General features: G+C 62.5%; 58 protein-coding genes (2 of these 58 running past the window's edge). 32 read left to right on the top strand and 26 right to left on the bottom strand.

What is annotated here, in order from left to right:
• Both V1278_RS33655 and V1278_RS33650 read left to right on the top strand, forming a co-directional pair.
• Positions 1-166: the 3' portion of an alkene reductase gene (locus V1278_RS33655; protein ID WP_334383683.1), read on the top strand. Its footprint begins 959 nt before the window's first position; the window shows 166 of its 1,125 coding nt (coding positions 960-1,125); the start codon falls outside the window, past its left edge; it ends in the stop codon at positions 164-166.
• 145 nt (positions 167-311) lie between these two features.
• The gene (locus V1278_RS33650; RefSeq protein WP_334383682.1) at positions 312-824 is read left to right on the top strand and encodes a GFA family protein; all 513 of its coding nucleotides are present in this window, start codon (positions 312-314) and stop codon (positions 822-824) included.
• Positions 825-1,017: 193 nt separating this feature from the next.
• Here V1278_RS33650 and V1278_RS33645 read toward each other — a convergent pair whose 3' ends face one another.
• The gene (locus V1278_RS33645; protein ID WP_334366662.1) at positions 1,018-1,416 is read right to left on the bottom strand and encodes a RidA family protein; all 399 of its coding nucleotides are present in this window, start codon (positions 1,414-1,416) and stop codon (positions 1,018-1,020) included.
• A gap of 404 nt (positions 1,417-1,820) precedes the next feature.
• Here V1278_RS33645 and V1278_RS33640 point away from each other — a divergent pair, with 404 nt between their 5' ends.
• The 3 genes from V1278_RS33640 (at position 1,821) to V1278_RS33630 (ending at position 6,668) form a co-directional block, all read left to right on the top strand.
• Positions 1,821-2,468 (top strand): glycerophosphodiester phosphodiesterase, encoded by a 648-nt coding sequence (locus tag V1278_RS33640; RefSeq protein ID WP_334383681.1) that lies wholly within the window; start codon positions 1,821-1,823, stop codon positions 2,466-2,468.
• A gap of 370 nt (positions 2,469-2,838) precedes the next feature.
• Positions 2,839-4,581, top strand: a complete 1,743-nt coding sequence (locus tag V1278_RS33635; protein WP_334383680.1) for an adenylate/guanylate cyclase domain-containing protein — start codon at positions 2,839-2,841, stop codon at positions 4,579-4,581.
• A gap of 422 nt (positions 4,582-5,003) precedes the next feature.
• Positions 5,004-6,668, top strand: coding sequence for a thiamine pyrophosphate-binding protein (locus V1278_RS33630; protein WP_334383679.1), 1,665 nt, complete (start codon positions 5,004-5,006; stop codon positions 6,666-6,668).
• A 107-nt stretch (positions 6,669-6,775) separates the two neighbouring features.
• On the opposite strand, the gene V1278_RS33625 is transcribed toward V1278_RS33630, so the two are convergent.
• The gene (locus tag V1278_RS33625; RefSeq protein ID WP_334383678.1) at positions 6,776-8,164 is read right to left on the bottom strand and encodes an LLM class flavin-dependent oxidoreductase; all 1,389 of its coding nucleotides are present in this window, start codon (positions 8,162-8,164) and stop codon (positions 6,776-6,778) included.
• Positions 8,165-8,349: 185 nt separating this feature from the next.
• Between V1278_RS33625 and V1278_RS33620 the strand changes: the two genes are divergently transcribed.
• Positions 8,350-9,732, top strand: a complete 1,383-nt coding sequence (locus V1278_RS33620) for a M20 family metallopeptidase (protein ID WP_334383677.1) — start codon at positions 8,350-8,352, stop codon at positions 9,730-9,732.
• Between the two features lie 95 nt (positions 9,733-9,827).
• Here the strand turns inward: V1278_RS33620 and V1278_RS33615 are convergent, their stop codons facing one another.
• From V1278_RS33615 to V1278_RS33600, 4 genes are all read right to left on the bottom strand, one after another.
• Positions 9,828-11,336, bottom strand: a complete 1,509-nt coding sequence (locus V1278_RS33615; RefSeq protein ID WP_334383676.1) for a tripartite tricarboxylate transporter permease — start codon at positions 11,334-11,336, stop codon at positions 9,828-9,830.
• A 7-nt stretch (positions 11,337-11,343) separates the two neighbouring features.
• A complete protein-coding gene (locus V1278_RS33610; protein ID WP_334383675.1) occupies positions 11,344-11,829 on the bottom strand; it encodes a tripartite tricarboxylate transporter TctB family protein in 486 nt (161 codons plus the stop codon).
• Positions 11,830-12,003: 174 nt separating this feature from the next.
• The gene (locus tag V1278_RS33605; RefSeq protein WP_334366671.1) at positions 12,004-12,972 is read right to left on the bottom strand and encodes a Bug family tripartite tricarboxylate transporter substrate binding protein; all 969 of its coding nucleotides are present in this window, start codon (positions 12,970-12,972) and stop codon (positions 12,004-12,006) included.
• A gap of 269 nt (positions 12,973-13,241) precedes the next feature.
• Positions 13,242-14,501: an FAD-dependent oxidoreductase gene (locus V1278_RS33600; RefSeq protein ID WP_334383674.1), complete on the bottom strand. Its 1,260-nt coding sequence runs from the start codon at positions 14,499-14,501 to the stop codon at positions 13,242-13,244.
• A gap of 428 nt (positions 14,502-14,929) precedes the next feature.
• Between V1278_RS33600 and V1278_RS33595 the strand changes: the two genes are divergently transcribed.
• From V1278_RS33595 to V1278_RS33570, 6 genes are all read left to right on the top strand, one after another.
• Positions 14,930-15,910: a LysR family transcriptional regulator gene (locus V1278_RS33595; protein WP_334383673.1), complete on the top strand. Its 981-nt coding sequence runs from the start codon at positions 14,930-14,932 to the stop codon at positions 15,908-15,910.
• 43 nt (positions 15,911-15,953) lie between these two features.
• The gene (locus V1278_RS33590; protein ID WP_442893709.1) at positions 15,954-16,865 is read left to right on the top strand and encodes an amino acid ABC transporter substrate-binding protein; all 912 of its coding nucleotides are present in this window, start codon (positions 15,954-15,956) and stop codon (positions 16,863-16,865) included.
• Positions 16,866-17,093: 228 nt separating this feature from the next.
• Entirely contained in the window at positions 17,094-17,825 is a 732-nt protein-coding gene (locus V1278_RS33585) for an amino acid ABC transporter permease (protein ID WP_057841470.1), read from the top strand.
• Positions 17,826-17,827: 2 nt separating this feature from the next.
• The gene (locus V1278_RS33580; protein ID WP_334366676.1) at positions 17,828-18,520 is read left to right on the top strand and encodes an amino acid ABC transporter permease; all 693 of its coding nucleotides are present in this window, start codon (positions 17,828-17,830) and stop codon (positions 18,518-18,520) included.
• 6 nt (positions 18,521-18,526) lie between these two features.
• On the top strand, positions 18,527-19,258 hold the full coding sequence (locus V1278_RS33575) for an amino acid ABC transporter ATP-binding protein (RefSeq protein ID WP_334366677.1): 732 nt from the start codon (positions 18,527-18,529) through the stop codon (positions 19,256-19,258).
• 158 nt (positions 19,259-19,416) lie between these two features.
• Entirely contained in the window at positions 19,417-20,274 is an 858-nt protein-coding gene (locus V1278_RS33570) for a D-amino-acid transaminase (protein WP_334366678.1), read from the top strand.
• A gap of 180 nt (positions 20,275-20,454) precedes the next feature.
• Here the strand turns inward: V1278_RS33570 and V1278_RS33565 are convergent, their stop codons facing one another.
• From V1278_RS33565 to V1278_RS33545, 5 genes are all read right to left on the bottom strand, one after another.
• Positions 20,455-20,868, bottom strand: coding sequence for a cupin domain-containing protein (locus V1278_RS33565; protein ID WP_334383672.1), 414 nt, complete (start codon positions 20,866-20,868; stop codon positions 20,455-20,457).
• A gap of 15 nt (positions 20,869-20,883) precedes the next feature.
• A complete protein-coding gene (locus V1278_RS33560) occupies positions 20,884-21,345 on the bottom strand; it encodes a carboxymuconolactone decarboxylase family protein (protein ID WP_334366680.1) in 462 nt (153 codons plus the stop codon).
• A gap of 82 nt (positions 21,346-21,427) precedes the next feature.
• Complete coding sequence (locus V1278_RS33555; RefSeq protein WP_334383671.1) at positions 21,428-22,213, bottom strand: fumarylacetoacetate hydrolase family protein; 786 nt, start codon at positions 22,211-22,213, stop codon at positions 21,428-21,430.
• Between the two features lie 14 nt (positions 22,214-22,227).
• Positions 22,228-23,595, bottom strand: coding sequence for an LLM class flavin-dependent oxidoreductase (locus V1278_RS33550; protein ID WP_334383670.1), 1,368 nt, complete (start codon positions 23,593-23,595; stop codon positions 22,228-22,230).
• Between the two features lie 31 nt (positions 23,596-23,626).
• Positions 23,627-24,679 carry an Ldh family oxidoreductase gene (locus tag V1278_RS33545; protein ID WP_334366683.1) on the bottom strand — a complete coding sequence of 351 codons (1,053 nt, stop codon included), beginning with the start codon at positions 24,677-24,679 and terminating at the stop codon, positions 23,627-23,629.
• A 381-nt stretch (positions 24,680-25,060) separates the two neighbouring features.
• Here V1278_RS33545 and V1278_RS33540 point away from each other — a divergent pair, with 381 nt between their 5' ends.
• Complete coding sequence (locus V1278_RS33540; protein ID WP_334383669.1) at positions 25,061-29,149, top strand: sensor domain-containing phosphodiesterase; 4,089 nt, start codon at positions 25,061-25,063, stop codon at positions 29,147-29,149.
• Here V1278_RS33540 and V1278_RS33535 read toward each other — a convergent pair.
• The 3 genes from V1278_RS33535 to V1278_RS33525 all read right to left on the bottom strand — a co-directional run bounded on the left by V1278_RS33535 (position 29,123) and on the right by V1278_RS33525 (position 30,317).
• Positions 29,123-29,461: a hypothetical protein gene (locus V1278_RS33535; RefSeq protein ID WP_334383668.1), complete on the bottom strand. Its 339-nt coding sequence runs from the start codon at positions 29,459-29,461 to the stop codon at positions 29,123-29,125. The genes V1278_RS33540 and V1278_RS33535 overlap by 27 nt on opposite strands.
• Before the next feature lie 60 nt (positions 29,462-29,521).
• Positions 29,522-29,761 (bottom strand): DUF2171 domain-containing protein, encoded by a 240-nt coding sequence (locus tag V1278_RS33530; protein ID WP_334383667.1) that lies wholly within the window; start codon positions 29,759-29,761, stop codon positions 29,522-29,524.
• An 88-nt stretch (positions 29,762-29,849) separates the two neighbouring features.
• On the bottom strand, positions 29,850-30,317 hold the full coding sequence (locus tag V1278_RS33525) for a cupin domain-containing protein (RefSeq protein WP_334383666.1): 468 nt from the start codon (positions 30,315-30,317) through the stop codon (positions 29,850-29,852).
• A gap of 220 nt (positions 30,318-30,537) precedes the next feature.
• Here V1278_RS33525 and V1278_RS33520 point away from each other — a divergent pair, with 220 nt between their 5' ends.
• The 5 genes from V1278_RS33520 to V1278_RS33500 all read left to right on the top strand — a co-directional run bounded on the left by V1278_RS33520 (position 30,538) and on the right by V1278_RS33500 (position 33,280).
• On the top strand, positions 30,538-31,140 hold the full coding sequence (locus V1278_RS33520; protein WP_334383665.1) for a 3-keto-disaccharide hydrolase: 603 nt from the start codon (positions 30,538-30,540) through the stop codon (positions 31,138-31,140).
• 90 nt (positions 31,141-31,230) lie between these two features.
• Positions 31,231-31,476 (top strand): hypothetical protein, encoded by a 246-nt coding sequence (locus tag V1278_RS33515; protein ID WP_334383664.1) that lies wholly within the window; start codon positions 31,231-31,233, stop codon positions 31,474-31,476.
• Complete coding sequence (locus tag V1278_RS33510) at positions 31,473-31,598, top strand: hypothetical protein (protein ID WP_334383663.1); 126 nt, start codon at positions 31,473-31,475, stop codon at positions 31,596-31,598. Before V1278_RS33515 ends, V1278_RS33510 begins: the two co-directional genes overlap by 4 nt.
• Before the next feature lie 231 nt (positions 31,599-31,829).
• Positions 31,830-32,861 carry a glycosyltransferase family 2 protein gene (locus V1278_RS33505; RefSeq protein WP_442893802.1) on the top strand — a complete coding sequence of 344 codons (1,032 nt, stop codon included), beginning with the start codon at positions 31,830-31,832 and terminating at the stop codon, positions 32,859-32,861.
• Between the two features lie 227 nt (positions 32,862-33,088).
• Positions 33,089-33,280: a hypothetical protein gene (locus V1278_RS33500; RefSeq protein ID WP_334366689.1), complete on the top strand. Its 192-nt coding sequence runs from the start codon at positions 33,089-33,091 to the stop codon at positions 33,278-33,280.
• 170 nt (positions 33,281-33,450) lie between these two features.
• Here the strand turns inward: V1278_RS33500 and V1278_RS33495 are convergent, their stop codons facing one another.
• From V1278_RS33495 to V1278_RS33480, 4 genes are all read right to left on the bottom strand, one after another.
• Positions 33,451-34,398, bottom strand: coding sequence for a DUF5996 family protein (locus V1278_RS33495; RefSeq protein ID WP_334383662.1), 948 nt, complete (start codon positions 34,396-34,398; stop codon positions 33,451-33,453).
• A gap of 169 nt (positions 34,399-34,567) precedes the next feature.
• A complete protein-coding gene (wrbA, locus tag V1278_RS33490; protein ID WP_334383661.1) occupies positions 34,568-35,167 on the bottom strand; it encodes an NAD(P)H:quinone oxidoreductase in 600 nt (199 codons plus the stop codon).
• 175 nt (positions 35,168-35,342) lie between these two features.
• Positions 35,343-36,041 carry a pirin family protein gene (locus tag V1278_RS33485; protein WP_334383660.1) on the bottom strand — a complete coding sequence of 233 codons (699 nt, stop codon included), beginning with the start codon at positions 36,039-36,041 and terminating at the stop codon, positions 35,343-35,345.
• A 72-nt stretch (positions 36,042-36,113) separates the two neighbouring features.
• Positions 36,114-36,866 carry an SDR family NAD(P)-dependent oxidoreductase gene (locus V1278_RS33480; protein ID WP_334383659.1) on the bottom strand — a complete coding sequence of 251 codons (753 nt, stop codon included), beginning with the start codon at positions 36,864-36,866 and terminating at the stop codon, positions 36,114-36,116.
• Between the two features lie 116 nt (positions 36,867-36,982).
• Between V1278_RS33480 and V1278_RS33475 the strand changes: the two genes are divergently transcribed.
• From V1278_RS33475 to V1278_RS33465, 3 genes are all read left to right on the top strand, one after another.
• Entirely contained in the window at positions 36,983-37,897 is a 915-nt protein-coding gene (locus V1278_RS33475; RefSeq protein WP_334366693.1) for a LysR family transcriptional regulator, read from the top strand.
• A gap of 286 nt (positions 37,898-38,183) precedes the next feature.
• Positions 38,184-39,173, top strand: coding sequence for a tripartite tricarboxylate transporter substrate binding protein (locus V1278_RS33470; RefSeq protein ID WP_334383658.1), 990 nt, complete (start codon positions 38,184-38,186; stop codon positions 39,171-39,173).
• Positions 39,174-39,297: 124 nt separating this feature from the next.
• The gene (locus V1278_RS33465; protein ID WP_334383657.1) at positions 39,298-39,666 is read left to right on the top strand and encodes a hypothetical protein; all 369 of its coding nucleotides are present in this window, start codon (positions 39,298-39,300) and stop codon (positions 39,664-39,666) included.
• Here V1278_RS33465 and V1278_RS33460 read toward each other — a convergent pair.
• From V1278_RS33460 to V1278_RS33450, 3 genes are read right to left on the bottom strand one after another with little or no spacing between them, the layout of a single operon-like run.
• Positions 39,663-40,148, bottom strand: a complete 486-nt coding sequence (locus V1278_RS33460; RefSeq protein WP_334383656.1) for a YbaK/EbsC family protein — start codon at positions 40,146-40,148, stop codon at positions 39,663-39,665. The two genes, V1278_RS33465 and V1278_RS33460, sit on opposite strands and share 4 nt — an antisense overlap.
• A gap of 1 nt (position 40,149) precedes the next feature.
• Positions 40,150-40,896, bottom strand: coding sequence for a haloacid dehalogenase type II (locus tag V1278_RS33455; protein ID WP_334383655.1), 747 nt, complete (start codon positions 40,894-40,896; stop codon positions 40,150-40,152).
• Positions 40,897-40,956: 60 nt separating this feature from the next.
• Positions 40,957-41,841: an amidohydrolase family protein gene (locus V1278_RS33450; RefSeq protein ID WP_057838072.1), complete on the bottom strand. Its 885-nt coding sequence runs from the start codon at positions 41,839-41,841 to the stop codon at positions 40,957-40,959.
• Positions 41,842-41,947: 106 nt separating this feature from the next.
• Here V1278_RS33450 and V1278_RS33445 point away from each other — a divergent pair, with 106 nt between their 5' ends.
• From V1278_RS33445 to V1278_RS33430, 4 genes are all read left to right on the top strand, one after another.
• Positions 41,948-42,424: a MaoC family dehydratase gene (locus V1278_RS33445; protein ID WP_334383654.1), complete on the top strand. Its 477-nt coding sequence runs from the start codon at positions 41,948-41,950 to the stop codon at positions 42,422-42,424.
• A 14-nt stretch (positions 42,425-42,438) separates the two neighbouring features.
• On the top strand, positions 42,439-42,888 hold the full coding sequence (locus tag V1278_RS33440) for a MaoC family dehydratase (RefSeq protein ID WP_334383653.1): 450 nt from the start codon (positions 42,439-42,441) through the stop codon (positions 42,886-42,888).
• A 255-nt stretch (positions 42,889-43,143) separates the two neighbouring features.
• The gene (ykgO, locus tag V1278_RS33435; protein WP_002718645.1) at positions 43,144-43,269 is read left to right on the top strand and encodes a type B 50S ribosomal protein L36; all 126 of its coding nucleotides are present in this window, start codon (positions 43,144-43,146) and stop codon (positions 43,267-43,269) included.
• A gap of 149 nt (positions 43,270-43,418) precedes the next feature.
• Entirely contained in the window at positions 43,419-44,018 is a 600-nt protein-coding gene (locus tag V1278_RS33430; protein ID WP_442894655.1) for a tetratricopeptide repeat protein, read from the top strand.
• A 180-nt stretch (positions 44,019-44,198) separates the two neighbouring features.
• Here V1278_RS33430 and V1278_RS33425 read toward each other — a convergent pair whose 3' ends face one another.
• Positions 44,199-44,378 (bottom strand): hypothetical protein, encoded by a 180-nt coding sequence (locus V1278_RS33425; protein ID WP_028351545.1) that lies wholly within the window; start codon positions 44,376-44,378, stop codon positions 44,199-44,201.
• A 263-nt stretch (positions 44,379-44,641) separates the two neighbouring features.
• Here V1278_RS33425 and V1278_RS33420 point away from each other — a divergent pair, with 263 nt between their 5' ends.
• Both V1278_RS33420 and V1278_RS33415 read left to right on the top strand, forming a co-directional pair.
• Entirely contained in the window at positions 44,642-45,607 is a 966-nt protein-coding gene (locus V1278_RS33420; protein ID WP_334383651.1) for an alpha/beta fold hydrolase, read from the top strand.
• A 127-nt stretch (positions 45,608-45,734) separates the two neighbouring features.
• The gene (locus V1278_RS33415) at positions 45,735-46,028 is read left to right on the top strand and encodes an antibiotic biosynthesis monooxygenase (RefSeq protein WP_334366701.1); all 294 of its coding nucleotides are present in this window, start codon (positions 45,735-45,737) and stop codon (positions 46,026-46,028) included.
• A 228-nt stretch (positions 46,029-46,256) separates the two neighbouring features.
• On the opposite strand, the gene cycA is transcribed toward V1278_RS33415, so the two are convergent.
• Complete coding sequence (gene cycA, locus V1278_RS33410; RefSeq protein ID WP_334366702.1) at positions 46,257-46,649, bottom strand: cytochrome c-550 CycA; 393 nt, start codon at positions 46,647-46,649, stop codon at positions 46,257-46,259.
• A gap of 225 nt (positions 46,650-46,874) precedes the next feature.
• On the opposite strand from cycA, the gene V1278_RS33405 reads away from it, so the two are divergent.
• Complete coding sequence (locus V1278_RS33405) at positions 46,875-48,368, top strand: FAD-linked oxidase C-terminal domain-containing protein (protein WP_334383650.1); 1,494 nt, start codon at positions 46,875-46,877, stop codon at positions 48,366-48,368.
• Positions 48,369-48,452: 84 nt separating this feature from the next.
• On the opposite strand, the gene V1278_RS33400 is transcribed toward V1278_RS33405, so the two are convergent.
• The 3 genes from V1278_RS33400 to V1278_RS33390 all read right to left on the bottom strand — a co-directional run bounded on the left by V1278_RS33400 (position 48,453) and on the right by V1278_RS33390 (position 50,967).
• Entirely contained in the window at positions 48,453-49,163 is a 711-nt protein-coding gene (locus V1278_RS33400) for an antibiotic biosynthesis monooxygenase family protein (protein ID WP_334383649.1), read from the bottom strand.
• A 17-nt stretch (positions 49,164-49,180) separates the two neighbouring features.
• Entirely contained in the window at positions 49,181-50,173 is a 993-nt protein-coding gene (locus V1278_RS33395; RefSeq protein ID WP_334383648.1) for an alpha/beta hydrolase, read from the bottom strand.
• A gap of 293 nt (positions 50,174-50,466) precedes the next feature.
• Complete coding sequence (locus V1278_RS33390; RefSeq protein WP_334383647.1) at positions 50,467-50,967, bottom strand: putative quinol monooxygenase; 501 nt, start codon at positions 50,965-50,967, stop codon at positions 50,467-50,469.
• Between the two features lie 187 nt (positions 50,968-51,154).
• Between V1278_RS33390 and V1278_RS33385 the strand changes: the two genes are divergently transcribed.
• The 4 genes from V1278_RS33385 to V1278_RS33370 all read left to right on the top strand — a co-directional run.
• The gene (locus V1278_RS33385) at positions 51,155-51,844 is read left to right on the top strand and encodes an ArsR/SmtB family transcription factor (RefSeq protein ID WP_334383646.1); all 690 of its coding nucleotides are present in this window, start codon (positions 51,155-51,157) and stop codon (positions 51,842-51,844) included.
• A gap of 33 nt (positions 51,845-51,877) precedes the next feature.
• Positions 51,878-53,116, top strand: a complete 1,239-nt coding sequence (locus V1278_RS33380; RefSeq protein ID WP_334383645.1) for an FAD-binding protein — start codon at positions 51,878-51,880, stop codon at positions 53,114-53,116.
• Positions 53,113-54,423 carry a glycolate oxidase subunit GlcF gene (glcF, locus tag V1278_RS33375; RefSeq protein WP_334383644.1) on the top strand — a complete coding sequence of 437 codons (1,311 nt, stop codon included), beginning with the start codon at positions 53,113-53,115 and terminating at the stop codon, positions 54,421-54,423. Before V1278_RS33380 ends, glcF begins: the two co-directional genes overlap by 4 nt.
• Positions 54,424-54,644: 221 nt before the next feature.
• On the top strand, positions 54,645-54,996 hold the 5' portion of the coding sequence (locus tag V1278_RS33370; RefSeq protein ID WP_057841639.1) for a hypothetical protein. 8 nt of this gene lie beyond the right edge of the window; 352 of the gene's 360 nt are visible here — the first part of the coding sequence; its start codon is at positions 54,645-54,647; its stop codon lies beyond the right edge, outside the window.

The following is a 54,996-nucleotide window of genomic DNA, read 5'->3' as shown; positions in this document are numbered from 1 at the left end:
TGCCGACGCGGTCGCTTTCGGCCGCATCTTCATTTCGAATCCGGACCTGCCGCGCAGGCTGCAGCGCGGCTTCCCGCTGACGCCTTATAACCGCGCGACGTTCTACGGCGGCGATGTGACAGGCTATACGGATTATCCGGAGCACAACGAGCTGGAGCAGGCGTGAGTCACAGGCGTCATTGCGAGCGAAGCGAAGCAATCCATGCCTCAACGAGCGGATAGATGGATTGCTTCGTCGCGGAGCCTGTCATCCGGCGGCGCTTCGCGCCGACCGGGTGGCTCCTCGCAATGACGAGAAGAGGCAGCACAGAATGTTTCCAGAAGAGGAATTAGAGAAAAGGAAAACCAAGGCGGTATCCCTCGGCAAACCCGCCGCGGGCCAATGCCTGTGCGGCAAGGTCGCCTTCGAGATCAACGTGCCGGCGCGCTGGGCCTGGCACGATCATTCGCCGGCCAGTCGCCGCGCCCATGGCGCGGCCTACGCGACCTATGTCGGAAGCTGGCGCAAGCGCTTTCGCATCACCAAGGGCAAGGCCAGTCTCACACGATACGAAGACGAGGTCACCAAGACGGTACGCAGTTTTTGCTCCAGTTGCGGCACGCCTGTTGTCTATGAGCGTCCGCGCTCGCCGCACATGGTCAACATCCCCCGCGCTCTGTTCTCCGGCCGCACCGGCCGCCAGCCGCTCTATCACATCGCGATCGAGGAATTGCAGGAGTGGGCCTATACCGGTGAACCGCTGGTGCCGCTGAAGGGATATCCCGGCGTGGTCTGGCAACGCTCGAAAAAGAAGAAGCGCGCGGACCGTGAAGGGATGGTCTAGAGCGTGGACCCACTACGCGCAGCCAGCCATAGCCGGATGGATGCGAGCTGGACGAAGGCGATAAGGGGCTTGAATCACGGCAAGACAGTCCGGCTCAATGTGGCCCGCCAAGGAGCGGGTCGGACGCTATGCACCCGAAAGTGGACCTATTATGCTCACCCTGAGCTTTGTCGTTCTTGACCCAAATCGGACTTCAGCTGTTACCGAGATAGGCGACGGTTTCGATCTCCACCAAGACTTCCGGTTTCGCAAGAGACCGCACTTCTACAAGCGTGGAGGCAGGAAAGTCTCCGGTGAAGAACTCGCGGCGCGCTCGCCAGACCTCGGTGTTTTTCTTGATATCGACGACATAGATCGTCATCTTTACCAGGTTGTCCATCGTTCCCCCGGCCGCATTGATGATGCGATCAATGCGTGAAAATATTTGCTTGGTTTGTTCGTACTCATCTTTTCCAACTATCTCAGTGCCGCCTTCGAAGGGACGTGCTACTTGGCCGGAGATGAACAGCATGTCGCCGGCGCGTATAGCGTTTGACCACAGACCGGGGCCGACCTCAGCCACATCGGGGACAGAGAGCTTTGTCCTAGGCATTGCATTCTCCCTATGAAATTATCTCTGATGCGTTTCGCTATTGGTCTATCACAAATATAGGCGAGCGCGTCGCGGAATTGCCTCGGATGACAGAAGATGTACGACGCACATCCTGCGCGACTTGTCGTTCGGCTGGATCATAAGGCAGAGCCTTAACTGCGACGCGGCCGGAGTCCGGTTGTGGCCCGTATGCGACGACTCCGACCTGTGACGTAGCGTCTGTTGCTAGGAGTGGACCGGCCATGGTTCAGACGCGGGCCAACCGACGCAACTGACCCAAAACCGGCAGTTTCGGTGACGTCGCCTTTTGGCCCTACGCTGATCAGGGTCAACGTCGTGGCCGCGGATTGACATTTCTCTCGACGGGGAGATTGCATGGCGCGCGCAGCTTTACGGACCTCGTCATGAAGCTTATTGCGCATCGTGGATGGTCCGCGGGTCGGGGTGAAAACTCGCTCGCCGCGTTCGCACGTGCCGCCCGTGACGGCAGAATATCTGGTGTCGAATTCGACGTCTGCCTTGCAGCGGATTCCGACACATTGGTGGTGTCACACGAGCCGCCGCGTCATGTCGAGAATGCGCTTACCCTCGATGCGGCACTGTCGCTTCTTTCGCCGACTGACCTTGAACTGTTTGTGGAGGTGAAGGAGACGGGACTTGTCTCTAGAGTCATCGAGAGGCTGATTGCCAGCAACGTGGCCCGTCGCTCGGTCGTATTTGCCTTTGCCGCCGTCGCAAGATCCTTTCCGTGGGAGGGTGCGCGACCGGTGCGCCTGGGCATCATCGTTATGTACCCGTGGAACCTGAATCGTGCGGTGCGCAGGTATGCGCCGGATGTCCTCCTGCTCGGCTGGGACGCGCGCGCTTGGACGCGAGTCGCTTTTCGCGCCTGGTGGTCCGTTTTCTCGCTTGAGCAGCTTGCGCGACGCCACCACGTGCCGGTTGTGGTAGGAGTCGTGCAACGCATGAACGACCTTCATTGGCTCTCGCGGCAGCACCTCTACGGGGCGGTTGCCGACGTCGACCGCACTCTCGACCAGCGCCAGACCTGATTAGGCCGCGCAAACCCCTTCGTCGCCCGTGAAGTATTCGAAAGCAGCTGACAGATCGGCCTGATCTGGTGGGGAACTGTTTCGGTGACGTCGCCTTCTGGCCCGTAGGTGAAGTGGCGGCACGTTGCATCGAGGTCCGCTCGTGGACGTGTAGCGGACTAGGTTTGCTCACGGTGAGTTATTCGCATTTTGACCCAACTCGGACCCCCCTGTTGACGCACGCGCTTTGCCGCCGTGCCAGGGCCGGCCCGGCAAGAGGGCCCACTTGAGGCGATCGAGCCTCCTACGATACCGCTCACAGGTCCGCAACTAAGTGCTAAGCTCCTCCTTGTCCCAGCGGCGTGGTTGGTCTGGCCGTTCGGAGGGCGCTGTGACCGAGCAGCAGGTTCATAGGCGATTAGCGGCAATCTTGGCTGCCGACGTGGTCGGCTACTCCGCGTTGATGCAGCGCGCTGAGGTAGCCACCTACGCGGAGTTCGAACGGCTCAAGCGGGAATTGATCGAGCCTGGTCTCTCCCGCCACGAAGGGCGACTAATCAAGACAACGGGTGACGGCGCGTTGGCCGAGTTCGCAAGTCCATCGGCTGCGGTGCGATGCGCGGTGGACATACAGGAAAGCATCGCATCAGGCCGAAGCCCCCTTAACCTTCGTATTGGGGTCAATCTCGGGGAGGTTATCGTTGGAGCTGACGGCGATCTTTTTGGCGACGGGATCAACATTGCGGTCCGGCTGGAGGGGACCGCCGATCCGGGCGGCATCCTGATTTCCGAGAAGGTGTACAGCGAGGTCGAGGGCAAGCTGGATGTTGGCTTCGAGGACCGGGGCGAACAGCGGCTCAAGAACATCTCCAGGCCGGTCCGCGCTTACGCCGTTCGCGCGGGAGCGCGCAGCATGCTGATCGATAGGCTAAGTGCGGCCCCGCCACTCCCGGACAAGCCTTCCATCGTCGTGTTGCCGTTTGACAACATGAGCGGCGATCCCGAGCAGGAATACTTCGCGGACGGAATGGTTGAGGAGATCACCACCGCGCTTTCGCGGTTCAAATGGCTGTTTGTGATCGCCCGAAATTCGAGCTTTACGTTCAAAAACAAAGCCGTCGATGTGAAGGAGGTCGGACGCAGGCTTGGCGTGCGCTATGTCCTTGAGGGGTCTGTGCGCAAGGCATCGGGGAAAGTCCGAATCACCGGGCAATTGATTGATGCGATTACTGGCGCACACATTTGGGCGGACAGGTTCGAGCGTGACCTCACGGATATTTTCGTTCTCCAGGACGAAGTCACCGTTGCCGTCGTCTCGGCCATTCAGCCAAGATTGCTTCAAACAGAAATCGATTTGGCGGCGCGGCGGCGACCGGAGGACCTCACCGCTTATGATTTTTATCTCCGGGCTTTGCCGCAGTATTACCTATCGACCCGCGAAGGGCTGGCAGAGGCGCTCAGGCTGGCGCATCGCGCTCTGGAGCTGGACCCTCGGTTCGGCTTTGCTGCGGCTCTGGCCGCGAACTGTTATACGCTTAAGGTCCTTTTGGGCTATGACGACCCTCAATCCAACCGCAAGGAAGCAGTTCGACTGCTTCGCCTGGCATTGAGCATCGACGATAGTGATCCGGAAACGTTAGCGTACGCTGCCATAATCTCCGCGTTCATGGTCGACGATATTGAAAGTGGAATCGAAATGGCTGATCGCGCGGTCGCGCTCAACCCAAATTCATATACGGCATGGCGCGGCAGAGGCTGGGTCTATCGAAATGCGGGGCTGCCGGAGGAAGCGGTCCGGAGCTTCGAACGCGCCGTGCGCATGAGCCCGGTAGACCCGACGCTACACCGGTCGTTTACCGGGATGGGGATGGCCTTTATTGAGCTTCGTCGCTTTGACGAGGCCATCGCCGCAGGGAAGAAAGCCCTTCGTCAGAACCCCTCCCATCCGACAGCGTACCGCTGTCTCGCGTCCGCTTTCGCCCACCTCGGACGCGACGCCGAGGCGCGTGAGGCGGCGGCGCGTGTGCTTGAGACCGATCCCGGTTCTACGATATCTGCGTTCATCGCCCGGGGCGGACAATCAAACGCGACGCTGTTGATTGAGGGGCTTCGGAAGGCGGGGTTGCCCGAGTAGCCCTCCATCCCATGAGGTGATCAAGGCGCACTCTGCTGCGGCGCATGAGTCCGGTTTTGGCCCTTCCGCGACATCGGGCTATGTCCGCTATTCCGCCGCTGTTGAGGGTTGGGCGGACGTCAGTCAGTCGCTTAATGAGTACACGGCCTGGAGCGGGATGAGGCCGTGACGACGGACCATCTCGTGCCTCGGACGCAAGCTGCCTGAGTGCTGCGAGCCGGGTCCCATTCTACTTTGCATGGGGTTGTTTTCGCGATTTTGTGCCTGAGTCCCGCGGTGTACCGCTGCCGCGCTGCACGGCGTCGGGGACACGGAAAATGCCTGTGCAGAGCAGCCATGACCGCGATCCATTGCTTACGCGCGCCAAGTTTGGTCATCTGCCTCCGCCCCGCACATCAACGAAGCGGCGGGCGGGAGGAAAAATGAAGAACAAGATCACCGGCCGTTCGGCATTCCTGGCGCTGCTCAAGGACGAGGGCGTTACGCATCTGTTCGGCAATCCCGGCACCACCGAACTGCCGATCATGCACGCGCTGAAGGACCATCCCGACCTCACCTATGTGATGGCGATGCAGGAAAGCCTGGTCGTCGCCATGGCCGACGGCTTCAGCCGCGCCTCCGGCAAGCTCGTCGCCTGCAACGTCCATGTCGCGCCCGGCCTCGGCAACGCGATGGGCTCGCTCTACAACGCCAGCTTCACCGGCACGCCGCTGATCCTGACCGCCGGCCAGCAGGAGCAAGGCCACGGCCTGACGGAGCCGGTGCTTTATGGTCCGCTGGTGCAGATGGCTGCGCCCTTGGTCAAATGGGCGGTAGAGGTGACGCGGCTGGAGGACCTGCCGCGGATCGTCCGCCGCGCCGCCAAGATCGCGACCACGCCACCGACGGGGCCGGTATTCATCTCGCTGCCGGGCGACATCCTCAATTCCGAGGCCGGCATCGAGCTTGGCCGCTCGACCCGCGTCGATACGCGCGTCAAACCATCGGAGGAATCGTTGCAGGCGCTCACCGCGCGGGTTCTCAAGGCAGAGCGGCCGGTGATCATTGTCGGCGACGAGATCGTGAAAAGCGATGCGCTGCAGGAGGCCGCTCAACTCGCGGAAACGCTGGGTTGCCCAGCCTACCAGTCGTCGACGCCCTATGGCGCCCATTTCCTCTCGGAAAGCCCGTGCTTCATGGGTGCGCTGGCGCGCATCCAGAAGATCGCCCGTGACGCACTGTCGCCGTACGATCTCATCATCGCACTCGGCGGCGATCCCTTGCGGATGTCGGTCTACAGCGAAGTCGATCCGTTGCCGGACGGGTTGTCGATCGTGCAGATCGGCCTGGTCGACCACGACCTCGCCAGGAACTATGGGGCGGATATCGCGCTCAAGGCCGATGTGCGGGAAACCTTGCGCGCCCTGGTGCCGGCTCTAAAGGCCGCCGGCGGCAGTACGCTCCAGGCGCGCGCGAGCCAAGGATTGGGCGCGCTCGCCTCGACGAATTGGACGGCGCGGCGCAAGCCGCTGGTCGAACAGATTGCGAGACATGCCGAGACATCGCCAATCGATCCGGACTGGCTGACGCTGCAGGTGGTCGAGGCGATGCCCGACAACGCGATCCTGGTCGACGAGGGATTGACGTCTTCGCGGCAGATCATCGCGCTGCGTCCGCACCGCGACCGCTACGGCTATCACGCGCTGGCCTCAGGCGGCATCGGCTGGGGACTGCCGGCGTCTGTCGGCGTCAGCCTCGCCAATCCGCAGCGGCCAGTGGTTTGTTATTCCGGCGACGGCAGCTCGATGTACTCGATCCAGTCGCTGTGGACGGCCGCAAACCACAAGCTGCCGTTGACATTCGTCATCGTCAACAATGGCGGCTACCGCATCATCAAGCAGCGGCTGCTCGCCTTCCACGGCGACGATCATTACGTCGGCATGGATTTTGTGGATCCCCCGGTGGATTTTACCGGCGTGGCGAAGTCGCTTGGTCTGGAGGCGACGAAGGTGACCGATCCTTCTCAATTGAAGTCCGTATTGTCGTCGGCCTTCAGCCGGCCGGGGGCAAAACTGATCGAGGTCGTGGTGAGCAATTCGGTGAATTAGTCGAAATCGGTAGGGTGGGCAAAGCGCAGCGTGCCCACCATATCAGAGGCGCGGTGTGGATAGGTGGTGGGCACGGCGCAAGTGCGCCTTTGCCCACCCTACAAAGCCTACTCCGCCGCTTTCGTCCGCACATGCGGGCGAAATCTCGCCGCCGGATGCTGCTCCGTCAGCCGTGCGCGTCCCGCTCCGAACAGCTTCTCTCGCAGCGTCCCCTTCGCGTACTCGCTTTTGTACCGTCCTCGCCTTGTCAGCTCCGGCACCAGCATGTCGGCGATATCTTCGAAATCGCCGGGCGAGGTGGCGAACGCGACGTTGAGGCCGTCGACGTCGGTCTGCTCGAACCAGGCCTCGATATCGTCGGCAACCTTCTCGGGCGTGCCGATCACGACCGGCCCCGCGCCGCCGATGCCGACATGCTCGACGACCTCGCGGACGGTCCAGACCCGGTCGGGATCGGCGCGGGTGACGTTGTCGAGCGCAGTGCGGCCGGCGTCGTTCTGGACGTGGCGCACTTGCTGGTCGAGGTCGTAGCTCGAGAAATCGACGCCCATCCAGCCCGACATCAAGGCCAGTGCGCCCTCCGTCGCGATGTGCGCCCGATAGTCGGCGTATTTCGCTTTCGCCTCTGCCTCGGTGCGGCCGAGAATGATCGTCATCATGGAGAACATCAGGATTTCAGCCGGATTGCGGCCGATCTCCTGCGCCAGCGCGCGGATCGCGGCAACCCGCGGCCCGATGATCTTGGCCGACGGGCCCGACATGAATACGCATTCGGCATGTTGGGCGGCGAACCTTCGACCGCGCGGCGAGGTGCCGGCCTGGTACAGCACCGGCGTCCGCTGCGGCGACGGTTCGCTAAGATGGATGGCGTTGAGCCGGTAGTTGCGGCCCTCGTGCTGAATGCGATGCACCTTGGAAGGATCGGCAAAGATGCCGCGCGCGCGGTCGCGCAGCACGGCGTCGTCTTCCCAGCTTCCTTCCCAGAGCTTGTACACCAGCTCCATATATTCGTCAGCGATGTCGTAGCGGTCGTCATGCGCGGTCTGCTTGTCCTTGCCGGCGCCGCGCGCGGCGCTGTCGAGATAGCCGGTCACCACGTTCCAGCCGACGCGTCCCTCCGTGAGATGATCGAGCGTCGACATTCTCCGGGCAAACGGGTAGGGCGGCTCGAAAGAGAGATTGCTGGTGACGCCGAAGCCGAGATTCTGCGTCACCGCTGCCATCGCCGGGATCAGCATCAGCGGCTCGTTGGCCGGCGTCTGCGCGGCATTGCGCAGGGCAGCGTCCGGGCTGTTGCCGAAGACGTCATAGACGCCAAGCACGTCGGCGAGGAAAAGTCCGTCGAACCGGCCGCGCTCAAGCGTCTTCGCCAGATCGAGCCAATAGGGCAGGCGGTTGTAGTCCAGCGTGCGGTCGCGCGGATGGGTCCAGAGCCCCGGCGATTGATGCGCCACGCAGTTCATGGCGAAGGCGTTGAGCCGGATTTGTTTTGTCATGACGCAAACCTCGCAGCGCACAGTTCCCTTGCGCATTTGCCCGGTTAAACGCCGGGCTGTTGCCTGAAATTGTTGCATCCTCGCTGCGTTTAGCAAGGCCCATTCGACGGGCCCTGCCACTTCCAGCGGGCGGCTTATCCCGATAGGTTGCGGCCCCAACACGTTAGCGAACAAAGGAAAGAAACATGGCTGATAGAGCCGACGCGGTTGCGCGGGTACGCGAGCATCTTCATTCCGGCGCGTTTCTCGCCGAACTCGGCCGCAGGGTTGGATATCGGACCGAAAGCCAGAATCCCGGCAGCGGCGAGGCGTTGCGCGCCTATCTCGTGGACGACCTCCAGCCGGCCTTCGCCGCGCTCGACTTCTCCACCCGCCTGATCGAATCGCCGACCGGCAAGGGCCCCTATCTGCTGGCGGATTATCGTGAGGATCCCTCTCTGCCGACCGTGCTCACCTACGGCCATGGTGACGTCGTCGACGGCATGGAAGGCGAATGGCGCGACAATCTCGACCCGTGGCAGGTCACGACCAAGGACGAGCGCGTCTATGGCCGCGGCACCGCCGACAACAAGGGCCAGCACAGCATCAACCTCGCGGCGTTGCGCGCGGTGCGCGAGACCCGCGGCGGCAAGCTCGGCTTCAATGCCAAATTCATCATCGAGACCGGCGAGGAGATCGGCTCGCCCGATCTGCGGCAGGTGTGCGAAGCCCATCGCGAGGCGCTGAAAGCCGATCTGTTCCTGGCGTCGGACGGGCCGCGGCTCTCGGCCGATCGACCGACGATCTTTCTCGGCTGCCGCGGCGGCAACCGCATTCATCTCGATGTTAACTTGCGCGAAGGCGGCCACCATTCGGGCAATTGGGGCGGCGTGCTCGCCAATCCCGCGACGATCCTTTGCAACGCCGTCGCGAGCCTCGTCGACGGCAAGGGGCGCATGAAGCTCGACGCGCTCAAACCGCCGCGCATTTCAAACGCGGTCCGCGCGGCGCTTGCGGATGTGAAGATCGAGCCGACCGCGGACGAGCCGGCGCTGGCGCCCGATTGGGGCGAGGAGGGGCTATCGCCGGCAGAGCGGCTGTTTGCCTGGAATACGCTGGAGGTGCTGGCGATGTCGTCGGGCAGTATCGAGAAGCCAGCCAACGCCATTCCGGGACACGCCAATGCCGTGCTGCAGCTCCGCTTCGTCGTCGGCACCAAATACGAAGAGGTCATTGACGCCGTGCGCACGCATTTGCACGCCAACGGCTTTCCGATGGTGGAAGTCAGCGGCACGCAACGTTTCGCCGCCTCGCGCACCGATGTCGACAGCCCCTGGGTGAATTGGACTGCGAACTCGATCAGGGAGACTACCGGCAAGTCGCCGGCGATCCTGCCGAACTTTGGCGGCTCGCTGCCGAATGACGTGTTCGCCGAGGGGTTTGGCCTGCCGACGATCTGGGTGCCGCATTCCTACCCTGGCTGCTCGCAGCATGCGCCGGACGAGCACATCCTGCTGCCGGTGACTGAGGAAGCGCTGGCGATCATGGCAGGGATATTCTGGGACCTCGGTGAGAAGGCGAAGGCGTGACTCCGTCATGGCCGGGCTTGTCCCGGCCACCACCTTCTTGCGGATGCTACAAGGCCTGGCATGACGAGCTGAGAGGTCGTTGGCACGCCGCTGCCTTACACCTCTTCATCCAGCGCGACCAGTTCGCGCTTCTTGCGCAGCGCCGGCAGCAGCGGGCCGACCAGCAGCACGACCGCAAACAGAAGGCAGGCGGCCGAGATCGGCCGTTCGATAAAGGTCATCAGATTGCCCTGGGAGAGGATCAGCGACTTGCGCAGATTGTTCTCCAGCATCGGTCCCAGCACGAAGGCCAGCACCAATGGGGCCGGCTCGTAGCCGAGCTTGCGCATGAAATAGCCGATAATGCCGAACGCGATCATCACATAGACGTCGAACACATTGTTGCTTGAGCAATAGACGCCGATGATGGTGAACAGGATGATCAGGGGAAACAGGATGTTGTAGGGCAGCTTGAGGAGCTGGACCCACATGCCGATCATCGGCAGGTTCAACACCAGCAGCATCAGGTTGCCGATATACATGCTGGCGGCGATGCCCCAGAACAGGCCGGGGTTCTGCGTGATCATCAAGGGCCCAGGCTGCAGGCCGTGAATGACGAAAGCGCCGAGCAACAGCGCCATCACCACATTCGGTGGAATGCCGAGCGTCATCAGCGGAATGAAGGCGCCACCGGCGGCGGCGTTGTTGGCGGCTTCGGGTCCCGCCACGCCCTCGATCGCGCCGTTGCCAAAGCGCTCCGGTGTCTTGGACAGTCGCTTTTCCAGAGCATAGGACGCAAAGGAAGAGATCACCGCCCCGCCGCCCGGCAGGATGCCGAGCAGAAATCCCATGATCGTTCCGCGCGACATCGGGCCCGCGCTGGCCTTCCAGTCTGCTCTGCTCGGCAACAGATGCGTGATCTTCGTGTTGATGATGTCGCGTTTGATGATTTGTTCAGTGTTGAGCAGCACCTCGGCGACACCGAACAGACCCATGACAACAGGGACCAGCCCGATGCCGTCGATCAGTTCGACCCGGCCGAAGGTCAAGCGCGGTTGCGCGGTGATGCTGTCGAGCCCGATCAGCCCGAGCACAACGCCGGTGCAGGCCATCAGCAGCGCCTTTGCCATCGAGCCCTGCGTCAGGAAGGTGAGCACCACGAGGCCCAGCACCATCAGGCTGAAATATTCGGCCGGCCCGAAAGCGATCGCGACGCTGGCAAGTTTTGGCGCCACCAGCATCAGCGCGATCAACGCGAAAGTGCCGGCGATGAACGAGCCGAACGCGGCGATGCCGAGCGCAGGACCAGCGCGGCCTTGTTTCGCCATCTGGTGCCCGTCGATACATGTGACGACGGAAGCGGCCTCGCCGGGAATGTTGACCAGGATCGAGGTGGTCGAGCCGCCATACATCGAGCCGTAATAGATGCCGGCCATCATGATGATGCCGGATTCCGGCGTTCCCGACAGCGTGATCGGGAGTAACAGCGACATCGCCGAGATCGGGCCGATGCCGGGCAGCACGCCGACCAGCGTTCCGATGAAGACGCCGATGAAACAATAGATCAGATTGATTGGCTGAAGGGCGACGCCGAAGCCATGCGCGACGTTGATGAGCGTGTCCATGGTGCGATCAGCCGATTTCGAAGATGCCCGAGGGCAACTGGATCAGGAGCAGGCGTTTGAGGATCCACCACATGCCCAGCGGAACCAGCACGGCAATCGGAACGGCCAGCGACCAGCGCACCGGATCGACCATGCGCAACAACAGGAGCATCAGCGGAATCGAGGACAATAGGAAGCCGAGCGGGTTGAGCGCGAAAGAAAACGCGACGAGGCAGACGATGACGAGCAGCGGCTTGGTCCAGCGCGTGTTCACCCAGCGCGAGCCGAAGGTCGGCCCGCCCTCGGTCAATGCGGCGATGATGATCGAGGTAGCAAACAGGCACATCAGGATGCCGGTATAGAACAGCACGAAGCCGGCGCCGGGATCGTTGATGGTGCCGAGCTTCAGCTTGAGCCCGGACCAGATCACAAAACCGCCTAGCGCAAGCCCGATCAGTCCGCCCCACAGTTCGGAATTGTTGAGGCGGAATTTGACGTCACTGTCGTTACTCATACGAAACTCTCTCAGGCGTTCCCCGGACGCAGTGCAGCGCCATCAGCGCGTTTACGCTCGTCCGGACGCGCTATGGCGTTGCGCTGCAGAGCCGGGGTCCACGGCTGGCGTCATGGGTCCCGGTCCTGCAGAGCAGCGCAAACGCGCTGCACCGCGTGCGGGACACGGTTGCGGCTAGTTCGTCTTCTTCGCCAGCCCGAGCCTGTCGATCACCTTGCGCTCGGATTCGGTCACTTCGACGACGAACTTCTTGTAATCCTCGGTGTTCCTGTAGTTCGGCACCATGTCGAATTTGGCGAGCGTGGCGATTACGGCGGGATCTTCGAGCGCCTTCTTGAAAGCGTCGTGCAGCTTGGCGACGACCTTCGGGTCCATCCCCTTCGGTCCGGCGATGCCGAAGGGCGAGTCATAGACCATGGGATATCCGAGCTCCTTCAGCGTCGGCACGTTTGGATAGTTCGGCGAGCGCGCAGAGGTCCACACCATCAGAAGCCGCAGCTTGCCGGCGTCGACCAAGGGGCGCCAGCCGGTCGAGTCCGCCTGCAGCATGGTGTGCTGCCCCAGCACCGCGGCATTGGTCTCCGCGCCGCCCTTGAACGGCACCTGCGTCAGTTTGATCCCCGCCATCGAGGCGATCTGCTCCATGCCGATATGCAGCGACGTGCCGGCGCCCGGCGTCGCATAGGTCACCTTGCCGGGATTCTGCTTGGCGTAGTCGATCACATCCTGCCAGGTCTTGAATGGCGACTCGGCGCTGGTGGTGACACCGAACGTGTAGCCGGTGAGGTGAACGATGTAGGTGAAGTCCTTGGCCGGATCCCACGAGACTTCCTGCATCAGCGGCAGCCGAAACACCGTGATCGGAATCTGTGCGATGGTGTAACCGTCAGGCTTGGCGCCTGCCGCCATAGTGGCAGGCCCGACGGTGCCGGAGCCGCCGGCCTTGTTGTCGATTGCGATCGGCTGTCCCAGAACCTTCGAAGCGCTCTCGGCGATCGCGCGCATCGAGATGTCGGTCGAACCGCCCGCCGGCCACGGGACGATCAGCGTAATCGGCTTGGTGGGATATTCTTGCGCGCCGGCGGCTGCGGATATCAGCATGAAGGCAGCAATGGCGGTCGCCAAATGGCTACGTCTGAACATATGCAACACTCCCTTGCAGCTTCTCTTGACACGAGAGCCGCTTGTTTCTTCCCGGGCTCGATCATCCCTGAAATCGCCCAGGAAGAAAAGCGTGTTGGCGGCTGAGGCTCGCGCCGTCCGCGTCGCAACAAGCTGGAAATGACGCCAGCGACAGATGGCCTGCCGCGGCATCCCGGACTACGGAATTTGGCTGCCGCCGCGCCATGCGAATTCGGGCAATGACGACCAGCCTGGATTGTCGGCCCACTCGTTCGCAACGTCACCGCTCGTTAGGCAGCGCGGCGCAGGGCAAACGCTCCGGTCGCGGTGACCGATGGCTTGCAACCGATCATGTCCGCCGTCAGCCGCGCGCTGCCGCACGCCAGCGTCCAGCCGAGCATACCGTGTCCTGAATTGATGAAGAGGCCGTCAAGCGGCGACCAGCCGATGATCGGCCGGCTGTCGGGCGTCATGGGACGAAGCCCGCACCAGGGCTCGATGGCACCGGCTGCGTCGATCCCAAGCAGCTCGGCGGAGGCGCGGCGCAGGACTTCGACGCGTCCTGCATCGATCGTGGTGTCGCTTTCGAGATCGGCGATGCCAGCAACCCTTATGGCCGTGCGCCCGTCGCGCGCGAGCGGCGCAAATACCAGCTTGCGTTCCATATCCGTGACGCTGTGCCGAAGAAGGCGCGCCTCCGGCGCCGGTGAAAGCGTGATGCTGTAACCTTTGAGCGGATAGATCGGCAGATAGAATCCGCACGCTTTCGCAAAAGCGCCGGATGCCGCGCCCATGCACAAAACGAAATGGTCCGCCTGCACGTGTCCCTTGCCGGTGTCGACGGCAACCAGCCGGCCGCCGGAGCGAACCGGCCCGGCAATTTCGCTACCGAGTACCCATTCGACGTTGCGTTGCCGTCTCAGGCGGAGCGTCAGTCCGGCGCAAAAGGCCGCGCAATCTCCGACCTGCTCGGAGGCCGTGAAGATGCCGCCCGCGAGTTCGTGCGCGTCAAGTCTGAGCGCAGGCTCCAGCGCCAGGCATTCCGCGGGCGTCAACACCTGTTGGCCGTCGTCGTCGGCTTTCGCGGTGACCGCGCGTCGCGCACTATCGAATTCGTTCCGGCTTCGGAACACCACCAGCTTGCCGGCCGTTCGCAATCCGAATGAGAGCATCAGGCTTTGCGTCAGGCGCGCCAGCTCGCTACGGCTCAAGGCGGCGAGCGCAAGTTGCGCTGCAATGGTCTCGCGCACGGCTGCCGGCCGGCAAGCGAGCAGGAAGCGCGCTCCCCAGGAAATCAAGGCCGGATCGAGGCCAGCGCGGATGCGCATCGGCGAAGTCGACGACAGCAGCAGCGACGGCAGCTTCCTGAGTGTTGCCGGAGACGCCAGCGGCGCCACGAATGCGTACGAGAGCTGGCCGCCATTGGCTGCGCTGGCGTCTTTCGCGGTGGAGGCATGCCGGTCGACGATGATGACATCGTGCCCGGCCTCAGTAAGGCACCATGCGGTCGTCAGACCGATGACGCCGGCGCCCAGTACGCAGATTTTCATTTTCGAGGTTTCATCCTGGTGATCATTCGACCGAGGCGTGAGAATCGATCGGACGAAGGGTTGTCGCTCACCAGGTCTAAGGCCGCCGAACGCCGCCATTGATGCCAAGTCTGCATGATGCAAAATTTGCATAACCCGCCGGCGGCGTGGCAGGCTAAGGAAGATGCGATCATGGGCGAATGCGGAACGGCTGACATGAGCAGGCGAGAATTGACGGGGATTGCCGCAGAAGCGAAAGCGAGCGGAGGTGATGCAAAGCTTGCATTGGTCATCCCGCGTGGCGACCCGCTACGTTTGCCGGCATGGAACTTCACATTTGCTATCGAGAACCAGCGCCGGTTGGCCTCCGCAGCCATGCGTCGCCTCAGAGAGGCTATCATGGCGGCCGTCGTGGCGGCGCGGCTATCGCCTGCAAGGCGGGGGGCTTAATGGAGCTCCGCTGGCTTCAGGATTTCCTGATGGTGGCCGAGACCCGCAATTTCACCCGCGCCGCCGAGAAGCGAAACACGTCCCAGGCTGCGTTCAGCCGACGGATCAAGTCCCTCGAGGCCTGGCTCGGTTTCGACCTTATCGACCGCAGCGTGTACCCGACGCAGCTCACGCCGCAAGGCGAGCGCTTTCGCGAGCATGCCGGCGAGTTGCTGCGGCAGATGCTCGACAGCCGCGTCGAGCTTGGCGGCAAGCCGCTTCGCCGCAACGAACATATCCGCATCGCGCTGCCGTTCGCGATGGCCACCGCCCGGTTGCCGCATTGGTGGCAGGCCTGGTCACACGAGCGGCGGTTGAGCTGCTCGGTGGTCGTCGGCAACATCCACGATCTCGTCACCTCGCTCGTCTCCGACAACGTGGACCTGATGATCTGCTACCACCACGCCCAGCAGCCGATCCATCTCGATCCGGACCGCTACGAACGCGTCACGCTCGGCACCGAATTCCTGCGGCCCTATGCCAGCGAGGCGCTGATGGCGAAGAGCGGCGCGTCGCTGCCCGGCCGGGCGTCGCATCCGGTCCCCCTTTTGATGTATTCGCCCGGCGTCTATTTCGCCCGGCTGGTCGATCTCATCCTGGAGACCGCCCCCATTTTCGGCGTGCGGGTCATTGAAAGCGACATGTCGGACGTGCTGTGCGGGATGGCGCTCAGCGGACGCGGCGTGGCTTGGTTAACGGAGGGGACTGTGGCGGCTTCCGGCCGGAAGCGGCTGGTCCCTATCGGCGGCAACAAATGGGCGTTGCCTTTGTCTTTAGTCGCATTCAGGGGCCGAATGCATGATGGCCAACGGGCGCTAAATCTGTTTTGGTCCGAATTGTGCAGGCATAGTGCCGGGCACGCCGGAGGCGGTCTTGCCAAGGATCTTGCCAAGACAGGTTCGAGACCGCCGGCCAAACGGCCCGGCAAGTTGCTGAGTTAGGGTGGATGAGCAATCATCTGAAACCTTTGGAGGGAGAAGTTACGTGAAACACCGTCATATTATCGGCTGTCTGGTCGCGGGTGCGTTGTGCGCCGGGCCGGCAACGGCCCAGGAGCTCACCGGGACGCTGAAGAACATCAAGGACACCGGCGCCATCACGCTCGGCTACCGCGACTCGTCGATCCCGTTCTCCTATCTCGACGACAACCAGAAGCCGATCGGCTACGCCATGGACATCTGCTACAAGATCGTCGATGCCGTGAAGAAGGAGCTCAAGCTCGACAAGCTCGAGGTCAAGCTCAACCCGGTGACGTCGTCGACCCGCATCCCGCTGCTCGCCAACGGCACGATCGATCTCGAATGCGGCTCGACCACGAACAATGCCGAGCGCCAGAAGCAGATTTCCTACACCAACACCCACTTCCTGACCGCCAGCCGCTACGTTTCCAAGAAGGCGAGCAAGATCAATTCGATCGACGATCTGAAGGGCAAGCCGGTGGTCTCGACCGCGGGCACTACCAATATCAAGCAGCTCACCGAAGCCAACGCGGCGCGCAGCCTCAACATCAATATCATCCCGGCGAAGGATCACGCCGAGGCATTCCTGATGGTCGAGACCGATCGCGCCGTGGCCTTCGTGATGGACGACATCCTGCTCGCGAGCCTAGTTGCCGGCTCAAAAGCGCCGGGCGATTACGTCATCTCCAAGGATGCGTTCTCCAAGCCCGAGCCCTACGGCATCATGCTGCGCAAGGACGATCCGGCCTTCAAGAAGGTGGTCGATGCGGCGACGGCGGCGATCTATACCGGCGGCGAGGGCCAGAAGATCTACGACAAGTGGTTCACGCAGAAGATCCCGCCCAAGGGGCTGAACCTCAACACGCCGATCAGCGCCGAGCTGAAGAACGAATTCGCCAAACCGTCGGACTCGCCGGATCCGGATTCGTATAAGTAAGTGATACGTTGACCCTCATGGTGAGGCGGCGCGCCACCGCCGTCTCTAACCCATGAGGTCCCGGTTGGGCCTTCATCCTTAGACGCCGCGCAAATGCGCGGCTCCTCAGGATGAGGGGCTTCCACCCGGCAAGTCCGGCCATTTTTTGAAAGCAAAGAATGGCCGGACATTTGCATACGCAGTCATAACCAAAGAGCTTTACCGGCACTTTCGGGGACAAGGTGCAGCGTGAACTATAACTGGAACTGGCACATCTTTTTCGAGCCGAACCCGACAGGGGCGGGGACCTATCTCGACATGTTGGTGGCGGGACTGCTGCTGACCATCAAGACGGCGCTGCTGGCCTGGGTCATCGCGCTGATTTTCGGCACGATCATCGGTATCCTGCGCTCGCTGCCGTCGAGAACCGCGTCCTGGATCGGCTTTGGCTATGTCGAATTCTTCCGCAACATGCCGCTGCTGGTGCAGCTATTCCTCTGGTTCTTCGTGCTGCCGGAACTACTGCCGCGCGGCGCGGGGCTGTGGCTAAAGCAGATTCCGAATGCGCCATTCTGGACGGCGGCGATCGGGGTCGGGTTGTTCATGTCGGCGCGTGTCGCCGTGCAATTGGCCGCAGGCATCGCCTCGCTGCCGCGTGGACAGAAGAATGCCGCGACCGCGCTGGGTCTAACCACGGCGCAGGGCTACCGCTACGTGCTGCTGCCGATCGCGTTCCGCATCATCCTGCCGCCCCTCACTTCCGAATTCCTCAACACCATCAAGAATACGTCCGTCGCGATCACCATCGGCCTGATCGAACTGACCGGCCAGGCGCGGGCGATGCAGGAATTCTCGTTCCAGGTGTTCGAGGCCTTCACCGCCGCGACCGTGATGTATCTCGCGATCAACATCGTCGTCGTCACCGGCATGCGCTTCCTTGAACGCAGCCTGGCGATCCCCGGCTATATCACGGGGAAATAGCGATGTTCGACAATCTCGATTTCGATGTCATTCGCCGCTCGCTGCCCTACCTGTTCCTCGACGGCATGAGTTTTACGCTGATGCTGACCGGGTTGTCGGCGCTGGGCGGCCTGGTCTTCGGTACGCTGATCGCGCTGATGCGATTGTCCGGCTACAAGCTGCTCGGCCGCGTCGCCGGGCTCTATGTCGACTTCATGCGCTCGCTGCCGCTGGTGCTGGTGATCTTCTGGTTCTATTTCCTGGTGCCCTATATCGGACAGTGGCTGACCGGCGCATCGCGGCCCATTCGCGTCGGCGCGTTCACCTCATCGCTCGTCACCTTCATCATGTTCGAGGCGGCGTATTTCTCCGAAATCATGCGCGCCGGCATCCAGTCGATCTCCAAAGGGCAGCCGGCGGCCGCAAGCGCGCTCGGCCTGACCTACAGCCAGTCCATGCGCTACATCGTGTTGCCGCAGGCGTTCCGCAACATGCTGCCGGTGCTGCTCACGCAAACCATCGTACTGTTCCAGGACACCTCGCTGGTCTACGTGCTGTCGATCCCGGATTTCCTCGGCGCCGCCAGCAAGGTAGCGCAGCGCGACGGCCGGCTGGTCGAGATGTATCTGTTCGCGGCCGCGGTCTATTTCGTAATTTCCTGTGTCGCGTCCTATGGCGTCCGGCGCCTGCAGGCACGCATTGCCATTGTTCGGTGAGAGCCTATGATCGAAATCAGCCACGTCAATAAATGGTACGGGCCGAGTTTCCAGGTGCTGAAGGACTGCACCACCAGCGTCGCCAAGGGCGAGGTGGTGGTGGTGTGCGGCCCGTCGGGCTCGGGAAAGTCGACGCTGATCAAATGCGTCAACGCGCTTGAACCGTTTCAGGAAGGCCAGATCATTCTCGACGGCATCAAGGTCAACGATCCCAAGACCGATCTGCCAAAACTGCGCGCGCGCGTCGGCATGGTATTCCAACATTTCGAGCTGTTTCCGCACTTGAGGATCATCGAAAATCTGTGTCTCGCGCAGGAGAAGGTGCTGGGCCGCTCGCATGACGAGGCCATGGCCAAGGGCCACAAGCTGCTCGAGCGTGTCGGGTTGACGGTGCATGCGAATAAATACCCGGCCGAATTGTCCGGCGGCCAGCAGCAGCGCGTCGCGATCGCGCGGGCGCTTGCCATGGACCCGATTGCGATGCTGTTCGACGAGCCGACCTCCGCGCTCGACCCCGAGATGATCAGCGAGGTGCTCGACGTGATGGTCGATCTCGCCCATGAGGGCATGACGATGATGGTCGTCACCCACGAAATGGGCTTTGCCAGCAAGGTCGCGCATCGCGTGATCTTCATGGACAAGGGCGAGATCGTCGAGGACGCGCTGAAGACCGATTTCTTCGGCAGCCCGCGCAGCGAGCGCGCGCAGAAGTTCTTGTCGAAGATCCTGTCGCATTAGGGATGCTGCGGCCCATCCGCGTCATTGCGAGCGAAGCGAAGCAATCCATGGTGCCGCAAGTGGAGGAATGGATTGCTTCGTCGCTTGCGCTCCTCTCAATGACGGTTACCTATAACGTCCGCCGCGGCGGCATCGCTATCTTTCAGGAGACTCTTACTTTGGAACAGATCGCTTACGTCAACGGCTCGTTCGTCCCGCTTTCAGAGGCGAAGGTCTCGATCCTCGACCGCGGATTCCTGTTTGCCGACGGCATCTATGAAGTCGCCGCCGTGCTGGACGGAAAATTGATCGACAACGCCTCGCACCTGGCGCGGCTGGAGCGCTCGGTCGGCGAGATCGAGCTGGCGCTGCCGGAGACGACGGCGCGCATCCAGGAGATCCAGAAGGAGCTGGTCGCGCGCAACGATCTCGTCAACGGCATGGTTTATCTGGAAGTAACGCGCGGCGCCGACACCGGGCGCGATTTTGCGTTTCCGAAGAACGTAAGGCCGACGTTGATCATGTTCACCTCCACCAAGGACATCATCAATGCGCCCTCAGCCAAGACCGGCATCAACGTGATCACGGTGCCGGACCTGCGCTGGGCCCGCCGCGATATCAAGAGCGTCGCGCTGTTGGCGCAGGTGTTGGCCAAGCAGGCTGCGGCGGTGGCCGGCGCCGGCGAGGCCTGGATGATCGAGGATGGCAAGGTGACCGAGGGCGGCTCGTCGTCATGTTTCATCCTCACGCAGGACGACGTAATCGTGACGCGGCAGAACGGCAGCGAGATCCTGCCCGGCTGCACCCGCAAGGCCGTCGTCGCGCTGGCCGAAGAACGCCAGCTCCGCGTCGAGGAGCGGGCATTTTCCGTCGAGGAAGCGTTGGCCGCCAAGGAAGCCTTCGTTACCAGCGCCAGTGTGTTCGTACAGGCCGTGGTGTCGATTGACGGCAAGAAGGTCGCCGACGGCAAGCCCGGCCCGATGACCAATCGCTTGCGCGAGATTTATGTGGAGTTCGCCAAGGCGACGGCGGTGTAGCACTCCAAGATGTCGTCGTCCGGCTTGACCGGACGACCCAGTATTCCAGAGACGCCAGTGTTTGAGCCGAAAGGCCGCGGCGTACTGGATGCCCCGCCGGAGCCTGTCATCGGGCGCGCATTCGCGCGACCCGGTGGCGGGGCATGACAGCGGAGCGCGCGGGTGCGCGGTTCACACCCCTCACTTCTTGCCGAACGTCGTCAGTTGCGCGCCATCGTCGGCAACGAAAACCGCGAGCAGGCTTGCAGGCTCCGTTGTGCTCGCATTCTCGCTAACGAGGTGCTCGCTGCCGGGTGGCTCAAAGAAGCTTTCGCCCGCCTTGTAGACGCGGGCCGGGCCGGTCGCCGAATTTTCTGACCGGATGCTGCCCGACAGCACATAGGCGAATACGCTGCCGGCGTGATGATGGCTGGCCGACTTGCCGCCCGGCTCGTAGTTGACCACGACGGCCGTCAGGCTCTTGCCGGGCACGTTGGGAAGTTTCTCTGAACGAACCGGCGTTACCTTGTCGCCTTCGGCATGGGCTGCGGGTATGGCGACGATTGCCAGCGCAACCACGGCCGCTGCCGCGACATGATGCATCGTCAATTTCATATTGACCTCCTCGCTTTACGCCACTGCCGCCTTTGTCTTGACCGGGTGCACCGCGCGAAAAGCGATCGCCAGCCGGTTCCAAGCATTGATAGCCCCGATCAGCATGGTCAGATTGACCGTCTCCGCTTCCGAGAAGTGGGCGCGCACGTCTTCGTAGAGATCGTCAGGGGCATGCGTTTCAGCAATCAGCGTCAGCGCGTCGGTCCAGGCCAACGCCGCGCGTTCACGGTCGGTGTAGAGCGGCGACTCGTGCCATGCACTCAACAGATACAGCCGTTGCTCGGTCTCGCCGAGCTTGCGGGCGTCCTGGGTGTGCATGTTGATGCAGTACGCGCAGCCGTTGATCTGCGAGGCGCGCGTCTTCACCAGTTCGATCAGCGACTTTTCGAGACCTGAAGCGGCGATCTGGGCCTCCAGCGCGACAAGCGCTTTGATGGTCTCAGGCGCGGCCTGGTAGTAATTCATCCGGGGCTTCATGCGCTTCTCCTTCTCTGCGACGCTTTCAATTTGAGCGGTTGTTTCAGTGTACGCTGACCGCCTGTCTTCATTTCTGAGGACGTTAGACCTTCTCCTTCACAAACCTGTTCCGCAACGTTCCGATGCCGGTGATATCGATCTCGACGACATCGCCGGCCTTCAAATCAGGCGAGGCGCCGTCGGTGCCCATCCAGATCACGTCGCCCGGCGACAGCGTGAAATATTTGGAGAGTTCGACGAGGAACGGCACGATGCCGAAGATCATGTCGTTGGTGCGGAAGCGGCCGGTTTCAATGCCGTTGACCCGGATCACCGTTTCCATCCTGTCGAGGTCGAGGTCGGTTTCGATCCACGGGCCCATCGGCTTGAAGGTGTCGGCATTCTTGGAGCGCCACAGGCTGCGGTCGGCCTTCTGCCAGGTGCGCTCGCTGACGTCGTTGCCGATCGTGTAGCCGAACACGCAATCCATCGCGTTGGCTTCGGTGAGGTGTTTTGCCTTCTTGCCGATGACGACCACCAACTCGCCCTCGTAATGAATCTTCTCGGTCGCGCTCGCCGGGATCACCACATCCTCATTATGGGCGATCAGCGCGTTCTGCGCGCGATAGCCGATCTCGGGCCGGTCGGGTACGTTCGGCGCCGTGCCGGCCTTGTCGGCGGCTTCCTTGAGGTGTTTGAGATAATTCAGCCCGACGCAATAGAAGGTGCGCGGGATCAGCGGCAGCTCGATCTTGACGTCCTTCAGCGCATGCGACTGCGTTCCGCGCTGCCATTCGCCGAACGGATCGCCATCGACGGCGATCACGCGCTCGCCCTCGACAATGCCCCAGGATGTCTTGCCGGCGGCGGTGAATTTGAGCCAACGCATAAAATGCCCTCTTGTTATTCGGCGGCGGCTTGCGGCCGGGTTTTCCAGGCACCGGCGGCAGGCCGCTTCAAGCCGAGATTGTCGCGCAGGGTCTTGCCGGCATAGTTCTTGTGAAACAGGCCGCGGCGCTGCAATTCCGGCACCACATGCTTGACGAAGTCGGCGTAGGAGCCCGGCACGATAGTGGCCGCGATGACAAAACCGTCGCAGCCGCGCTCGACGAACATTTCTTCGAGCTTGTCCGCGATCTCCTTCGGGCCGCCGACGATCGCGTCCTGCACCTGGCCGCGGCCGGAGAAGGTGACGAAGTCGCGCGCGCTGGGATTGCTCCTGCCTGATGCCTTCAGCACGCCGTCGCGAATGCCGAGGATGCCCTGCATGCTCTTGAGCTCTTCCGTGGTCAGCGGCGCATCGAGCGGCCTGGCGGCGAAGTCGAAGTTCAGCGCTTCCGCCAGCAGCGACAGTGCATCGATTTCCAGCGGCAGCTTGTTGATGACGGCCATCTTGTCCTCAGCCTCGGCCTTGGTCGCGCCGCAGACGGGGGTGGTGAGGTTGCAGAGAAACATCTGGTCGGGATCGCGGCCAGATTTCGCCGCTTCGTTGCGGACGGCCGCATAGCCTTCCTTGGCGGCGGCCACGTTGCGCGCGGCGGTGAAGATCACTTCGCCCCATCGCCCGGCAAAGCGCTGGCCGCGACCGGACGCGCCGGCCTGGATGATGACGGGATGGCCCTGCTCCGAGCGGGGCACGGTGAACGGCCCGCGCGACTTGAAGAATTGTCCCTTGTGGTCGAGCCGCTTCACCTTGGCCGGATCGGCGAAGCGGCCGCTCTTCTTGTCCATGATCAAGGAGCCGTCTTCCCAAGTGTCCCAATGGCCGAGCACGACTTCCATGAACTCGTCGGCACGATCGTAGCGGAAATCATGTTCGAGATGGGCGTCCTTGCCCATGTTGTGGGCCTCGCCGTCATTGAGCGAGGTAACGACGTTCCAGCCCGCGCGTCCCCCCGACATCAGGTCGAGGGTAGCGAAGCGGCGGGCGACGTCGAACGGCTCGTAATAGGTGGTCGAGCAGGTCGACCCCAGGCCGAGCTTCGTCGTGACCATGCCCATCGTGGTCAGCACGATCAGCGGGTCCATCTTCACGCAGCGGATGCCGTATTCGACGGTGTGGGCATGATCGTTGCCGTAGCGGTCGGGCATCGCCAGGCGGTCGTCGAAGAATGCCATGTGAAATTTGCCGGCTTCGAGGATCCGGGCGATCTCCTGGTAGTAGTCGGCCGACATCGAATCGTCGCGCGATTCCGGGTGCCGCCATGAACTCGGCAGGTTGGTGCAGTTCTGCGCCTGCAAAAATCCCACCAGCGCCATTTGCCGTGTCATGCCGTTCTCCTTGTGCGGACTGGTTTGGATTTCATTTCAGGTCGAGCTTAGCGATGAGCTTGTAGTCGGTAGCGAGTGCCTTCAATTTTTCCCAGGTGGCGTCCTCGACCTCGATACCGTCGCGCCTGCGCTGCTGCTCGCGGATATGTTCGATCTCGCCGGGATAGAACACGCCGGGCGAGCCTTCCGACGGCGGCGTCGATTTGAGATAACGCGCGAACTCGCCGACCTCCTTCTCGAAATCCTTCAGGGGACGGAAGGCCGCAACGTTAAACACCGCCATGAAACATCCGTCGTTGTGCCGGCCGGTCGGCTCGACGCCAAAACCGAGGCCGGTGAGCAGGCCACAGAGCACTTCCACCATCGCCGCCAGCCCACTTCCCTTGTAGCCTTCGCTGCCGCCGAGCGGCAGCAGCGCGCCGCCCTTGCGATACTGGGTGGGGTCGGTGGTGTGCCGTCCGTCGGCGTCGATGATCCAGCCTTGCGGAATCCGTTCGCCGCGCGCGACCGACAGTGCGATCTTGCCGGCCGCCACCGCCGAGGTGGCCATGTCAAGATAGAACGGCGCCTCAAGATCCGATGGCACCGCAATCGAGATCGGGTTGGTGCCGAGCCTTGCCTCGCGGCCGCCGAACGGCGCGACATGCTTCGGCGAGCGGCCGGAATCCGCGGCGGCAATCCCGATCATGCCGGCCCGCATCGCCATCAGCGGGTAGGCGGCGAGACGCCCGACGTGGCTTTGCCGGAACACCGTGCAGGCGGCGACATTGGCGGTCTTCGCCTTCTCGATCGTCAGGGCCATCGCCTTGGCGTTGACATGAAAGCCGAACCCCCAATGGCCGTCGATCACGGTCGTGGTCGGCGATTCCTGGACGATCGTCCATTTGGCGCCGGGCACGATATGGCCGGCCTTGATGCGGTCGATGTAGGTCGGGATCGCGATCACCCCGTGCGAATCGTGGCCGGCGAGATTGGCGTTGACGCAGCCGACAGCGACCGCACTGGCTTCCTCTTCAGTTGCACCGGCAGCCCTAAGCAGAGCCGCGCCGATTCGCGTGAGACGGTCGGCCTGGACCATCGGCATGGGAGTTTCCTCACCTTGAGCGCCCGCGCGAACCGCGGGTCGTGCTTGGTACCGGCATGCTCTCAAAGCGCCCGCGCCAGGGCAAGCGTGGAAATATCCTGTTAGCCATGCCGTCAGCACGGCCCTCACGTATCTGGATTTTCATCCTGCAAAATTCGAAAATTGCTTGCAGCCGGTCCCGCATCCCGGCCGGCGCGCGCCAGCGGTATGGCTGACAAATCGTGAATGGGCCGTAGTTCTCCGGAGCAGCGTCGTTCGCCGTTGGTCTGACATTTACTCTGAATCGCAACTCGCGGCCGCCAATAACGAGCATTTAGGCCTGTTGCACGCATAAAATCCGCAAGGGGCAGCCCGGCGCTGCCGGCAGGGAGCTTGGGGACGGTGACGACCGACATCGCGCGAACACTCGCGGCGTTGAATGCGACCAACGAAGCGATTCTGTACGCCAAATCGCCCGAAGAACTATATGCGAAGGTCTGCGAAGCCGCGTTCTCGGTCGGCGACTTCCTGGCGGTCTCGGTCTTCCTGCTGGAGAGGGAAACCAATCTCCTGCGCTTCGCCGCCGGCTGCGGCGATGACGTGCCCCGCCTTCGCAGCATCGACATTTCGATCGTGGCTGGTACGCCCGAGGGTAACGGGGTTGCCGGGCCCGCCTTCCGTGACCGGCGCGCATGCGTCAGCAATGATTTCCTGAACGACCAGCGTTCTCTGGCCTGGCGCGAGGGCGCCAAGGCCAACCAGGTGGGCGCGGCGGCGGCGCTGCCGCTGATCTGCAATGGCCAGAGCGTCGGCGTGCTGCTGGTCTCGCGGCGCGAGGCGCACTCGATCGACGCGCAGCTCGTATCGATGCTGGAGCGCGTCTCGGCAAACATTTCGTTTGCGCTCGATAATTTCGACCACGAGGCCGCACGAAAGAACGGCGAGCGTGCGATGCGGCGGTTGAACCGGATGTTCGGCGCCATCAGCGCGACCAACGAAGCCATTCTTCGCGCCAAGACCGAACAAGATCTCTATCAGCGTGTTTGCGACGCCGCGGTATACAGCGGCAAATCCGCGGCCACAGTGGTCCTGCTCGCAGAGCCGGACTCGATCTGGCTGAAGCCGGCCGCCGGGACGGGCGCAATCGTCGAACAGATCATGCGAGCGCCGTTCTCGATCGACGCGGGCAACCCGTACGGAACGGGCGTCTGCGGCAAGGCATTCCGGACACAGCAGCCGGCCGTCAACAACGACATCCTCAATTCGACACAGGGGCAGCCTTGGCATCAGGCCACCCGCGAGACGGGCGTTATCGCCTGCGTCGCCGCTCCCTTGATTAAGGCGGATGAGAGTATCGGCGTGCTGCTGTTCTTCGTCGGAAAGCTGTGGGCGGAGGATGAAGAGATCGTCGCGCTGATGGCGCGGATTGCGGAAAACGTCTCCTTCGCGCTGGAAAACTTCGAGCGCGCCAGCGAGAAGGCGCGGGCCGACGCCCAGAAGCAACGTCTGGCGCGCATGCTGGCGGCGCTCAGCGCCACCAACGAAGCGATCGTCCGCGCGACGTCGCGGGCCGAGCTGTTCGAACTGGTGTGCGAAGCTGCCGCAAACGGCGGACGGTTCAACTCGACCAGTATCCTGTTGGCCCGCCCCGACAGCCACGATATCGATCTGGTCGCCGTTGCAGGGCCGACGGCAGACAACATGCGGCGGGTCAAGGTCTCGACCAACGCGGATCTGCCTGAAGGGCGCGGTCTCTGCGGCAATGCGTTCCGCTCCAGGCGAGCTTGCATCGCAAACGACTTTCGGACCGATCCGCGAGGATCGGCATTTCGTCAGTTCATTCACAGCGACGGTGCTATGTCTGGCGCCGCATTTCCGCTGCTCGTTTCCGGTCAGCCCGTCGGCGTGATGTTCTTCATCTCGTCCGAGAAAGACACGTTTACGCCCGAATTTGTCGAACTGCTGCAGCGGCTCACGGAGAATGTGTCGTTCGCGCTGGAAAATTTCGACCGTGCGGACGAGAAGGCGAGGACCGAAAGTCAGAAAGAGCGCCTGACGCGGATGTTCGCTGCTTTGAGCAGGACCAACGAAGCCATCATGCGGGCCAAGTCCCGCACGGAGCTCTTTGATCTCGTGTGCGAAGCTGCAGCAAATGGCGGCAGGTTCACGTCGGCCACCATTGCGCTGGCAACTCCGGGCAGCGACCTTCTCAGGATCGTGGCTGCCTCCGGCCCGGCAGCCGAGACGACGCGCCATGTCAGGTTGTCAACCGATGAAAGCCGTCCCGAGGGACGTGGGCTCAGCGGAACGGCGTTCCGAACCAGGCGTCCATGCATCACCAATGATTATGTTGGCGACCAGCGCGTTGCCGCCTTCCAAGCCGTCGTAGGTAGCTATGGCGCTCAGTCGGGCGCTGCCTTTCCCCTCCTGGTGCATGACGAGCCAGTTGGCGTCATGATTTACATGTCCCTGGATAAGGACACTTTCACTCCCGAATTCTCGGAACTGCTGCAGCGATTGGCCGACAACGTATCTTTCGCTTTGGAGAATTTCGACCGCGCCGACGACAAGGCGAGGACCGAAATCCAGAAGGAGCGCCTGACGCGGATGCTGGCGGCGCTGAGCGCAACCAATGAGGCGATCATCCGCGCGACGTCGCGGGCGGAACTGTTCGACCTGGTGTGCGAGGCCGCGGCCGACGGCGGCAAGTTTACCCTGACTTCCATCGTGTTGACGAAACCCGACAGCGACTATCTCGACGTTGTCGCTGCCGCCGGTCCGACTGCCCTCAGCGCACGTCTGGCAAAGATATCGGCCAGTGAGGCACACCCGGAGGGACGTGGGCTGTGCGGCCAGGCGATCCGTTCGCAGCGCGCCTGCATCATCAACGATTACCTCGCTGATCCCAATACCGAGGCGTTTCATCACCTAGCGCGTCTTGATGGTACGAATTCCGGCGCTTCATTCCCCCTGCTGGTGCATGGGAAAGCCGTCGGCGTGATGTCGTTCATGTCGCTCGAGAAGGATACGTTCACGCCCGAATTTGCCGAGTTGTTGCAACGGCTCGTCGACAACGTGTCCTTTGCGCTGGAGAATTTCGACCGCGCGGATGAAAAGACCCGCGCGGACGAGCGGATCGAGTACCTGGCGTCGCACGACAGCCTGACCAACCTGCCGAACCGGGAAATGTTCAACGGTATGCTTCGCCGCGCGATCGACGCCGCCGCGCGCTACCAGCGGCAGTTTGCGCTGCTGTTTATCGACCTCGACAGGTTCAAGATCATCAACGATTCGCTGGGGCATGACGCCGGCGACATGTTGCTGGTGGAAATCGGCGACAGGCTACGCCGCGCGCTGCGCTCGAGCGACGTCGTGGCGCGGCTCGGCGGCGACGAGTTCGTGGTCATTCTGGAGGAGGCGGCCGAGCGTCACGAGGTGGAGCGCATAGCCGGCGAGCTTCTCTCCGTACTGGGCCAGCCGCTGCAGCTCAGCGGTCACGAATGCCACACCACCGCCTCGATCGGAATTGCGATGTATCCGTCGGATGGTACCGACATGCAGACGCTGACCAAGAACGCCGACATGGCGATGTATCTCGCCAAGGAGGACGGCAAGAACGGCTTCCGCTTCTTTACCAAGGAGATCAAGACGCAGTCGATCGAGCGGCTGACGCTGGAGAGCGCGCTTCGCCGCGCGCTGGAGCGCGACCAGTTCTCGCTGCATTATCAGCCGAAGATCGACATGGCGAGCGGCCAGATCACCGGCATCGAGGCGCTGCTGCGCTGGGTACACCCTGAACTCGGCACCGTCTCCCCGGGACAATTCATCCCGCTCGCCGAAGAAACCGGCCTGATCGTTCCGATCGGCTGCTGGGTGCTCAAGGAAGCCTGCGCGCAGAACATGGCCTGGCAGCGCCGTGGCCTGCGGCCGGTGACAATGGCGGTCAACCTGTCGCCGCGACAATTCGCCGATCCGCATCTGCTGCACGATGTCGACGAGGCGCTGTTGGCAAGCGGCATGGCGCCGGTGCTGCTGCAGCTTGAAGTCACCGAAAGCATGGTGATGCGGAATGTCTCGCGCGCGATCAAGGTGCTCGACGCGATCCAGAGCCGCGGCATTCGCCTTGCGATCGACGATTTCGGAACCGGCTATTCGTCGATGTCGCTAATGAAACAGTTCCCGATCGATACCATCAAGATCGATCGCTCTTTCATTCGCGACCTGCCTGTCGATTCCGAAGACCAGGCGATTGCGCAGGCGATCATCAGCATGGGCAAGGCGCTTGGCATGACCGTTATTGCGGAGGGTGTCGAGACTGTCGAGCAGGAGTTGTTTCTGCGCAATCACGCCTGCGACGAGATGCAGGGCTTTCTGTTCTCGAAACCGCTGCCTGCAAAGCAGATGGCTGATTTGCTTCGGGCCGAACCGCGGCTCGCCTCGCCGCCGCTGCAGCCGGAAGCCGGGTCAGGGTTGGAACGCACCGTCGTCTGACGGCTGCGGGTGCAGTTCACGCACGAGCTTGGTGTCCGAAGCCTTGCGAGGAAAGTCGTCCGGCCAGGGCAGGGTCGTCTGTCCCGCGAAGGCTTTGAGGAGGAATTCTGCCGCGGCGGCATATGTCGCTTGGTTGGGCAGGCCAAGCTCGGCACACCATTCCGCCGACAGGGATTGCGGCGCGCTGCGCAACTCCATCGCCGGTCCCCACCACCATGCCGGGGCGGGCGATCGTTCGGTTTCGGGAACAGCCCGCCAGCGTGCATACTCGCCGATCAAGCGTTCGAACTGCAATCGCGCCGCCGGATGCATCTCATCTCCTGTCATCCGATGATATCCACATCCGCACGCGGCGCAATGCGTGTCGGCCGGTCACTGCCGGCCGTGCTGCCAGTGCGCGGTCACATCCGCGCCCGATTTATTGAGATGCACGTGCTGATCGACATGATCGACCCATGACACCGGAATGAAGTGGTGATGCTCACCATCAGGCGAGCTCTGCTTGGTCAGCTTGATCTTGTCGATTCCTTCCAGATGATCGACTTTTCCGACCGTTTTCTTGTCCGACGAGATGACGTCCATGTGTTCCTTGATCTGCGCGGTAACAGCCATGTTCTACATCCCTAAAGCTGGTTGAGAACATAAAAACGCGCCGCATCAAAAATAGTTGCCCGCGGGAATTGACCGGCGAGGCCCGGGGTCACTTCTCTTCTGCCGCCGTCGAGGTCGCCGGACCTTCGCCCATGATCAGCAGCACAGCATCTTCATCCTTGGCGCCGTCCCAATGCACCTGCTTGCCGAAATGCGTGACGAAACTGCCGGCCGGCATCGGCGTCGTGTTGGCCGGATCGAATTTCGGCCCCGTGCCGACCCACCACGTGCCCTGCAGCACGACGATGTAGCGATCGTTGGGATGGAAGTGCGGACGGCTAAAATGATTGCCCTTGGTCCACTTGTTGTAGACCATGTAGAAGCCGGGTTTTGCGGGATCGCCGACCACGACGGCACTTTGCGCGCCGGCCGCATTGACCGGGCCCCAGGGAATCTGCTCCGGCAGTTTGTAAGCGACCGCGGCCGGATTGAGTTCCGCCGCAGCGGTCATGCCCGTCATTGCAATGAACGCCGGCAGTATCACGAGGCATCGCCAAGACCCGCTTGTCAGCTTCATGGATTCCTCCGATCGGCTCGTGAGCCGAGGCTCATGTCTGTGGGTCCATCCACGCTAGCCGCTCCCGTTCTCGTGGGACAAGGTGGGCACATGCATGCGTGACCGGCTGCGATACGCACGATGCGTATAACGCAACTGCAGCATGAAAAACGGATTTCCGCCCGGCTTTGTGATGCTAGGTTACCTGCCCAACCAAGAGCAGCATGGGAGGGCTATGTTCATGAAGCGTTTGTCGAGACTTGCGGCCGGCCTGTTGATGGGTGCGGCCGCCGTTCAATTTTCCAGCGTCGCGTCCGGCCAGAGCGATGGCTGGGTGACGCTTGTCGACGGCACCAAGATGGGCGACTGGACCGAGGTCGGCAAAGCCAACTGGGCGATGAAGGACGGCGCGCTGGTCGCAGACAAGATCACTGAAGGCAAGGATCCCTCGTATCTCGTCAGCAAGGCCTCCTACAAGGATTTCGAGATGAAGGTCGAGTTCTGGGCCGACGATGACGCCAACAGCGGAATTTTCATTCGCTGCGACCAGTCGACCAAAATCGATGCCAAGACTTGCTATGAGGTCAACATCTTCGACAAGCGGCCCGATCCGACCTACGGCACCGGCGCGATTGTCGACGTGGCCAAGGTCGACCCGATGCCGAAGGCGGGCGGCAAATGGAACACCTACGAAATCACGGCCAAGGGCTCGCAACTCGTCGTCGTGCTGAACGGACAGAAGACCGTTGATGTTCAGGACTCAAAACACGCCAGCGGCCCGTTCGCGCTGCAGTACGGCTCTGGCGTGATCAAATTCCGCAAGGTGCAGATCAAACCGCTGTAAAATCGTTGGGGCTTGTGCCGCTCTTTGGGCCTCTCCCGCGTGCGGGGAGGCATAGGCGGCCTCCGGCCGCCGTCCTTCAAGATGACGCTGATGCGGAGCATCAGCTTCGGGTGGGGGTGCCGCCGCACCGGGATTGTCGACATTGAAGCGGAAGTCGATCCGCCTCAATCCCGACCAGGCGCACCTGTCTTCAGCGGGTACATCACGGCGCCATTCGGCCTCGAATGGCGCCGAGAGTTTGCGCATCTGCACGGCAAGCGCATGAGCTATCCCGAATGGGGCGTGGGCAATTTCGGCGACAATCCGTTCTTCAGCAGATGCACTTTTGGTTCATGAAGAACGAAGACAGGATTGCCTACGCTGCTTATTTCGACGTCAACGGGGCTTGGCCCACCCAGATCGACAACGGCCAGTTTCCGAACTCGCAAAGACTGTTCCGAAAACTGTTCAGCCGCTGATCTGCACTCAGCGTTCGTTCAGTGCGGATTAACTCCATCCATTAACCGTCGCCGGAATTCGGTCCGTCACGTTTCGCTGCCGGATCGGTCCTTGCACCACCGTGCGCGTTACGTCCGCAGGGACGGGATAATCCCCGAGCGAGCGGCTTTATCGAGACGGAAATGTCCCGGAATTAATCCGGCAATCCCGTTTCGGGACGATGAGACATATTCGTGAACGACCAGACTTTCATGGCAGAGAGCTCGACTGGCGATATCAGGATGGACCGGCCTGATCCGGCGGTCAGGGCTCTGCGTGCGCTGGTGGCGGCTTCACCGGCGCTCGATCCAGGAATCGAAACGGTGGTGTGCATCCCCTGTTTTCGCCGTCCCGAATACCTGCGCCGGACGCTGCAGTCGCTTGCCGTTCAGCGCACCAGCCGCCGCTTCGCCATCGTGATGGTGGAGAACGATGCGTCGAGGAGCGAGAGCGTGCCGGTTGCCGCCGAATACCTCGCGTCGAGGAAATTCTCGGGGCTCTGCGTGATCGAGCCGCGGCAGGGGAACTGCTATGCCATCAATGCCGCCTTCGAGACGGCGCTGCAGATGTTCCCGCTGGCCACCAGCTTCCTGATGATCGGCGATGACGAAATCGCTTCGCTGGATTGGCTGGAGCAGATGGTAGGGACCGCGGGGGCGACCGGCGCCGACATCGTCGGCGGTCCGGTATTTCCTGAATTCGATGACGAACGGAAGCGTGGGCTGCGGCGCCATCCCGCGTTTGCACCGGCCTACGACGCCTCAGGTCCGGTGCCGGTAATCTATCGCTGCGGCAATTGCCTGATCCGGCGCGCGGTGTTTGATCGATTGGGCATGCCGGCGTTCGACCTCCGTTTCAATTTTCTCGGCGGCGGAGACACCGATTTCTTCTACCGCTGTAGAAGGCTTGGCCTGCGGTTTCATTGGGCGGCCGAAGCCGCGATCAGCGAGACCGTGCCGCAAAGCCGGACCAGCCTCAAATGGCTGGCAATACGGAGCCTGCGGATCGGCGCGATCAATTATCACGTCCAGCGCAAGGCGACGCCGCCGTTCTGGTTACGGGCGAAGCTGACCGCCAAACTGATGGCCGCCCTGCCGCTTTCACTCGGCTACGCCGTGCACGCAGTCTTCACCGAGCGTGAGTGGACCATTGCCATGCATCCCATCACGGTGGCGATCGGCAGCGTGCTGGCCGCGTTCGGCCTCGAGCCGCAGCCCTACAAGACATCGAAGATCGTCTCATGAGACAGCTCATCGGCGCATCCGAAATCCGCGACGTCCCCCTGTCGCGCGACAAGAGCTGACACATTGTTGCCGCACGGGAACTGCCGTGCAAATCTGCAACACGTGCCAGGATTATGCAGCCGTTCATCGTGTGTTCGCGAGAGTTGATGATCCGTTTAGCCGCACGCGCGTATGCTGCGCTTCGGGTGATGGGCTACTCGTGAATTGCTGCCGTGGGGAGAGCCAACATGCCAGCCTATATTCATCATGATGGCATTGAGCCAGGTTTCGTCCTTTGTCCGAGCTGTGTCGGACTTCCGATGTATGTGCGCGACGTCGAACCGCATTGGAGCCAGGCAAAGATTGACTTCACCTATGAGTGTGCCGATTGCGGTGCCGAAGTTCGTCAGACCATTATGAAGCCGCAACTGCGGCATTAGTGGCAATTCGTAGGGTGGGCAAAGCCAAAGGCGTGCCCACCATTTTCGACATTTGCACGCGCGTGATGGTGGGCACGCGGAGCCTGTCATCACTCTGCGAGCGACCTTGCGCTCGTCGCCGGGCGCGCGTTCGCGCGACCCGTTGGTTTTGCCCACCCTACACAGCAGCTTCAAACCTGCCTCACCACCCCGGGCTGCCCGGAATCGCATTCCAACGCGTCGCGATCCCAATTTGCCGCGATTGCCACGGCCTCATAGGTGCTGTGCAGGAAATCGAGCAGCGCCTTGTCGGGATCGGCAGCCGTCCGGACAGCGTCGTATGGTAGAATGAATTCGCCGACCGCTTCGCTGAAGAACGCCGCATCCGGTTGCACCTTCGCCGCGCGAAAACCCGGCGGCTCGGGATAGGCATAGGAATAGAAGGCGGGATAATCGATAGCGCCACCGCCCGGCCAGAACCCGGCGCTGCTGACTTCGTGTGAATAGGCTTCATGTGCAACCGCGTCGGGCAAATGCGGCACGCCGCCGGGATGGCGTGGCGCGCGGCGTCCCGAGAAGCGCGTCACCGCGAGATCGAAACTGCCCCAGAAGAAATGCACCGGGCTGGCCTTGCCGAGGAAGCCGGTTCGGAATTGCTTGAAGATGCGGTCGCAGTTGACGAGAATTTGCAGGAAGCATCCGACGGCATCTGGATCGTAGGCGGCGTGCACGGTGTCCTCGGAGAATTTTATCGGATCGGGCAGTTCGTTCGGCATCTCGTCGATGGCAACGGCAATGCCGAGCTCGGCAAGCGCTGCCATCGTGGCAGCATAGAAGCTGGCGACCGAATGTCCTGCTAGCACAAATTGCTCTAGCGAGCCGTCGCTGGTCGAGATGCGCAGCGTGTGGTCAATGAAATCGAAGTCGATCTGGAACGTTCGTGCGCCGTCGGGCACTGGCGATGTCGTCAATCCGCGCGACGTGACATAAAGCGCCACGTGCCAGGAATGATTGAGCCATGGCGATTTAGCGAGGCGGATCTTGCCGACGATCTGGGTCCAAAGATGGAGCGTCGCATAGGTGTCACGCCACGCCGCGGTCGGCAATTCCGGCCACCGGACTTGCGAATTATTGCTCATGCTAGAACCTTTGCGTGCAGACCGGGAGGTCGAAGGCCTATCACGAATTCATAAGGCGTTTGGAAACCATGCCTCACGATTTCGTGCATTCCGGGCAGCGCCGCGCGCTGCGCTCTCGAAGGACTAGATTGGGCGGCATTCGTCAGAGAGAACGCCGCCCATCGTTGCATCAGCCATGCAGCTTGTTCGCGGTCTCCGCGATCACGCGCCCCTGATAGCGCGCACCGGCGAGTTCGTTTTCGCTTGGCTGGCGGCTGCCGTCGCCGCCGGTGATCGTGGTGGCGCCATAGGGCGCGCCGCCGGTGATTTCGTCGAGCTTCATCTGGCCGGCAAAGCCGTAGTTCAGGCCGACGACCGTCATGCCGAAGTGCAAGAGATTGGTGATGATCGAAAACAGCGTGGTTTCCTGCCCGCCATGCTGGGTCGCCGTTGCGGTAAAGGCACCGCCGACCTTGCCGTGCAGCGCGCCCTTGGCCCAGAGGCCACCGGCCTGGTCGAGGAAGTTCGCCATCTGCGACGTCATTCGGCCGAAGCGCGTGCCGGTGCCGATGACGATCGCGTCGTAATTGGCGAGGTCCTCGATTTTTGCGATCGGCGCGGCTTGATCGAGCTTGTAATGCGAGGCCTTGGCGACCGCTTCAGGCACGAGTTCCGGCACGCGCTTGATGTCGACGGTGGCGCCGGCCTTGCGCGCGCCTTCGGCTACGGCATTCGCCATCGCCTCGATGTGACCGTAAGCGGAATAATAGAGCACGAGTATTTTCGCCATGGTGGTTGTCCTTTGGTTTTGATGTGAGTTGTTCTTGGGGGCTGTCATTGCCGCGCTTGACCCGGCAATCCATCAATCTTCAGAAAGACTCTTCCGAAGCGGGATGGATGCCCGGGTCATCTAGCGCGAAGACGCGCTTCGCGCTTTTGCCCGGGCATGACGAGCGGTGAATGGCTTAAGCCGCGTCGACCAGCACCAGTTCGGAATCTTCCAGCGCGGTAATCGTCAGCTTCGCCTCGTCGCGGATCGCAGCGCCGTCGCGGGCATTGACGCGCACGCCGTTGACTTCGACGCTGCCGGCCGCCGGCACGAGATAGAGGTGACGCGCCTTCGCCGCCTCGTACGCCGCGCTCTCGCCCGCCTTCAGCGTGGTGGCGAGCACCCGCGCATCGGCGCGGATCGGCAGCGCATCGTTGTCGCCGGCAATGCCGCTGGCGATGGTGACGAGCTTGCCGGAGCGATCCGACTTCGGAAACGGTTTGGCGCCCCAGGTCGGCTGGCCACCCCTCGTCGTCGGCTCGATCCAGATCTGGAAGATCTTGGTCTTGCTCGGCTCCAGATTGTACTCGGAGTGACGAATGCCGCTTCCGGCGCTCATCACCTGCACGTCGCCGGCTTCAGTCCGGCCCTTGTTGCCGAGCGAGTCCTGGTGCGTGATCGCGCCTTCGCGGACATAGGTGATGATTTCCATGTTGGCGTGGGGATGGGCGGGAAAGCCGGTGTTCGGCGCGATCTCGTCATCGTTCCACACCCGCAAGGCGCCGTGGCCCATATTGTCGGGATCGTAATGGCTGCCGAACGAGAAGTGGTGTTTTGCCTTCAGCCAGCCGTGATCGGCGCTGCCGAGTTTTGCAAATGGTCTGAGTTCGATCATGGGATATTCCTTCGTTGAAAGTTCTTGAATGAAGTGGCCGGGCGGCTTGCGCCCGGCCGCGCTGGATTTGAGTTACGCGCCGAAGCCGCCATCGACATTGAGCACTGTGCCGGTCACGAACGACGCTTCGGGACTCGCGAGAAAGACCACGCCGGCTGCGATCTCTTCCGGCTTGCCGAAGCGCTGCAGCGCGTGCTGCTTGCGCTGGAGGTCGGCGATCTCGCGGTCGTCATCCGGGTTCATGTCGGTGTTGATCGAGCCCGGCTGCAGCACATTCACGGTGATGCCGCGGGGACCGAGGTCGCGCGCCGCGCCCTTGGTGTAGCCGACAACGGCAGCCTTGGTGGCGGCGTAATCAGCAAGGCCGGGGAATGAGGCGCGGGTCGCGATATCGGAGCCGATCGTGACGATGCGTCCGCCTTCACCCATCAGCTTCGCCGCCGCGCGGATCGCGGTGATGACACCATCGACGTTCACGGCACTCTGCCGGGCCAATGCTGCAGTGTCGGCATTGGGATCATCGACCGCGCCGCCGACGGCAACGCCGGCGTTGTTGACGAGGATGTCGAGCCGGCCGAAATCCTTCGCGACCTTCTTCACCAGTTGGTCGACCTCGGCGGAGGATGCCTGATCGGCCTTGTAAGCGCGGGCGTTGACGCCCTTGACCTTCAACTCGGCGACAATCGCTTCCGCCTTGTCGGGGGAGGCGACATAACTGATCGCGACGTTGGCGCCTTCTGCCGCAAGCGCACGGGCAGACGCTGCGCCGATGCCGCGCGAACCGCCGGTGACGAGGGCTACCTTGCCTGAGAGCTTCTTGGTCATTGGATTTCTCCGTTGCTCGAATTCCGATGGCCACTGGATATGCCTCCCGCCGTGGTATAGAAATAGAAACTATTGAAACTCATTGTTTCCAATAAAGAGCCTTGAAGGTGATCCGAATGTCCAAGCTCCCGGATTTCGAGGCGTTGGCGATTTTCGCAAAAGTCGTGGAATTGCGGTCATTTGCGGCGGCCGCCACCGAGCTGGCGCTGTCCAAGGCCACGGTATCCAAGGCCGTCAGTCGGCTCGAGCAGCGGCTCGGCGCGCGGCTGTTCAACCGCACCTCGCGGCGGCTGGCGCTGACCGATGCCGGGCAAAGGCTCGCCGAGCGCGCCGCGCGGCTCCTGGCCGACGGCGAGGATGCCGAGAACGAAGCCTTGTCGCAATCGATGGCGCCGCGCGGATTGGTGCGGCTCGCGGTGCCGATGACGTTCGGCGTGAAAGCCGTTGCGCCGATCTTGCCGGAATTTCTCACAGCCTTCCCGGAAGTCTCGATCGACCTTCACCTGAGCGACGCGACGGTGGATCTGATCGGCGAGGGCTTCGATGCCGGCCTGCGCATCGCGCGCCTGCCGGACTCGTCGCTGATCGCGCGGCGGCTCTGCGCGATGCCACGCTACACGGTCGCGGCGCCGTCCTATCTCAAGCGCCATGGCAGGCCGACGCATCCGATGCATCTGGCGGAGCATAAATGCTTCGGCTACGCCTATCTCTCGACGGCCGGCGTCTGGCACTACACCAATGCGTCAGGCGAGCAGGCCAGCGTGCGGCCCGCAGGCCAGCTCCGCGTCAACAATGGCGAGGCGCTGTTGCCGTCCGTCATCGCCGGCCTCGGCATCGCCGATTTGCCGGACTTCATTATCGGCGACGCCATTGCCTCCGGCGAGGTGGAAGTGATCCTGAAAGGCTGGCACCAGCCCGAAGGCGCGGTGCACCTGGTGACGCCGCCCGGCGGCCCAAGGCCTGCGCGCGTCGAAGTGCTGGCGGAGTTTCTGGCCAAGCAGTTCTCAAAAGCGAAGAAGAGAAGACCATAAAGCGGCGAGGTGATCTGCTTTTACCCTCCCCTGGAGGGGGAGGGTCGACTCACATTGAGCAAAGCGAAATGTGAGACGAGGTGGGGTGATCTCTCAACTCGGGCACTGTTGGATGGGGAGAGACCGTCACCCCACCCCGCCGCTCATTGCATGAGCGTCGACCCTCCCCCTCCAGGGGAGGGTGGGGGCCTCCAGGGGAGGGTGAAGGGCAGGGCTATCGCAACGTGACCGGCTTCAGCTAGGCTCGCCTAATAACCAAAACAAAAAGCATCGGGGAGAAACTACCATGAACCGCCGCGAACTCCTGAAAGTCGCCGCCGCATTGCCGCTGGCGCACGCCGCGCTCTCCAACACCGTCTTCGCGCAAGGCCCATATCCCTCGCGCAACATCACCATGATCGTGCCGTTTCCGCCCGGCGGGCAGGCCGATCTCGCAGCGCGGCCGATCGCGCAGGCGCTGGAGCGGATCCTCGGCAAGCCTGTGATCGTCGACAACCGCGCCGGCGGCGGTGGTGGATCGGTCGGCAACGCGGCGGCGGCGCGTGCCGAGCCTGACGGGCACACACTATTGATGACGCTGTCTTCGCTTGCCGTGCTGCCGGAAGCCGACCGGTTGTTCGATCGTCCGGTGGCGTATGAAGTCTCGCAATTCGCGCCGATCGCGCGCGTGCTCGCCGATCCGACGCTGCTGGCGGTGCCGGCATCCGCGCCGTGGAAGACGCTGCAGGATTTCGTCGATGACGCTAAAAAGCGTCCCGGGCAAATTCCCTACGGCTCGTCCGGTCCCTACGGCACGCTGCACGTGGCGATGGAGATGTTTGCCGCGAGCGCCGGCATTAAATTGCTGCACGTGCCGTTCCGTGGCGCGGGGCCGGCGCTGACCGCACTCTTGAGCGGCACTGTGCAGGCAGTGGCGTCGGCGCCGGGCACGCTGAAGCAGCAGGTCGATGACGGCAAGATGCGCGTGCTCGCCAATTGGGGCGCCGAGCGCATCAAGAGTTTTCCCGATCTGCCTACCTTCAAGGAGCTCGGTTACAAGGATGTCGAGTTCTACATCTGGGCGGGACTGTTTGCGCAACGCGCATTGCCAGCGCCGATCACGACGCGGCTGCGCGAAGCGATGGCGGAAGCCGTGAAGGCGCCGGAGGTGGTCAAGACCTATGAGACCGCCGGCAGCCCAGTCGCCTACCTGGACGCGCCGGAATTTGCAAAATTCGTCGCGGAAGACAGCGCGCGGCTGGTCGCGGCGGTGAAGAAGATCGGCAAGGTGGAGTAGGGAACCCGCTTCACATTTTTTTGTTCGCACTAACGTCGCGTGGCCGCATTCATTCGACAGGCTTAGTGCCGTCGCCGCGCGGAGCTTCCGCGCCTGTGAAAATTAAAAAGAAGGGGACCTGTCCATGCAAACGCAGCGGATCGTCCTTGCACTCGCCCTCGCGATCGGCGGCGGAACTGGCGCTGCCGTTCCCGCTTTCTCGCAGGAATATCGCGGAACCTGGGAACAGCAGATGGCCTGCACGCCCGACGTCTGGCGGCTCTGCGGCGACCAGATCCCGGACGTCAGCCGGATCGTGGCATGTTTGCGGTATAATACGCCGCAGCTCTCCACCGGTTGCCGCGCCGTATTCGAATCGCAGGCCAACGCACAGCCGACGCCGCCTCCGCGCGGGGTGCCGCAACAGACGGTGCCGCGTTCGCGCGCGCCGCAACAAGTGCAGCCGCAGGCGGTGCCGCGCCAGCCGAGACCGTTCTTTGAAGAGGACTATTAGGTCGACGCTGCCTCGACGGGCCTGAGTTCGCAGACGTCGACCCATTCGGCTGACGTCAGTTCCGCCATGCGCGCAGGCGTAATCTTCACCGCGCTGTGGGTTGAGCCCGCGGCAGGCACCACGATGTCGAACGCCTTCAGCGACACGTCGCAATAGACCGGCAGCGGCGTCTTCAGTCCGAATGGACAGACGCCGCCGACCTCGTGCCCGGTGATCTCGGCGACCTCCTCCAGGCCGAGCATTTTCGGCTTTCCCCCGAACAGCGCCTTCACCTTCTTGTTGTCCATCCGCGACGTTCCGGCCGCCACGATCAGCACCACGCGGTCGCCGACCCGCAAGGACAGCGTCTTGGCGATCCGCGCCGGCTCGACGCCATAGGCTTCGGCGGCTAGCGCGACAGTGGCCGAACTCATCTGGGATTCGATCACGGAGATATCGGGCGCCTTTTCTGCGAAGAAGGCGCGGACGGACTCAAGACTCATTTCAGGACCTTTGGGCGGACACCAGTGCGGGCAGTTCGGAGAGGCTGTGGATGCGATGATCGGGCTCAAATCCCAGCTCATCCATCTGGGTGCGCAATATCTTGAACATCGTCAAGGGCGGCAGCGTCTCGCTTTCGAGGCAGGCCAGCGCCATCGCTTCCGGCGTCACCCGCTCGATCCAGGCGACGTGGAGCCCGAACGCCTTGGCGCCGCAGGCGTCCCAGGGATTGGAGGAGATGAACAGCACCTCGGCAGGTGGCACGTGCAGCACCTCCTCGATCAATGCGTAGACCTCAGGGCTGGGCTTGAAGATCTTCTTCGCGTCGACGCTGATGGTGGCATCGAGTACGCGATCGAGCCCGCTGTTGTGCACGAGCGCGCCCAGCATGCCGGGACTGCCGTTGGACAGGATCGCGAGCTTGCAATCCTTCATCGCCGATAGCGCCGCAAGCGCATCCGGATAGAGATCGAGATGCAGATACTTCTCGATGATGCGCGCGAAGGTGTCGTCGTCATATTGCAGCCCGAGGCTGCGCAGCGTGTAGGCCAGCGCGTCGCGCGTGGCGACCGAGAAATCCTGATAGCGTCCCATCAGCGAGCGCAGCCAGGTGTATTCGAGCTGCTTGATGCGCCAGACCTGGGTGATGATTTCGCCATAGCCCGGAAACGCGTCCTCGGTGACGTCAGCCACCGACTGGACATCGTAAAGCGTGCCATAGGCGTCGAAGACAACAGCTTTGATGGTCACTGCGTTGCACCCTCCCGCCGATCGTCGCGTCGAGAAACTCGCACCGCCGATCATACTCCTTTAGATGCCCAAAATCTTCCTTGCGTTGGCTTTCATCACCTTCGGCCTGATCTCCTCGCGGATCTCGAGCTTGGCGAAATCCGCCAGCCAGCGGTCTGGCGTGATCACCGGCCAGTCCGAGCCGAACAGCATCTTGTCCTGCAAAATCGAGTTGATGTAGCGCACCAGAATCGGCGGAAAATATTTCGGCGACCAGCCGGAGAGGTCGATATAGACGTTCGGCTTGTGGGTCGCGACCGACAGCGCCTCTTCCTGCCAAGGGAAGGAGGGGTGCGCGAGGATGATCTTGAGGTCGGGGAAGTCAGCCGCGACGTCGTCCATGTACATCGGGTTGGAATATTTTAGGCGCATCCCCATGCCGCCAGGCATGCCGGAACCTACACCAGTCTGCCCGGTGTGAAACAATGCGATCGCACCGCCGTCGTTGATCGCTTCATAGAGCGGGTACGCCATGCGATCATTGGCGTAAAAGCCCTGCATGGTCGGATGGAATTTGAAGCCGCGGACGCCGTATTCCTCGATCAGCTTGCGCGCCTCGCGCACGCCGAGCTTTCCCTTGTGCGGATCGATCGAGACGAACGGGATCAAAACGTCGAGATGGTCGGAGGCGACCTCCAGCATCTCGTAATTGTTGTAGCGGCGGAAGCCGGTCTCGCGCTCGGCATCGACCGGAAAGATCACCGCCGCGATGTTCTTCGAGCGGTAATAGGCCGCAGTCTCCGGCACGGTTGGCGGATGCTTGTGCGGCGATTTGAAGTATTCGGCCATGCGCTCCTGAAAATCGTCATAGCCGTCGTCGCCATGCAGGCCGCAGGGCTCTTCCGCATGAGTGTGGATGTCGATCGCGACGACTTTCTCGATATCGGGCAGCTTGAGCTTGGGCATTTGAGTTTCCCGCCGGCTTGATTTTTGGGTCTGGAAAATTGATTATACTATATAACGAATTCCGCAAGGCGGCAGAAACAAAAGACGGAAAATAAGGGAGCACGGCATGGCCCAAACGCAGGCCTTCGAGACCGATTTCTGGAAAGACGCCAACTTGAGAAAGGTCTGGGACGACATCGTTCCCGGCGAGCCGCGCAAGACCATCCCCTACACGCTGACCAAAGAGGCGATCGAGCTGTACTGCAAATCGGTCGGCGAAAGTCATCCGATCTATTTCGACGAGGCCTATGCGAAGACCACGCGCTATGGGGGGCTGATCGCGCCGCCCTCGATCCACATCCTCTTGATGTTCTCCTGCACCCCGGCGGATGATTGGATGCGCTCGCCGGGCACCGTCAATGCCGGGCAATCCTGGAGCTACAACATTCCGGCGCGGCCGGGCGACGTCATCACCTTGCAGGCCCGCGCGCTCGACAAGTTCATCAAGCGCGAGCGGCTGTTCGTGGTGCACGACAACGTCTTCTTTAATCAGAAGGGCGACGTAATCTGTTCCGGCCGCGGCTGGACGATTCGGCCGATCTGAGCGGGGAGGTTGCGATGACCACGACGTTCGAAAAGCTCAGAGCCGGCGATGCCATCGACGGTCCCGCCTTCGCGGTTAGCCGCGAGTCCATCCGACTGTTTTGCGACGCATCGCTCGACTACAACCCGCTGCATCTCGACGACGAGTACATGAAGGGCAGTTTCGGCAAGACCAATTTCGGCGGCATCATCATGCACGGCATGAACAATTTTGGCCTGATCTCGCGCATGATCACCGACTGGGCGTACCCTGCAGGCGCGATCCAACGCCGGCTCGAGACGCGATGGGTCAAGCCGGTCAGGCCGGGCGATACCATCCAGCCCACCGGAATCATCAAGGCCAAGCAGGTGACCGAAAAATCCCGTTGGGTGATGATCGACGTGGTGGTGAAGAACCAGACGGGTGAAAAGGTCGCGACCGGCGAGGCCCTGGTCGAGTTCCCGCGCGACCTGTTCTGCCAGTGAATCCGGAGAGTCTCCGGAAGGCCAGTCGATTCGGTACCGGTCGGAATGCCGGGCACCGATCTGCCCGCGTTAGGTCCGGAACGGGACAGATGGACCCGAAAACGGCGCATCTGGATTGACATCCGCGCCCGCGCTGCTAGAAACCGCCCCGTCCCGGGCGGTCGGCCGCTTTTCGGGATTAATACCATTTTGCCACTTTCGGGTAGCTCAGGTTCGGGCCTCCAACACGGCCTTTCAAAGCATCAGGATTGTCCCATGAAGGTCCGTAACTCCTTGAAATCGCTGCGCGGCCGCCACCGCAACAACCGTCTGGTCCGCCGCAAGGGCCGGGTCTACGTGATCAACAAGGTGCAGCGCCGCTTCAAGGCCCGCCAGGGTTAATCCTGGCGGCCCAGCCGGCTTTTTTCTTCGCTTCACGGGTCTTTGACGATCTGCTGCTTTGCGGCGCGATTTTGCGCGTCTAGACTTGCTCCATGGTTTTGAGATTCCCAGGCGCCCGTAACTGCCGGATCGTGGTCCTCGCCGCTGTCATGACGGCCGTGCCGGCCGCTGCGTTTGCCCAGAACGACCCCAGGGTCATTCCTCCACCGAAATCCGAGAAGAAGTTACCGGAAGCGCCGAGCAAGCTTCCGAAGGTTGGCGCGGATCGCACCCGTGGGCTGGATTTCCTGTTCGGCGCCCTGAAAGCTGCCCCCGATGAAGCCAGCGCCAAACACGTCGAGGCGCGGATCTGGGCGCAGTGGATGCAGACGCCGAGCGACACGGCTGCGCTGTTGATGCTGCGCGCCAAGGCCGCGATGGATGCGCAGAAGATCGACGTCGCGCTAAAACTGCTGGATTCTCTCGTCAAACTGCGTCCCGATTACGTCGAGGCATGGAATCGTCGCGCCACGCTGTATTACCTGAAGAACGACTACACCCGTTCGCTCGAGGACATCCGGCAGGTGCTGATCCGCGAGCCCCGGCATTTCGGCGCGCTCGCCGGGCTTGGCATGATCATGCAGGAGATCGGCGACGAAAAGCGCGCGCTGGAAGCGTTCCGCAAGGCGCTGGCCGTCAATCCGCATCTCGAGAAGGTGCCGGAACTGGTCAATACGCTGACCGAAAAGGTCGAAGGCCGCGATATCTGAACTTTCGCGGCAACCAGGCCACCGCGAAAAGCTAGATCGTCACGAGCAATCCCCTCGTCGACGCCCAGGTCGGGCGGAAACATCTCATTCGGCACGCCGCCCGCAGAGACACCGGAAAATGAGCACCAACCAGAGTGCTCTTGAGCCGTTTGCGTCTTTGGAAGTCGGCTCACAAAGGACCTAGTGTACGGCGTTGCTGCCCCGGGCCAGACCGTCGAGGCCTACCGCCGCGTAGATTTGCGCCAACTCCGTCTCAAGCTGCTCGTTGACCCGCAGCAGCGCCTTGAGTGCGCCGCGGATGTCGCCATTGCAACTCGCTACGATCTGATCGATGGCGGCTTCGCTTGCGTCGGAAATCATGGGTAGTCCTCCGATGATACGCTGGAACAATTTGTAGTGAGCGCCCCTGTTCCTGTGGATGTTGGGTACAGTGCAAGCGCCTGGCTACCCCCCAATCAGGCACGCGCACACATGGCAAAAGTGGCAACGACACTGTACAAACTTGCTGATGACGTCAGTATGACCCCGCTATCCACAGGTTCGGCCCCCTGTGGACAGTCTCTAAAACCCGCGCCGGTCCGGGCCGTAGCTCGCTGGTGCAGAAAATCAGCCGGAAACTCTCGATGGTGGTGGTGATCCTAGTGGCGGCGCTGGCGGTGCTGGTGCTGGCCACGCAAGCCGGCGTTTTTCTCAGCGAACGGGCCCATCCGGCCCAGGGCCGGATGGTCGAGGTGGCGGGCGGAGCCCTGCATATCCTCGATATCGGTCCGCGCGATGCAGCGGGGCCGCCGGTCGTGATGCTGCACGGCGCCAGTTCCAATCTGGAAGTGATGCGGCAGCCGGTCGGGGAGCGGCTTGCCAGAAAGCACCGCGTGATCCTGATCGACCGTCCCGGGCATGGCTGGAGCACCCGCGCGCGCCTTCAGGACTCCACGCCCGACATTCAGGCCCGCATGATCGAGGAGGCGCTGGCCAAGCTCGGCGTCGGCCAGGCGATCTTTGTGGTGCATTCCTGGGCCGGCGCGTTGGGGGCGCGTATCGCGCTGGACTACCCGCAGGCTGTCGCCGGTTTGGTGATGCTCGCGCCGGTGGCCTATCCTTGGCCCGGCGGCGTCGGGCGCTACAACAAACTGATCGCCACGCCGGTGGTCGGCCCGCTGTTCGCCTACACCATCACGCTGCCGCTCGGAATGCTGCTGGCGGATTCGGGCGCGCGGGGCGTGTTCCTGCCGCAGACCATGCCGGATGGCTTTGTCAAAAACACCGCCACGCCGCTGTTGCTGCGGCCGCGCGAATTCATCGCCAATGCGCGCGATCTGGTGACGCTGAAAGCGGCGGTGGCCGAGCAGGCGCCGCGCTACGGCGAGATCAAGGCGCCCGTCACCATCATCACCGGCGACGCCGACAAGACGGTGTCGACCAACATCCACTCACGGCCGTTCGCTGCGGCCGCCCCGAACGTGAAACTGATCGTGCTGCCGGGCGTCGGTCACATGATCCAGAATGCGGTTCCCGATCTCGTCATTGCCGAAATCGAGGCGATGATCGGCGCGTTGCCGCCGAGTGTGGCGACCGCAGCGGCGCCTTGAGCGTGCGCGTGGCCTGACGGCATTGGATGAGATACGATCAACGCGCGCGGGATTCCGCTGCTCGTCCCGCGAGGGATGAAGCTTAAGAGTTGCGATATCGGGCAGCTTACGTTCGAGGGAGAGCCCCATGTACGCCGCCATTCGTCAGGGCAAGGCCAAGCCCGGCAAGGCCGAAGAGCTGACACGCAGAATCAAGGAGGGCGCGATTCCCGTCATCAGCGGCGTCGAGGGCTTCATGGGCTACTATGTGGTCTATGCGCCCGACGATACGGTGATCGCGATCAGCCTGTTCAACAACTATGCGGCCGCCGAGGAATCCAACAAGCGCGCGCTGGCGTGGATCGAACACGACCTGGCGCCGCTGTTGACCGGACCGGCCACCGCGATGGCCGGACCGGTGATCGTGCACACGCTGGCTTGAGGCTTGATGCGGCGAGCGCTGAGATCTCTCAATCAGAGCCGGGCTGCATTCTCACCCTCCCCTGGAGGGGCAGGGTCGGCTCACATGGAGCGTAGCGAGATGTGAGACGGGGTGGGGTGATCTCTCCACTCAGGCACTGTTGGGCGTGGAGAGACCGTCACCCCACCCCGCCGCTCATTACATGAGCATCGACCCTCCCCCTCCAGGGGAGGGTAAGAGGCCCAGCTCTCACTTCTGCTTCCCGTCCTTGTCGAACGAGGAGACATAGGCCCAGAGGTCGCCGGCTTCTTTCTCGTTCTTGATGCCGGCGAAGATCATCTTGGTGCCGGGAATCTTCGCCTTTGGATCCTTGATGTATTCGAGGAACACATCCTTGCCCCAGGTGATGCCGGAATTCTTGTTGGCTTCCGAATAGGCATAACCTTCGATGGTGCCGGACTTGCGGCCATCGAGCCCGTTCAGTACCGGGCCGACCTTGTTCTTGGCGCCCTCGCCGATCGCATGGCAGGCTAGGCATTTATTGAACGAGGTCTTGCCCGCGGCTGCGTCCTGCGCCAGCGCGCCCGATGACGCGGCCAATGAGGTAACGACGACCAGCGCGCTCAAAGTCGATATTTTCATGTGGTGCTCTTCGTTTCTTCCCAGAGAGGCGGATTTCTTGTGGCAGGCCCGCTTGGATTGGACAAGCCACGAAACTTTGACAGGTTTCACCATTGCCGACTTGTCCCAGAGAGAACTGATCGTTTGAGGCGTGGCAATCCGACCTTCGGATAGCCTACCCAAACCTTGGCAGACGTGCTTGATTTACCACCACAAATCGTTATTCGCCGGGCCTGGAGGATTCGCATGGCCATCATGATGCCGGCTTCCGATCAGGCGGTTCTGGAACGCCGGGATGCCATCGTTGCCGCTCTTCGCACGATCGTGCCGGGTGAGGGCGTGATCGACAGTGCGGCCGAGATGCTGGCCTATGAGTCCGATGGTCTCACCGCCTACCGGCAGCCGCCGATGGTCGTGGTGCTGCCCGATACCACGGAGCAGGTATCCAGGATTCTCAAATACTGCTTCGAACAGGGCATCAAGGTGGTGCCGCGCGGCTCCGGCACGTCACTGTCAGGCGGCGCTCTGCCGCTCGTGGACGGCGTGCTGCTGGGCTTGGGCAAGTTCAAACGCATCCGCGAGATTGATTTCGATAACCGCGTGGTGGTCACCGAACCCGGCGTCACCAACCTCGCCATCAGCCAGGCGGTGGCGCATGCCGGTTTCTATTACGCGCCCGATCCCTCCTCGCAGATCGCCTGCTCGATCGGCGGCAATGTCGCGGAGAATTCCGGCGGCGTGCATTGCCTGAAATACGGTATGACCACCAACAACGTGCTGGGCTGCGAGATCGTGCTGATGTCCGGCGAGATCCTGCGCATCGGTGGCAAGGCCGCCGAAAATTCTGGCTACGATTTGATGGGCATCATCACCGGCTCGGAGGGCCTGCTCGGCGTCATCACCGAGATCACGGTGCGAATCCTGCAGAAGCCGGAGACGGCCCGCGCCCTGATGGTCGGCTTCGCCGAGGTCGAGGCCGCCGGCGAATGCGTGGCACGGATCATTGGCGCCGGCATCATCCCCGGCGGCATGGAAATGATGGACAAGCCGGCGATCCACGCCGCCGAGGCTTTTGTTCACGCCGGCTATCCGCTCGATGTCGAGGCGCTTCTGATCATCGAGCTCGATGGTCCGAGCGTCGAGGTCGACGAATTGATCAAGCGGGTCGAGGCAATCGCGCAAGGTTGCGGCTCGACGAGCTGCCAGATTTCGACGTCGGAGGCCGAGCGCAATCTGTTCTGGGCCGGCCGCAAGGCGGCGTTTCCGGCGGTGGGGCGGATATCGCCGGACTATCTCTGCATGGACGGCACGATTCCGCGCGGTGCGCTGCCGAAGGCGCTCGCGCGCATCCGCGACCTCTCGGCGAAATACGATCTGCGCGTCGCCAATGTGTTCCACGCCGGCGACGGCAATCTGCACCCGTTGATCCTTTACGACGCCAATCAGCCCGGCGAGATGGAGCGGGCCGAGGCCTTCGGCGCTGATATCCTGCGCTGCTGCGTCGAGCTAGGCGGCGTGCTGACCGGCGAACACGGCGTCGGGATTGAGAAGCGCGACCTGATGGGTGAGATGTTCAACGAGATCGATCTCAACCAGCAGCAGCGGCTCAAATGCGCATTCGACTCACAAGGGCTGCTCAACCCCGGCAAGGTGTTTCCGACCTTGCATCGCTGCGCCGAACTCGGCCGCGTGCATGTGCATGGCGGCAAGCTGGCGTTTCCCGATGTTCCGCGCTTCTAACCAAGGTCGGTGAGTTCACATTTCATGATTCAACACGAGTGATTTACTCATCGGCGCAAGCTGACGTTTTCCGACCTTCGCGTTTTAGGCCGTCCGGTGCGCGGGCTCCGCATGCCGGGTTTCGCGCCCTTTGACGTCGGGATAGAATTGCGGCGCCTCCCGGCGATCGAAACGGCCATAGTCGCGCACCACGCGCACTTTGCGATGCCGCAGTTTTTCGACGCCGTCGAACGGCTTCGGTTGCCAGGTGTCCGCGGCCTTTATGTCCTTCCAGCCGACCAGTAGCGCCATCTTGCCTGGACTGTAGATGCTGGCCCACACATCGTATTCCGCAACCGCGTTGCCCTTCACGTCAAGGCCGAGATGCGCCGGCAACAGATCGATCTGGTTGGCAAAGGCCGCGCCTTTGATCGGCGTGATCTCAGTGAAGGTCATGACCTTGGCGTCCCCCACTTCGGTCTCGTCAAAACGCCGCTCCCGCACCGGGGCCTGCTTCGGCGGGTCGGTATCGGCGGTGACGTCGCCGACGCGCAAGTGATAGTCGGCAAAGATCTCGAACCGGCCCTTTTTCTGCACCGCGTGGTGCTCGCCCTCGGTCCGCCAGCGGACCACAGACTTTTCGTCGCGCCACGTCGAATGCGACAGCACCCAGCCGGGCCTGCGTTTGCTTTCGAACCGTTCGTTGTCGATGAAGCCCTCGATCGACTCCAGGATCGGCTTTAGGTGCTTGGCGAGTTCGAGGTAGTCCTCCTTGCGGCCGTCGTTCGGACGAACTTCGAAGATCACAGAGAACATGGTTGTTTCCTTTCCAGTCAGGTAGGCAACGCCGCGACATCGTCGCCGTGCAGGAAGCCGATGCTTTCGCGCCAGAGCGCCGAACGCATCGCTTCGAGGTGCATCAGATGGGTGCCGCGGCTGATCTTGATGTCGCGTTTGACTGGCGCCTGGGTGAAGGCGTCGAACAGCCAGCGCGGGTCGTCGTCGGGTATCAGCCCGTCCCATTCGCCGCGGATGATCGCGACCGGTGCGCGGACCGCCGCCGGATCGTAGGCAAGCGATCCATGCCAGGCCTCGAGGATTTCGCTGAACGGGCCGAGCGGCGTCTTGACGCCGAAGGGATCGCGCGAACGGCTGTCCGGATCGCTGTCGAGATAGAGTTTGCTCCATTCCTCGAAGTGCACACGCGAAAGCACGGGCTGCTCGTGGGCGGGAACATCCTCGATGAAGCGATTCCACTGGTCCTCCGAGGTCACGATGCGCCAGGCCGGAAATGCCGGCGGCGTCTCATAGCGCCGCGGCGCGCGGCGCGCGATCGGCGCGAACAGCACCAGCCGGTCGATCAGGGCCGGATGGGCGGCGGCAAAGATGCTGGCGGGCATCGATCCCCAGGAATGCGAGATGATTGACACTTTCTCGATGTTCTGATGGGCCAGGATGAACCGCACGGCGACCTCGATTTGCTTCGCGGCGTCTTGCGCGACGCAAAGCGGGGGATTGTCCCGTGCCGGATGCTCCATCTCGGGATAACGGTCGGAGTGGCCGAAGCCGTAAAAATCCAGACCCCAGACGTCATATCCGGCCTCACCCAGCGCATCGCGCCAGGATTTGCCGTCGAAGCGATGCGCGATCGAGAGGGCGGATGGAAATGTCGCGCCGTGGACATAGAGCACCGCGCGCCGCGGCTGAAAAACGCGGTTCACGGCCAGCAGGAAACGAAGGAACAGCGACAAACCCTGGCGGGGTCCCGGAAGGCGAAAATGCTGCTCGCTCGGATCGAGCCGGATGGCAGTTGAGAAATCTCTCATGGCTTGGCTCTGACTAGATATTTCCTGTGCTTGCACGGTGGTTTTCGAGCCTGGAGCATCTGCCGTTATGCGACGATCCACTCATACGCGCGGCAGCGGTTTCTACAGACCGGTTCGACGGCAATCTAAGTGGCAGCGCACGACTGCCGGCGTCGACGAGACCAATTGGCTTGATCTGTGTTCGGTTCGGCGAGATTGGCCCGGAAGAGTTCCGCGGGAGAACTGTCTTGAAACACCTGCTCCCGCGGAAGTTCTAGCGCCTTGGCCAGCGTCCTCGTCGCTCAAGCCTCGCGTCACAGCAGCGCGTATTGCGTGCGCTCGCGCCGCGCCAGAAGCGGCAGCGCCTGCTCGGCAATATAGGTCTTGAAGTGCGGGCTCTGCTGATGCTCGGCGAAGGCGGCCTCGTCGCGGAACAGCTCGTAAAACAGGAATTGCGCCGGATTGTCCCTGGCCTGGCTGATCAGGAACAGCTTTACGCCGTATTCGCGCTGTGCTTCGGGGAGGAATTGCTGGAGGATGTCGGCCACCTTGTCGGCCTGTCCTTGTTTCGCTTCCCACTCCGCAACCACCAAGAGGCCGCCGCCGCTCACGGCGTCGCTGATGGTTTCCTTGCTCATCACGTATTGCTTCATGTTGATCGCTCCCTGGTCTTGTTCGGATCGAGATGATGAAATTGCCAATGGCGAGAAATTGCTGATCGCCATTGCCGCCGCGAATGCTCCGATCGCGGATCGCCGGCTGAACGCAGCGTTCGCCGGCGGCGGCTCGCGCTGGCCGACATCTTGACGTTTCATGATGGTTTCCTTTCGGTTCGCCCTAAGCCCCCGGGCAACGCGACCCTGCACCGAGGGTTCGACAAATTCAATTCGGCCGCGGTCGAACTGTCGGTGTCGTGAACGCTTCGATCCGGACCGAAGCATCAATTCGGAACGTCAGGTGAGAAAGGCGCGTTGATGTCCCGATCGAACCAACGAGGTGGCCATGCCGACCATCGCCCCGCTTCTCGCCGAGGTCGCCCAATTGGTTGCGGACCCCGGTCGCGCCAACATGCTCTCGATGTTGATGGACGGGCGCGCACTCTCCGCAAGCGAGCTTGCTATCGTCGCCGGCGTCACCCCGCAGACCACGAGTTCGCACCTTGCCAAGCTGGTCAGGCGCGAGCTCTTGACCGTGGAGAGGCGCGGTCCGCGACGGTTCTACCGGCTGGCGACCCCGCTGGTCGCGCAGATGCTCGAGGTGATGATGACGGTCGCGGTGACCGGGCCGCCTCGTTTCCAGCTGCCGTCGAGGATTGACGCCGAGATGCGGCGGGCGCGAACCTGTTACGACCATCTTGCCGGCGAACTCGGCGTGGCGCTGACCGACGGCATGATCGAGCGCGGATACCTCGCGCTCGACGGCGACGCCGGCACGTTGACCGGGGAAGGATCCCAGTTCCTGTGCGGTCTCGGCGCCGATCTCAATTCACCTGCGCACAGCCGGCGGGCATTCTGCCGGCCGTGCCTCGACTGGAGCGAGCGGCGTCCGCATCTGGCCGGGCGCGTCGGCGCCTCGATCGCCAGGCTGGCATTCGATCGGGACTGGATCCGCAGGCGCCCGCAGGGCCGCTCGGTCGAAATCACTGACAACGGCATCGCAGCATTCAGGGATTTGTTCGGCGCGCGAATTTGATTTCGGCGGCGAATTTGGCTACGCACTAACCGCGTGGATACTCTCAAAGTACGTGACGCCAAGGACGTCGAGGAGGTGGTGCGGGCGGCGATCGCCGGCGAGCAGCCGCTTGAGATCGTCGGCCATGGCACCAAGCGTGGCATCGGCCAGCCGATGGCGACCAATGCCGTGCTCGATGTGTCGGCGCTGAACGCCGTCAGCGCCTATGAGCCGAACGAACTGATCATCACGGTGCAGGCCGGCGCCCCGCTCGCTGACGTGCAGTCGCTGATCGATTCCAAGAACCAGCAATTCGCCTTCGAGCCGATCGATACGTCCGCACTGACAGGCGTATCCGGCAACGGCACCATTGGAGGCATGATCGGCTCAGGTCTCGCCGGTCCGCGCCGCATCAAGGCCGGCGGCGCCCGCGATCACCTGCTGGGCGCGCATGCGGTGTCCGGCTTCGGCGACAGCTTCAAGACCGGCGGACGGGTGGTGAAGAACGTCACCGGCTACGATCTCTGCAAGCTCCTGACGGGGTCGTGGGGCACGCTGGCGGTCATGACCGAAGTCACGCTGAAGGTGATGCCGAAGCCTGAGAGCGAGCGCACGCTGGTGCTCGCAGGCCTCGACGACGTGGCCGCGAACCGGGCGATGACCGCAGCACTCGGCTCGCCGTTTGACGTCTCGGGCGCGGCGCACCTGCCGAATTCGGCGTTCCGCCCTGCGACCGGCGCGCTTGCGGATTTTGCCTCTCAGGGGCGGGCGGTCACGCTATTGCGGCTCGAAGGCATCGCAGCTTCGGTCGCGGATCGCGCCGCTTCGCTGGGCAAAGCGCTTGCGCCGTTCGGGTCGGTGGAAATGCTTGAGGACGCTGCCTCGGCAACACTCTGGAGCGCGATCCGTGACGCCGAACCTTTCGCCGCAAGCGGCGCGCTCGGCGCCTGGCCGGTGTGGCGGATCGTGTGTCCGCCGGCATCCGGCGGCGCGCTCGGGCAGGCGCTGGCGCGCGAGACCGGGGGTGACGTGATCTATGATTGGGGCGGCGGCCTGATCTGGGCGGCCTTGCCGCCCAAGCCGGACGCGCTAACCGCGATGGTGCGTCAGCGCGTCGAGGCGGCCGACGGCCACGCCTCGCTGATCCGCGCGTCCGAAGAGACCAGGCAAAATGTCGACGTCTTCCATCCGCAATCCGGCGGCATCGCCGCGCTGAGCGAGCGCGTGCGCCACAGCTTCGATCCGAAGATCATCCTCAACCGCGGCCGGATAGTGAGGGTATCTGTGTCATGAAAACCGAATTCTCACTGGCCCAGCTCGCCGATCCCGATATCGCCGAAGCCGACAAGATCCTGCGCGCCTGCGTGCATTGCGGCTTCTGCACCGCGACCTGTCCGACTTACGTTCTGCTCGGCGACGAGCTCGATAGCCCGCGCGGGCGCATCTACCTGATCAAGGAGATGCTGGAAAAGAACCGCCCGCCGACGGCGGAGGTGGTCAAGCATATCGACCGCTGCCTTTCCTGCCTGGCCTGCATGACGACCTGTCCGTCCGGCGTGCATTACATGCACCTGGTCGATCAGGCGCGGGTCCGGATCGAGCGCGACTATTCGCGGCCGTTGACCGAGCGGGCCTTGCGCGCGGTGCTGGCGCTGGTGCTGCCGCGGCCAGAGCTGTTTCGCGCCAGCATGATCATGGCGCGGCTCGCCCGCCCGTTCGCGGCCCTGCTGCCGACGAAGGCGGCCGCGACCCCCGGCCTGATGCGGCGAATCAAGGCGATGCTGGCGCTCGCGCCGAAACGCCTTCCGCCGCCGGGCCCCTCGGGCGGCAGCGTGTTTCCGGCCCAGGGCGAGAAGCGCGGGCGGGTCGCCCTATTGCAGGGCTGTGCCCAGCAGGTGCTGGCGCCGCGCATCAACCAGGCGGCCATCAATCTCCTGACGCGCCACGGCATCGAGGTCGTCCTGGTCAGGGACGAGCAATGCTGCGGCGCGCTCACCCACCACCTCGGGCAGGACGGCGACGCGCTGGCGCGGGCCCGCGCCAACATCACGCTGTGGAAAAAGGAGGCGGAACAAGGCGGCCTCGATGCCATCCTGATCACGGCGTCGGGCTGCGGCACGGTCATCAAGGACTATGGTTTCATGCTGCGCGAGGATCGCGATTTCGCTGGCCCCGCAGCGCAAATCTCTGCGCTGGCAAAGGATATCACCGAGTATCTCGCCGGCATCGCGCTCACGCCATCGAGCCAGAAAGGCGACGTGACGGTGGCCTATCACTCGGCCTGTTCGCTGCAGCATGGACAGAAAATCACAGCCCTTCCGAAAGAATTGCTTTCCAAGAATGGATTCGTGGTGAAAGATGTACCTGAGAGCCATTTGTGTTGCGGTTCGGCGGGGACCTACAACATTCTCCAGCCTGACATTGCGAGCAGGTTGCGCGATCGAAAGGTCGCCAACATTGCGACAGTCAAACCGGACATGATCGCTGCGGGCAATATTGGGTGCATGGTGCAAATTGCCGGCGGTACGTCAGTTCCTGTGGTGCACACGATTGAGCTTCTCGATTGGGCGACGGGAGGTCCCAGGCCAGGATTGAATTGATCGATCGGCCCTTGGGCATGATCCGGAAGGCCTGCTCCGCAGCTCGACAGCGGATCGGCATCCGGTTTTCCTCGGGGCAGGCGCGCGCTAAGCGTCTCGCCCGGAGATCATGCCCAGACAAGGATGGAGCGGGAGGGCACTTCGAAGAAGTGTCGCCCCGGTCTAGCCTGCGGACTATCGAAGCGCTCGACAGCATGGACAAGCGCAACAGGAGGACCACGATGGCGAAGAAGAGTAAGAAGGCGAAGAAGGCTAAAAAGGCCAAGAAGGCCGTAGCGGCGAAGAAGAAGTCCGCCAAGAAGTCGGCGAAGAAGGCTGCCAAGAAATCAGCGAAGAAGGGCGCCAAGAAATCGGCGAAGAAATCCGCCAAGAAGGCGGCCAAGAAGTCAAAGGCCGCACCGAAAAAGGCTGCAAAGAAGAGCCCGGCCAAGAAAAGGAAGGCGGCTGCCAAGCCTGCCGCTCCCCAGCCGCAGCCGGCGATGACGGAGCCCGAACCGGCGCCTGCGCCGAGCTGGGCTTCTCCGGAGCCGTCCAACCCGTCATGGGGATCGGGCTCCTCCAACGGCGGCGATC

This window comes from Bradyrhizobium sp. AZCC 1577, assembly GCF_036924575.1.
In the GTDB taxonomy this organism is placed as follows: Bacteria; Pseudomonadota; Alphaproteobacteria; order Rhizobiales; family Xanthobacteraceae; genus Bradyrhizobium.
Note: the sequence above shows the minus strand (reverse complement) of the source record. Positions and strands in the feature narration are given on the sequence as shown.

Bases quoted from the DNA above. Each gene is read 5' to 3' on its own strand.
- V1278_RS33390 (WP_334383647.1), bottom strand. From the start codon at position 50,967: ATGAAACGTCAAGATGTCGGCCAGCGCGAGCCGCCGCCGGCGAACGCT.
- V1278_RS33500 (WP_334366689.1), top strand. From the start codon at position 33,089: ATGCCAGCCTATATTCATCATGATGGCATTGAGCCAGGTTTCGTCCTT.
- ykgO (WP_002718645.1), top strand. From the start codon at position 43,144: ATGAAGGTCCGTAACTCCTTGAAATCGCTGCGCGGCCGCCACCGCAAC.
- V1278_RS33400 (WP_334383649.1), bottom strand. From the start codon at position 49,163: ATGTTCTCTGTGATCTTCGAAGTTCGTCCGAACGACGGCCGCAAGGAG.
- V1278_RS33650 (WP_334383682.1), top strand. From the start codon at position 312: ATGTTTCCAGAAGAGGAATTAGAGAAAAGGAAAACCAAGGCGGTATCC.
- V1278_RS33420 (WP_334383651.1), top strand. From the start codon at position 44,642: ATGGTGGTGGTGATCCTAGTGGCGGCGCTGGCGGTGCTGGTGCTGGCC.
- V1278_RS33480 (WP_334383659.1), bottom strand. From the start codon at position 36,866: ATGACCAAGAAGCTCTCAGGCAAGGTAGCCCTCGTCACCGGCGGTTCG.
- V1278_RS33645 (WP_334366662.1), bottom strand. From the start codon at position 1,416: ATGCCTAGGACAAAGCTCTCTGTCCCCGATGTGGCTGAGGTCGGCCCC.
- V1278_RS33475 (WP_334366693.1), top strand. From the start codon at position 36,983: ATGTCCAAGCTCCCGGATTTCGAGGCGTTGGCGATTTTCGCAAAAGTC.
- V1278_RS33640 (WP_334383681.1), top strand. From the start codon at position 1,821: ATGAAGCTTATTGCGCATCGTGGATGGTCCGCGGGTCGGGGTGAAAAC.
- V1278_RS33510 (WP_334383663.1), top strand. From the start codon at position 31,473: ATGAAGAACGAAGACAGGATTGCCTACGCTGCTTATTTCGACGTCAAC.
- V1278_RS33535 (WP_334383668.1), bottom strand. From the start codon at position 29,461: ATGCATCCGGCGGCGCGATTGCAGTTCGAACGCTTGATCGGCGAGTAT.
- V1278_RS33485 (WP_334383660.1), bottom strand. From the start codon at position 36,041: ATGATCGAACTCAGACCATTTGCAAAACTCGGCAGCGCCGATCACGGC.
- glcF (WP_334383644.1), top strand. From the start codon at position 53,113: ATGAAAACCGAATTCTCACTGGCCCAGCTCGCCGATCCCGATATCGCC.
- V1278_RS33425 (WP_028351545.1), bottom strand. From the start codon at position 44,378: ATGATTTCCGACGCAAGCGAAGCCGCCATCGATCAGATCGTAGCGAGT.
- V1278_RS33545 (WP_334366683.1), bottom strand. From the start codon at position 24,679: ATGCCGATGGTCCAGGCCGACCGTCTCACGCGAATCGGCGCGGCTCTG.
- V1278_RS33605 (WP_334366671.1), bottom strand. From the start codon at position 12,972: ATGTTCAGACGTAGCCATTTGGCGACCGCCATTGCTGCCTTCATGCTG.
- V1278_RS33620 (WP_334383677.1), top strand. From the start codon at position 8,350: ATGGCTGATAGAGCCGACGCGGTTGCGCGGGTACGCGAGCATCTTCAT.
- V1278_RS33515 (WP_334383664.1), top strand. From the start codon at position 31,231: ATGCGGAGCATCAGCTTCGGGTGGGGGTGCCGCCGCACCGGGATTGTC.
- V1278_RS33565 (WP_334383672.1), bottom strand. From the start codon at position 20,868: ATGAAATTGACGATGCATCATGTCGCGGCAGCGGCCGTGGTTGCGCTG.
- V1278_RS33630 (WP_334383679.1), top strand. From the start codon at position 5,004: ATGAAGAACAAGATCACCGGCCGTTCGGCATTCCTGGCGCTGCTCAAG.
- V1278_RS33575 (WP_334366677.1), top strand. From the start codon at position 18,527: ATGATCGAAATCAGCCACGTCAATAAATGGTACGGGCCGAGTTTCCAG.
- V1278_RS33550 (WP_334383670.1), bottom strand. From the start codon at position 23,595: ATGACACGGCAAATGGCGCTGGTGGGATTTTTGCAGGCGCAGAACTGC.
- V1278_RS33460 (WP_334383656.1), bottom strand. From the start codon at position 40,148: ATGAGTCTTGAGTCCGTCCGCGCCTTCTTCGCAGAAAAGGCGCCCGAT.
- V1278_RS33415 (WP_334366701.1), top strand. From the start codon at position 45,735: ATGTACGCCGCCATTCGTCAGGGCAAGGCCAAGCCCGGCAAGGCCGAA.
- V1278_RS33445 (WP_334383654.1), top strand. From the start codon at position 41,948: ATGGCCCAAACGCAGGCCTTCGAGACCGATTTCTGGAAAGACGCCAAC.
- V1278_RS33430 (WP_442894655.1), top strand. From the start codon at position 43,419: ATGACGGCCGTGCCGGCCGCTGCGTTTGCCCAGAACGACCCCAGGGTC.
- V1278_RS33395 (WP_334383648.1), bottom strand. From the start codon at position 50,173: ATGAGAGATTTCTCAACTGCCATCCGGCTCGATCCGAGCGAGCAGCAT.
- V1278_RS33440 (WP_334383653.1), top strand. From the start codon at position 42,439: ATGACCACGACGTTCGAAAAGCTCAGAGCCGGCGATGCCATCGACGGT.
- V1278_RS33555 (WP_334383671.1), bottom strand. From the start codon at position 22,213: ATGCGTTGGCTCAAATTCACCGCCGCCGGCAAGACATCCTGGGGCATT.
- V1278_RS33560 (WP_334366680.1), bottom strand. From the start codon at position 21,345: ATGAAGCCCCGGATGAATTACTACCAGGCCGCGCCTGAGACCATCAAA.
- V1278_RS33600 (WP_334383674.1), bottom strand. From the start codon at position 14,501: ATGAAAATCTGCGTACTGGGCGCCGGCGTCATCGGTCTGACGACCGCA.
- V1278_RS33465 (WP_334383657.1), top strand. From the start codon at position 39,298: ATGCAAACGCAGCGGATCGTCCTTGCACTCGCCCTCGCGATCGGCGGC.
- V1278_RS33520 (WP_334383665.1), top strand. From the start codon at position 30,538: ATGAAGCGTTTGTCGAGACTTGCGGCCGGCCTGTTGATGGGTGCGGCC.
- V1278_RS33610 (WP_334383675.1), bottom strand. From the start codon at position 11,829: ATGAGTAACGACAGTGACGTCAAATTCCGCCTCAACAATTCCGAACTG.
- V1278_RS33615 (WP_334383676.1), bottom strand. From the start codon at position 11,336: ATGGACACGCTCATCAACGTCGCGCATGGCTTCGGCGTCGCCCTTCAG.
- V1278_RS33625 (WP_334383678.1), bottom strand. From the start codon at position 8,164: ATGACAAAACAAATCCGGCTCAACGCCTTCGCCATGAACTGCGTGGCG.
- V1278_RS33530 (WP_334383667.1), bottom strand. From the start codon at position 29,761: ATGGCTGTTACCGCGCAGATCAAGGAACACATGGACGTCATCTCGTCG.
- V1278_RS33580 (WP_334366676.1), top strand. From the start codon at position 17,828: ATGTTCGACAATCTCGATTTCGATGTCATTCGCCGCTCGCTGCCCTAC.
- V1278_RS33385 (WP_334383646.1), top strand. From the start codon at position 51,155: ATGCCGACCATCGCCCCGCTTCTCGCCGAGGTCGCCCAATTGGTTGCG.
- wrbA (WP_334383661.1), bottom strand. From the start codon at position 35,167: ATGGCGAAAATACTCGTGCTCTATTATTCCGCTTACGGTCACATCGAG.
- V1278_RS33595 (WP_334383673.1), top strand. From the start codon at position 14,930: ATGGAGCTCCGCTGGCTTCAGGATTTCCTGATGGTGGCCGAGACCCGC.
- V1278_RS33505 (WP_442893802.1), top strand. From the start codon at position 31,830: ATGGCAGAGAGCTCGACTGGCGATATCAGGATGGACCGGCCTGATCCG.
- V1278_RS33470 (WP_334383658.1), top strand. From the start codon at position 38,184: ATGAACCGCCGCGAACTCCTGAAAGTCGCCGCCGCATTGCCGCTGGCG.
- V1278_RS33450 (WP_057838072.1), bottom strand. From the start codon at position 41,841: ATGCCCAAGCTCAAGCTGCCCGATATCGAGAAAGTCGTCGCGATCGAC.
- V1278_RS33495 (WP_334383662.1), bottom strand. From the start codon at position 34,398: ATGAGCAATAATTCGCAAGTCCGGTGGCCGGAATTGCCGACCGCGGCG.
- V1278_RS33405 (WP_334383650.1), top strand. From the start codon at position 46,875: ATGGCCATCATGATGCCGGCTTCCGATCAGGCGGTTCTGGAACGCCGG.
- V1278_RS33525 (WP_334383666.1), bottom strand. From the start codon at position 30,317: ATGAAGCTGACAAGCGGGTCTTGGCGATGCCTCGTGATACTGCCGGCG.
- cycA (WP_334366702.1), bottom strand. From the start codon at position 46,649: ATGAAAATATCGACTTTGAGCGCGCTGGTCGTCGTTACCTCATTGGCC.